The organism is Neobacillus piezotolerans, assembly GCF_003362805.1.
GTDB lineage: Bacteria > Bacillota > Bacilli > Bacillales > Cytobacillaceae > Bacillus_D > Bacillus_D piezotolerans.
This window is the reverse complement of the sequence record NZ_QNQT01000003.1, coordinates 113,178-170,848: the sequence shown is the minus strand read 5'-3', so window position 1 is coordinate 170,848 and position 57,671 is coordinate 113,178. Positions and strand designations below refer to the sequence as shown.

54 protein-coding genes, 2 pseudogenes and 5 riboswitches are annotated in these 57,671 nt (G+C 46.2%); of the genes and pseudogenes, 42 read left to right on the top strand and 14 right to left on the bottom strand.

Going from position 1 to position 57,671, the window contains the following annotated elements; all coding sequences use genetic code 11:
• Positions 1-244: 244 nt before the first annotated feature.
• The 6 genes and pseudogenes from DRW41_RS09885 to DRW41_RS09860 all read left to right on the top strand — a co-directional run.
• Positions 245-715: pseudogene (locus DRW41_RS09885) on the top strand (GyrI-like domain-containing protein); the annotation flags it as partial.
• Between the two features lie 18 nt (positions 716-733).
• Positions 734-997, top strand: a complete 264-nt coding sequence (locus DRW41_RS09880; RefSeq protein WP_115451823.1) for a DUF4190 domain-containing protein — start codon at positions 734-736, stop codon at positions 995-997.
• 166 nt (positions 998-1,163) lie between these two features.
• Positions 1,164-2,030, top strand: a complete 867-nt coding sequence (locus tag DRW41_RS09875) for a serine/threonine-protein kinase (protein WP_115452058.1) — start codon at positions 1,164-1,166, stop codon at positions 2,028-2,030.
• A gap of 590 nt (positions 2,031-2,620) precedes the next feature.
• Entirely contained in the window at positions 2,621-3,265 is a 645-nt protein-coding gene (locus DRW41_RS09870) for a hypothetical protein (RefSeq protein ID WP_115451822.1), read from the top strand.
• A gap of 177 nt (positions 3,266-3,442) precedes the next feature.
• Complete coding sequence (locus tag DRW41_RS09865; RefSeq protein ID WP_115452057.1) at positions 3,443-3,826, top strand: nucleoside deaminase; 384 nt, start codon at positions 3,443-3,445, stop codon at positions 3,824-3,826.
• A 511-nt stretch (positions 3,827-4,337) separates the two neighbouring features.
• A complete protein-coding gene (locus DRW41_RS09860; protein ID WP_181884490.1) occupies positions 4,338-8,036 on the top strand; it encodes a S8 family serine peptidase in 3,699 nt (1,232 codons plus the stop codon).
• A gap of 275 nt (positions 8,037-8,311) precedes the next feature.
• Here the strand turns inward: DRW41_RS09860 and DRW41_RS09855 are convergent, their stop codons facing one another.
• Positions 8,312-8,806, bottom strand: coding sequence for an SRPBCC family protein (locus DRW41_RS09855; RefSeq protein WP_115451820.1), 495 nt, complete (start codon positions 8,804-8,806; stop codon positions 8,312-8,314).
• Between the two features lie 279 nt (positions 8,807-9,085).
• On the opposite strand from DRW41_RS09855, the gene cyoE reads away from it, so the two are divergent.
• The gene (cyoE, locus tag DRW41_RS09850) at positions 9,086-9,991 is read left to right on the top strand and encodes a heme o synthase (protein ID WP_115451819.1); all 906 of its coding nucleotides are present in this window, start codon (positions 9,086-9,088) and stop codon (positions 9,989-9,991) included.
• Between the two features lie 377 nt (positions 9,992-10,368).
• Here the strand turns inward: cyoE and DRW41_RS09845 are convergent, their stop codons facing one another.
• Positions 10,369-11,712 carry an RNA-guided endonuclease TnpB family protein gene (locus tag DRW41_RS09845; RefSeq protein ID WP_115451818.1) on the bottom strand — a complete coding sequence of 448 codons (1,344 nt, stop codon included), beginning with the start codon at positions 11,710-11,712 and terminating at the stop codon, positions 10,369-10,371.
• Between the two features lie 698 nt (positions 11,713-12,410).
• On the opposite strand from DRW41_RS09845, the gene DRW41_RS22655 reads away from it, so the two are divergent.
• The 7 genes from DRW41_RS22655 to DRW41_RS09810 all read left to right on the top strand — a co-directional run bounded on the left by DRW41_RS22655 (position 12,411) and on the right by DRW41_RS09810 (position 18,558).
• A complete protein-coding gene (locus tag DRW41_RS22655; protein WP_142752214.1) occupies positions 12,411-12,551 on the top strand; it encodes a cytochrome c oxidase subunit 2A in 141 nt (46 codons plus the stop codon).
• Between the two features lie 12 nt (positions 12,552-12,563).
• Positions 12,564-13,025: a cytochrome c oxidase subunit II gene (locus DRW41_RS09835; protein WP_115451816.1), complete on the top strand. Its 462-nt coding sequence runs from the start codon at positions 12,564-12,566 to the stop codon at positions 13,023-13,025.
• 17 nt (positions 13,026-13,042) lie between these two features.
• Entirely contained in the window at positions 13,043-14,722 is a 1,680-nt protein-coding gene (locus DRW41_RS09830) for a cbb3-type cytochrome c oxidase subunit I (RefSeq protein ID WP_115451815.1), read from the top strand.
• Between the two features lie 245 nt (positions 14,723-14,967).
• Positions 14,968-15,600, top strand: a complete 633-nt coding sequence (locus DRW41_RS09825) for an SCO family protein (protein WP_115452056.1) — start codon at positions 14,968-14,970, stop codon at positions 15,598-15,600.
• Positions 15,597-16,154 (top strand): hypothetical protein, encoded by a 558-nt coding sequence (locus DRW41_RS09820; RefSeq protein WP_115451814.1) that lies wholly within the window; start codon positions 15,597-15,599, stop codon positions 16,152-16,154. Before DRW41_RS09825 ends, DRW41_RS09820 begins: the two co-directional genes overlap by 4 nt.
• Before the next feature lie 319 nt (positions 16,155-16,473).
• Positions 16,474-17,712, top strand: a complete 1,239-nt coding sequence (locus tag DRW41_RS09815) for a GTPase family protein (protein WP_181884489.1) — start codon at positions 16,474-16,476, stop codon at positions 17,710-17,712.
• Between the two features lie 360 nt (positions 17,713-18,072).
• Complete coding sequence (locus tag DRW41_RS09810) at positions 18,073-18,558, top strand: GyrI-like domain-containing protein (RefSeq protein WP_115451812.1); 486 nt, start codon at positions 18,073-18,075, stop codon at positions 18,556-18,558.
• Between the two features lie 240 nt (positions 18,559-18,798).
• Here the strand turns inward: DRW41_RS09810 and DRW41_RS09805 are convergent, their stop codons facing one another.
• On the bottom strand, positions 18,799-19,464 hold the full coding sequence (locus DRW41_RS09805; RefSeq protein ID WP_115451811.1) for an NAD(P)H-dependent oxidoreductase: 666 nt from the start codon (positions 19,462-19,464) through the stop codon (positions 18,799-18,801).
• Between the two features lie 40 nt (positions 19,465-19,504).
• On the bottom strand, positions 19,505-19,966 hold the full coding sequence (locus DRW41_RS09800) for an Rrf2 family transcriptional regulator (RefSeq protein WP_115452055.1): 462 nt from the start codon (positions 19,964-19,966) through the stop codon (positions 19,505-19,507).
• A gap of 377 nt (positions 19,967-20,343) precedes the next feature.
• Here DRW41_RS09800 and DRW41_RS09795 point away from each other — a divergent pair, with 377 nt between their 5' ends.
• The 4 genes from DRW41_RS09795 to DRW41_RS09780 all read left to right on the top strand — a co-directional run bounded on the left by DRW41_RS09795 (position 20,344) and on the right by DRW41_RS09780 (position 23,151).
• Positions 20,344-20,919 carry an NUDIX hydrolase gene (locus DRW41_RS09795; protein ID WP_181884488.1) on the top strand — a complete coding sequence of 192 codons (576 nt, stop codon included), beginning with the start codon at positions 20,344-20,346 and terminating at the stop codon, positions 20,917-20,919.
• 282 nt (positions 20,920-21,201) lie between these two features.
• A complete protein-coding gene (locus tag DRW41_RS09790) occupies positions 21,202-21,651 on the top strand; it encodes a YhfM domain-containing protein (protein WP_115451809.1) in 450 nt (149 codons plus the stop codon).
• 63 nt (positions 21,652-21,714) lie between these two features.
• The gene (locus DRW41_RS09785; RefSeq protein WP_115451808.1) at positions 21,715-22,323 is read left to right on the top strand and encodes a nucleotidyltransferase family protein; all 609 of its coding nucleotides are present in this window, start codon (positions 21,715-21,717) and stop codon (positions 22,321-22,323) included.
• Between the two features lie 108 nt (positions 22,324-22,431).
• Complete coding sequence (locus DRW41_RS09780; protein ID WP_115451807.1) at positions 22,432-23,151, top strand: hypothetical protein; 720 nt, start codon at positions 22,432-22,434, stop codon at positions 23,149-23,151.
• A gap of 111 nt (positions 23,152-23,262) precedes the next feature.
• Here the strand turns inward: DRW41_RS09780 and DRW41_RS09775 are convergent, their stop codons facing one another.
• On the bottom strand, positions 23,263-23,481 hold the full coding sequence (locus tag DRW41_RS09775; protein ID WP_245959399.1) for a hypothetical protein: 219 nt from the start codon (positions 23,479-23,481) through the stop codon (positions 23,263-23,265).
• Positions 23,482-23,661: 180 nt separating this feature from the next.
• On the opposite strand from DRW41_RS09775, the gene DRW41_RS09770 reads away from it, so the two are divergent.
• Complete coding sequence (locus tag DRW41_RS09770) at positions 23,662-24,519, top strand: DUF6544 family protein (protein ID WP_115451805.1); 858 nt, start codon at positions 23,662-23,664, stop codon at positions 24,517-24,519.
• A 75-nt stretch (positions 24,520-24,594) separates the two neighbouring features.
• On the opposite strand, the gene DRW41_RS09765 is transcribed toward DRW41_RS09770, so the two are convergent.
• The 5 genes and pseudogenes from DRW41_RS09765 to DRW41_RS09745 all read right to left on the bottom strand — a co-directional run bounded on the left by DRW41_RS09765 (position 24,595) and on the right by DRW41_RS09745 (position 29,543).
• The gene (locus DRW41_RS09765) at positions 24,595-25,377 is read right to left on the bottom strand and encodes an alpha/beta fold hydrolase (RefSeq protein ID WP_115451804.1); all 783 of its coding nucleotides are present in this window, start codon (positions 25,375-25,377) and stop codon (positions 24,595-24,597) included.
• Between the two features lie 313 nt (positions 25,378-25,690).
• Entirely contained in the window at positions 25,691-26,905 is a 1,215-nt protein-coding gene (locus DRW41_RS09760; RefSeq protein WP_115451803.1) for a M20 family metallopeptidase, read from the bottom strand.
• Between the two features lie 113 nt (positions 26,906-27,018).
• Positions 27,019-27,852 carry a MetQ/NlpA family ABC transporter substrate-binding protein gene (locus DRW41_RS09755; protein ID WP_115451802.1) on the bottom strand — a complete coding sequence of 278 codons (834 nt, stop codon included), beginning with the start codon at positions 27,850-27,852 and terminating at the stop codon, positions 27,019-27,021.
• 17 nt (positions 27,853-27,869) lie between these two features.
• Positions 27,870-28,520, bottom strand: coding sequence for a methionine ABC transporter permease (locus DRW41_RS09750; protein WP_115451801.1), 651 nt, complete (start codon positions 28,518-28,520; stop codon positions 27,870-27,872).
• A pseudogene (locus tag DRW41_RS09745) lies at positions 28,510-29,543 on the bottom strand (methionine ABC transporter ATP-binding protein). The gene DRW41_RS09750 and the pseudogene DRW41_RS09745 overlap by 11 nt, the downstream one beginning before the upstream one ends.
• A gap of 167 nt (positions 29,544-29,710) precedes the next feature.
• Positions 29,711-29,815, bottom strand: a riboswitch (SAM riboswitch).
• An 80-nt stretch (positions 29,816-29,895) separates the two neighbouring features.
• Positions 29,896-29,993, bottom strand: a riboswitch (SAM riboswitch).
• A 231-nt stretch (positions 29,994-30,224) separates the two neighbouring features.
• Here DRW41_RS09745 and DRW41_RS09740 point away from each other — a divergent pair.
• The 10 genes from DRW41_RS09740 (at position 30,225) to DRW41_RS22955 (ending at position 43,934) form a co-directional block, all read left to right on the top strand.
• Entirely contained in the window at positions 30,225-31,577 is a 1,353-nt protein-coding gene (locus tag DRW41_RS09740; RefSeq protein WP_115451800.1) for a UDP-glucose dehydrogenase family protein, read from the top strand.
• 372 nt (positions 31,578-31,949) lie between these two features.
• Positions 31,950-33,320 carry an NERD domain-containing protein kinase family protein gene (locus DRW41_RS09735; RefSeq protein WP_115451799.1) on the top strand — a complete coding sequence of 457 codons (1,371 nt, stop codon included), beginning with the start codon at positions 31,950-31,952 and terminating at the stop codon, positions 33,318-33,320.
• Complete coding sequence (locus tag DRW41_RS09730; protein WP_115451798.1) at positions 33,320-34,150, top strand: serine/threonine protein kinase; 831 nt, start codon at positions 33,320-33,322, stop codon at positions 34,148-34,150. The genes DRW41_RS09735 and DRW41_RS09730 overlap by 1 nt, the downstream gene beginning before the upstream one ends.
• Positions 34,147-36,969 carry a DEAD/DEAH box helicase gene (locus DRW41_RS09725; protein WP_115451797.1) on the top strand — a complete coding sequence of 941 codons (2,823 nt, stop codon included), beginning with the start codon at positions 34,147-34,149 and terminating at the stop codon, positions 36,967-36,969. Before DRW41_RS09730 ends, DRW41_RS09725 begins: the two co-directional genes overlap by 4 nt.
• Complete coding sequence (locus DRW41_RS09720; RefSeq protein ID WP_115451796.1) at positions 36,951-38,180, top strand: hypothetical protein; 1,230 nt, start codon at positions 36,951-36,953, stop codon at positions 38,178-38,180. Before DRW41_RS09725 ends, DRW41_RS09720 begins: the two co-directional genes overlap by 19 nt.
• Before the next feature lie 506 nt (positions 38,181-38,686).
• Complete coding sequence (locus DRW41_RS09715) at positions 38,687-39,676, top strand: LacI family DNA-binding transcriptional regulator (RefSeq protein ID WP_115452054.1); 990 nt, start codon at positions 38,687-38,689, stop codon at positions 39,674-39,676.
• 66 nt (positions 39,677-39,742) lie between these two features.
• Positions 39,743-40,930: a galactokinase gene (locus DRW41_RS09710; RefSeq protein ID WP_115451795.1), complete on the top strand. Its 1,188-nt coding sequence runs from the start codon at positions 39,743-39,745 to the stop codon at positions 40,928-40,930.
• On the top strand, positions 40,930-41,919 hold the full coding sequence (gene galE / locus DRW41_RS09705) for a UDP-glucose 4-epimerase GalE (RefSeq protein WP_115451794.1): 990 nt from the start codon (positions 40,930-40,932) through the stop codon (positions 41,917-41,919). The genes DRW41_RS09710 and galE overlap by 1 nt, the downstream gene beginning before the upstream one ends.
• Positions 41,920-41,932: 13 nt before the next feature.
• Positions 41,933-43,426 carry a UDP-glucose--hexose-1-phosphate uridylyltransferase gene (gene galT / locus DRW41_RS09700; protein WP_115451793.1) on the top strand — a complete coding sequence of 498 codons (1,494 nt, stop codon included), beginning with the start codon at positions 41,933-41,935 and terminating at the stop codon, positions 43,424-43,426.
• A gap of 213 nt (positions 43,427-43,639) precedes the next feature.
• Positions 43,640-43,729: riboswitch (cyclic di-GMP riboswitch) on the top strand.
• Between the two features lie 40 nt (positions 43,730-43,769).
• Positions 43,770-43,934: a hypothetical protein gene (locus tag DRW41_RS22955; protein ID WP_181884487.1), complete on the top strand. Its 165-nt coding sequence runs from the start codon at positions 43,770-43,772 to the stop codon at positions 43,932-43,934.
• Positions 43,935-44,013: 79 nt separating this feature from the next.
• On the opposite strand, the gene srtD is transcribed toward DRW41_RS22955, so the two are convergent.
• The 3 genes from srtD to DRW41_RS09685 all read right to left on the bottom strand — a co-directional run bounded on the left by srtD (position 44,014) and on the right by DRW41_RS09685 (position 46,871).
• Positions 44,014-44,631, bottom strand: a complete 618-nt coding sequence (gene srtD / locus DRW41_RS09695) for a class D sortase, LPxTATN-specific (protein WP_115451792.1) — start codon at positions 44,629-44,631, stop codon at positions 44,014-44,016.
• A 5-nt stretch (positions 44,632-44,636) separates the two neighbouring features.
• On the bottom strand, positions 44,637-45,353 hold the full coding sequence (locus DRW41_RS09690; RefSeq protein WP_115451791.1) for an LPxTATN C-terminal sorting signal domain: 717 nt from the start codon (positions 45,351-45,353) through the stop codon (positions 44,637-44,639).
• 243 nt (positions 45,354-45,596) lie between these two features.
• A complete protein-coding gene (locus tag DRW41_RS09685; protein WP_115451790.1) occupies positions 45,597-46,871 on the bottom strand; it encodes a polysaccharide deacetylase family protein in 1,275 nt (424 codons plus the stop codon).
• 222 nt (positions 46,872-47,093) lie between these two features.
• On the opposite strand from DRW41_RS09685, the gene DRW41_RS09680 reads away from it, so the two are divergent.
• The gene (locus DRW41_RS09680) at positions 47,094-47,627 is read left to right on the top strand and encodes a DUF5946 family protein (RefSeq protein WP_115451789.1); all 534 of its coding nucleotides are present in this window, start codon (positions 47,094-47,096) and stop codon (positions 47,625-47,627) included.
• Positions 47,628-47,962: 335 nt separating this feature from the next.
• Here DRW41_RS09680 and DRW41_RS09675 read toward each other — a convergent pair whose 3' ends face one another.
• Positions 47,963-48,259, bottom strand: a complete 297-nt coding sequence (locus DRW41_RS09675; protein WP_115451788.1) for a transporter suffix domain-containing protein — start codon at positions 48,257-48,259, stop codon at positions 47,963-47,965.
• Positions 48,260-48,419: 160 nt separating this feature from the next.
• On the opposite strand from DRW41_RS09675, the gene DRW41_RS09670 reads away from it, so the two are divergent.
• The 12 genes from DRW41_RS09670 (at position 48,420) to DRW41_RS09615 (ending at position 57,530) form a co-directional block, all read left to right on the top strand.
• Positions 48,420-49,202, top strand: a complete 783-nt coding sequence (locus tag DRW41_RS09670) for a Cof-type HAD-IIB family hydrolase (protein ID WP_115452053.1) — start codon at positions 48,420-48,422, stop codon at positions 49,200-49,202.
• 254 nt (positions 49,203-49,456) lie between these two features.
• Entirely contained in the window at positions 49,457-49,813 is a 357-nt protein-coding gene (locus tag DRW41_RS09665; protein ID WP_115451787.1) for an arsenate reductase family protein, read from the top strand.
• 84 nt (positions 49,814-49,897) lie between these two features.
• Positions 49,898-50,278 carry a glycine cleavage system protein GcvH gene (gene gcvH, locus DRW41_RS09660; RefSeq protein WP_115451786.1) on the top strand — a complete coding sequence of 127 codons (381 nt, stop codon included), beginning with the start codon at positions 49,898-49,900 and terminating at the stop codon, positions 50,276-50,278.
• Positions 50,279-50,411: 133 nt separating this feature from the next.
• Complete coding sequence (locus DRW41_RS09655) at positions 50,412-50,651, top strand: YusG family protein (protein ID WP_115451785.1); 240 nt, start codon at positions 50,412-50,414, stop codon at positions 50,649-50,651.
• Between the two features lie 372 nt (positions 50,652-51,023).
• Positions 51,024-51,392, top strand: a complete 369-nt coding sequence (locus DRW41_RS09650; RefSeq protein ID WP_115451784.1) for a toprim domain-containing protein — start codon at positions 51,024-51,026, stop codon at positions 51,390-51,392.
• Positions 51,389-51,700: a thioredoxin family protein gene (locus tag DRW41_RS09645; protein WP_115451783.1), complete on the top strand. Its 312-nt coding sequence runs from the start codon at positions 51,389-51,391 to the stop codon at positions 51,698-51,700. The genes DRW41_RS09650 and DRW41_RS09645 overlap by 4 nt, the downstream gene beginning before the upstream one ends.
• Before the next feature lie 309 nt (positions 51,701-52,009).
• Positions 52,010-53,281 (top strand): MFS transporter, encoded by a 1,272-nt coding sequence (locus DRW41_RS09640; protein WP_115451782.1) that lies wholly within the window; start codon positions 52,010-52,012, stop codon positions 53,279-53,281.
• Positions 53,282-53,435: 154 nt separating this feature from the next.
• Positions 53,436-53,807 carry a hypothetical protein gene (locus DRW41_RS09635; RefSeq protein ID WP_115451781.1) on the top strand — a complete coding sequence of 124 codons (372 nt, stop codon included), beginning with the start codon at positions 53,436-53,438 and terminating at the stop codon, positions 53,805-53,807.
• Positions 53,808-53,855: 48 nt separating this feature from the next.
• A riboswitch (SAM riboswitch) is annotated at positions 53,856-53,956 on the top strand.
• Positions 53,957-54,129: 173 nt separating this feature from the next.
• Positions 54,130-54,242, top strand: a riboswitch (SAM riboswitch).
• Positions 54,243-54,408: 166 nt separating this feature from the next.
• Positions 54,409-55,434, top strand: a complete 1,026-nt coding sequence (locus DRW41_RS09630) for a methionine ABC transporter ATP-binding protein (RefSeq protein WP_115451780.1) — start codon at positions 54,409-54,411, stop codon at positions 55,432-55,434.
• Positions 55,427-56,095: a methionine ABC transporter permease gene (locus tag DRW41_RS09625; protein WP_115451779.1), complete on the top strand. Its 669-nt coding sequence runs from the start codon at positions 55,427-55,429 to the stop codon at positions 56,093-56,095. The genes DRW41_RS09630 and DRW41_RS09625 overlap by 8 nt, the downstream gene beginning before the upstream one ends.
• Positions 56,096-56,147: 52 nt before the next feature.
• Positions 56,148-56,984 carry a MetQ/NlpA family ABC transporter substrate-binding protein gene (locus DRW41_RS09620; protein WP_115451778.1) on the top strand — a complete coding sequence of 279 codons (837 nt, stop codon included), beginning with the start codon at positions 56,148-56,150 and terminating at the stop codon, positions 56,982-56,984.
• 174 nt (positions 56,985-57,158) lie between these two features.
• Entirely contained in the window at positions 57,159-57,530 is a 372-nt protein-coding gene (locus DRW41_RS09615) for a carboxymuconolactone decarboxylase family protein (RefSeq protein WP_115451777.1), read from the top strand.
• Positions 57,531-57,671: the final 141 nt, after the last annotated feature.

Below are 57,671 nucleotides of genomic sequence, written 5' to 3'. Positions count from 1 at the left end.
TTTTGGAAAAAAAGGTAGACATAGTCCGTCATTACGCATTGAATGCAAATGAAATGAACATATACTGGGCAGAAGAGACCCATGCAGCCAAACTGCATGAGTCTTTTCTTTTCCAAAAAAAACCTGCTAAACACTAGGCAACCCTCCTATGAATCATTTAAAGTGGTAGTAAAAGGTGCCATGCAACAAAGTTGGGAAAAATATCCGCTGGGGATGTATCTATTTGATTTTAAAAGGGGTTTAGGAGATGGAGTTTAGGATTGAGACGCTGGATTTTGAGGTTAGGGTTGTTGGGAAGGGGCAAATGGTGAAGACTGGCCGGGCGTTTAAAAAGATTCCCGTGCTTTGGAGCGCAGCGAAAAAAGAGGGATTTACGCAGAAGCTGATTGATTTGTCGTGGGAAAACCCGCAATGCGCGCAGGAAGGCGTGCTTGGAATTTGCGGGGAGGAAGCGGCAATAACGGCTGACGAATTCACTTATTTCATGGGGGTCCGCTATGACGGCGAAATCCCAGATCAAATGGAAGCAGTGTCCATTCCTCCAGGCACATGGGCCGTTTTCCCCAATATAACGGAGGCCTGGAAACGACTTTATTCCGAATGGCTCCCCGGATCGGGATATGAGCTCGCCAACGCGCCCTGCATCGAATGCTATTACGGCCCAAAAAGAAAACCGAGACACGAACTTTGGGTTCCGGTTTTGCCAAAGGTGTAATCTAGAGGGGGAAAAGAAATGCCAGAAGGAAATCGAACAAACAGTAGTTCAGTAATTTCTTTAACAGTCGGTATTTTATCATTATTTATCCCTTTTATTGGTTTCATCCTCGGTATTATCGGCATAGTTTTTTCAATAGTAGCTGTAAAACAGATTAATAGAACGAATGAAAATGGAAGAGGATTGGCGACCGCTGGGTTAATATGCAGCATTGTAGGAATTATTCTTCAACTTTTAATGATCCTCGGTTATGTTGCCTATTTTTCCGTATCGACATACTGATTTGGGCAATTGATTATATAAATAGCTGTTGAACGGATTAAAGAGAGGCATCCGATGAGAGTGGAGAGCAAGGAATTTATAGTTAAAGTCCTGCACTATTGCATCAGGCAGGCGGGTTCAAGGTGCTAAAAGCGAGGCAATGGACACATTCCCTGCTTCACTTTTAATGGGAGGGAAAAGGTTGCGGTTTGTGGTTGATGGTATTGTGTTCGGGTTGCAGGAGGAGCATGATTTTGGCTGGCTAGCGAATTATGGGAAAGTGTTTTGCGTGTTTGATCGGCAGGATTCGGGAAATATCGCGTTTGGGATTGAACGGGGTGGGATTAAAAAACTTGTGAAGTTCGCCGGGGCGAAACCGTTAAGGTATTCCGGCAAGCCTGAGGATGCAGTGGCGCGGCTGAAAGAGGCGGCGCCTCTTTATGAGGAACTGAGCCATCCGCATTTGGTAAGGCTTGAGGATCACTTTGCGGTTGGCGGCGGATATGCGCTCGTTTTTGAGTGGTTTGACGGTGAGTGCCTGCACATGCCGGATATGTTCCCGCCACCCAAAAAGTATACGGATCCCGAATCGCCGTTTTATCGGTTCAGGCAGCTTCCACTAGAGAGGCGGCTTGAAGCCCTCGATTGCATTTTTGAGTTCCATGTCTTTGTTGAAAAGAAGGGATTTGTGGCTGTCGACTTTTACGATGGCAGCATTTTGTATGATTTTAAATCAAATTCTATACGGATATGCGATATCGATTTTTATCGAAAAAAGCCATACATCAACTCGATGGGGAGAATGTGGGGTTCTTCCCGGTTCATGTCGCCGGAAGAATTTGCACTTGGTGCGCCGATTGACGCCAAGACAAATGTTTTCAATATGGGTGCGGTGGCCTTTGTGCTGCTAGGTGGAGAACTCGACCGGTCTTTTTCCAAATGGGGGGCAAGCCCGGGTCTCCACGAGGTAGCTGAGAAAGCAGTAGATAAGGAGCGGAATGCCCGTTATTCAACAGTTAAAGAGTATTTCGAGGCGTGGAAAAAAGCCAGATGAAGGAATGGAAATTAATGTTAATGTGGTTTAAGCACTTACCGCAATTAAGTTTGGATTTGTCAGAATGGGCCCCTTATAAACAGAATCCTTGGTTCCGAAAGCAACATATGAAGCTTGTTTATATACTTAGATAATTCTACTTCTAATTCCAAATTTCATTGGAGGATGGTTCCCTCAAATCAGTAAATTGACTCTCTTCTTGATAGTTATTTTTGTCTTCATCATTCATGAAGCTCTTCACATGCCGGTAAAATGTAAAATCCGACAGTATTTTTTTGAAAATATGGAAAACTCCGCTGTCATCCGCCGGGGAAAATGGTAAAATTAAGAATAGTTTCATTTTGCCGTAAAGGGGTGAAGTTGGCTTTTCGGAGGGCTTCCTTCAAATTGGGGAACCGCCGGGCAGCTAAAGTCGATTTTTTAAAAAAACAGGATTACATATGGGCTATGTAAGATTGCCAACCAGATTGAGCGCCAGTGGTTTTTTAAAAAAAATATTCACATGCGGCGCAATTCTCTTTCAGGACTTATGACTCTACTATATTTTCAGGAAGGAAGAAAAGTGCGTGAGAATTCTACTAACTTGTTTAATGCTAATGTTGCCGCTGGCCGGTTGCAGCGAGAAAGAAGAAAAGCAGCCTTCTGTGGCCGTGAACAACAACCAATCCGAAAACACTTCTGAAGAAGGCGTATTGAGCGGTCTGCCTGACAGTGTCCAACTTGACTCTTACTCGTCTTTTAATAAATTGAAGCTGGATGATTTTATTTTGGTAACCAACCGGGTGTACGACCGGGTTTATGAGGAAATGGGCCCGAAAGAAAATCTTCCGAGGGTCATGATCGGAAACTATGAAACAATGGGCGAAATGTTTACGATTCAGATTGTGGAAGGCCTTGATTTTACAGGAATGCTGAATGAGGATGGCACTGTCACTATGGTGACCCTTGTAAAGCAGCATTTTGCCGAAGACGTAACTGACAAGGATGAACTCGCAAAGAAAAAAGAAGTTTATGGTCAGTTTGAGATTTTGAAGAAGACGTTGATTGGCGCAACCGCACCTCAGGCGACAGCTGATGATATCAAAGCAATCGAGGAGGGCCTTGCCCAGGTCCAGGGAAAGACAGATGAGCCAACGTTCTCTTATAAGGGAATCACTTACACGGAAGCAACTGACATAAGCGACCCGGAGAACGAGCAAGTCTACTTCTTCATCACGCCTGAAGCCGAAGAATAAACGGGCTTTCGTCCAAATAGGTAGGTGAAATTGGTGCATGGAACCCGCATCGGACAAAGAGTGTCCGGACAGGTGCCAGGCGCCTTTTTCTTTTAGGGGCGAAAACTGGAAGAGTTGCGGGGCACGATGGTAGAATGGGGGTACTTTATGTTTAGGAGGCTGTTTGTTGTGGAGCAGATGAAATGGATGGAGTATACGGTTGAACTCGCCAGGAAAAATCAATCGGAGAAGGGCGGCAAGCCTTTTGGAGCGGTGATTGTGAAGGATGGCGAAATGATGGCCGAGGGTGTAAACGACGTCCTTGAAACACATGACCCAACCACTCACGCGGAACTCCAGGCAATCAGCAGGGCTTCCAGGCTCCTGAAAACGGATGATTTGACCGGCTGCGAAATCTATGCGAGCGGAGAGCCATGCCCAATGTGCCTGAGCGCGATTTATCTTTCGAACATATCAAAGGCGTACTTCGCGAACCCGGCGGAAGGAAACCCGCTGCGGAAAAGGCAATTTACATTTACAAGCAGGTCGGCCTGCCGAATGAACAAAGGGATAACAAGCTGATTCATTTGCCGGTCAGTAAATAGAACATACATAGCCACGTTAAAAGAAGCCTACCAATTCGCGAATCCTTGCGAAGGGAGGCTTTTTTGCGCTTATAAAAACTACTTTGCCCCTTTATAACAAAACCTTCTTTATCCCAACAAATAAAGAGTAGACAAGCTTCCCTTTCTAGCATCACTTTTCGACATATACCCTGTGTCCTCTGACATATTTTTCACAAAGCCCTCTTGTGAAAAATTAAACTGCCTTGCATATAAAAAGGGTTAATAGCCCTCTAGAAAGGCAATTATGCTGTTAGTCAAGATGGCCGGCAACCTGGAGAATAAAAGTTAGGATTCATAAAACATCCCAGTATTTACCGAAAAATGTTTGTTGCCATTAGTTGGGATTATCAACTATAGTTTAATAGTCAGAGAATTTAGAATATAGAGAGGGTGAAATTTCACAACAGGTTTTTATGTCGAGTAGGAAATGGCCTTTAGTACTTATTTCATTTTTTGGGGGAGTATGGATGAATTTTAGGATATATCGGTCTTATTCTAGCAAATTATTGATTTTTGCACTTATTTTCTCTTTGTTGCTGCCTGGCTATGGCCATGCAGCGAATGGCCAATCTAAAGAGAATCAACTAAGCAATGAAGCTCTTGCCCAGATGAAGAATATCATCGCGGCACAGAAAGCTCAGGCAGAACATGGCCCGGTTCTTCATCCCGATCTTGAAGGCCTTACGGGCGAAAAAGAAGTATCGATTATTGTTGAACTTTCGGAGCCGCCGGTAGCCCTCGTAAAAGGCATGAAAAAAGTGGCCGGGAAATCTTTTTCAAAAGCAGATGAAAAAGACGTAGACCAAAAGGTTAAGGGCCAGCAGAAAAAGTTTGAGAATGCAATGAATTCAAAAGGGATTAATGCGAAGAAAGGGTTTGAATATAGCTACACGTACAACGGAATGTCCCTGAAGCTAAAAGCGAACCAGGTTAAAAAGCTTCTCGCGATTTCAGATGTCGTGTTGGTTGAACCTGACCTGGAGGTACATGCCCTAGGGACTCCTTCCGGTGATGATGCGTATTCGCGAACCGCAACCAACAGCAACAATTTCCTTGATGTCCCGTCCGTTTGGGATATGGGCTTTGAAGGACAAAATGTAAAGGTTGCCGTTCTGGACACAGGCATTGACTACAACCATCCTGAATTTGAAGGTGTTTACAAAGGCGGCTACAATTTTGTCAGCCATGCTACAGGTTACTCACGGCCAAGAGATGCCAATGACCCCTATGAAACATCACCAATGGATCGACCTTCCAACAGAGCTGAATTCGACGCAAATGGAAGTGCATTTTATACGGAGCATGGAACGCATGTAGCCGGTACAATCGCTGCACAAGGGAAAAATCCACACAGCATAAAAGGGATTGCGCCAAAAGTGGAGTTGTATGCATACCGCGTACTTGGTGCTTATGGAAGCGGTGCAACTTCGGGGATTATTGCCGGGATTGATAAGGCTGCCCAGGAGAAAATGGATATCATCAACATGTCGTTGGGAGGAAGCAACAGCAGCCAGACCGCTTCTGATTCCATTGCGGTTAACAATGCCGCGCTTGCGGGCACAACGGCTGTTATCGCTACAGGAAACAGCGGTCCTAACAGGAGTACGATTGGCAATCCGGCTTCCGCAGCATTCGCAATCTCGGTCGGAAACTCAACAATACCAGAGGAAACAAAGAAGGGAACTGCAAACATTACCGTTATCGGTTCTCCCGAAACCAGCTATAACCTGAACATGATGGGCTGGAAATTCGGAAGCAATCCGGAGCAAATCCTGTACGGTTCTTATGAAGTCATTGCTGTGCCGAATTTCGGTGTGGATGCCGATTACGCAGGTTTGGATGCAAATGGGAAGGTAGTGCTTGTTTCCCGCGGCGGCGGCATTGCTTTTGTTGATAAAATTGCCGCTGCGAAAAAAGCCGGCGCAATTTCGGTCATTATCCACAATAACGGCGGCACTAACGGTAACGGTCCCGCGGGCGTTTTCCTCGGAGACTCGTTCAAGTTCATCCCTGCTTTTGATATGTCTACAACGGATGGAACCGCTTTGAGAACCGCCATGGTTGGAAAAAAGGCAACTGTAACCTTCAACAATTTTGAAACAGGCAAATCGGCCGGAGATGATATTAACAATTCAAGCTCGCGCGGCCCATCAACGCCAACATTTGATATCAAACCGGATGTATCCGCGCCGGGAACGAACATTATGTCTTCCGTTCCCGCCTATAAAAAGGATTACCCAAATGCGGATTATTCAGAATCCTATGCACGCTTTACTGGTACGAGCATGGCTACGCCGCACGTAACAGGTATCGCTGCATTGTTGAAATCCCAGCATCCGGAGTGGACACCTTTTGATTTGAAGGTTGCTATTTCGAATACCGCAAAGCAGCTGGATACGGCAAAGTATGACGTATTTTCCCAGGGCCCTGGCCGGGCGCAGCCACTTAAGGCAGTAACCGCCGAAGCTCTGGCATATGCATTCGACCAGACGACATTTTCATCAAAAACCTATAACAATATCAAAGGGACCGTTACTTTCGGTATGGTGCCAACCAATCCAAACAGCGCTTCGACTATTACAAAAGATATTGTTGTGAAAAATTTAACGGGGAACGCCAGCGATTACACCGTTTCAGTCCAGGTCACAAAGGCTGCGACCGGCACACTGGCTGGAGCGAATGTAACAGTCGACCAAATGAATTTTACCCTTACAGGTGAAACGAAGCTAAAGGCAACACTGAATGTGCCGAAAGGATCTGGTTCAACTGGGAACGAATTGCTTGGCTACATTCACATCACGAATGGGACCACAAAGCTGATCCTTCCGTTTGCGGCAAGTTTTGCACCGCCTAGCGGACTGAAAAGCTTCTCAATCGACAGCTATCATATTTCACCAAATGGCGATGGGAAACTCGACAGTACAACAATCCGTTATGAGTTCTTTAATACTCAATATAGGACCTACCTTGAACTATGGGATGCGGGAAATCCGGAGGGCGGCTATTACAATGACGGCTATCTTGGCTGGCTTGTGAACGCCTCATCGACTACCACTGGGCTAAAAACCATTGCGTTCAATGGCCAGATTACCCCATGGGCACCCAATTCTTCGAAGGTAAAGGCTCCGGACGGGGTTTATACACTTGATTTAACGACTCTCAACTTGGCAAATACGGCTATTGTGACTGCCAACTGGATCGGGCCGATTTACGTCAAATCGACGCCTTCGAAAATTGTCGCGGAAGACACATATACCTTCTCTGGTTCTGATTATACGTTCATCAGTGCCCTTGAAGATTCCTATGTGAATTTCGGGCCGACAGTAGAAGAGGTCTTTGGCATTGACTATGATATCAATGCGAATCTTCATGCCAGTTATGAATTGACAAGCAGCAAAGGAGATTTGGTTGCAAGCGGACCCATTACTCTGTCGCAGGACGGGGCGTTCGGCCTTGATTTGAAAGGGCTGACACTCGGTGACAACAAGCTGAAAATCTTTGTGGACGACGAAGCCAAGAACCATGCTGAAAAGGAAATTGTCCTTGAAAGAATTGATACGGCCGCGCCAGCGACAACCGTAGCCGTAACAGGAACTGAAGGAGCAAATGGCTGGTACACGTCCAATGTAAAGGTTGAACTCACAGCCATCGATGAAGAAGCGGGCGTTAAGGCAACCGAATACAAAATTGGCGAAGGTGAGTGGACTGTCTATGATGGGGCAATCCAGGTTGCCAATGAGGGCATTCACCAGATTCAATTCAGAAGCACGGACATCGCCGGAAATGTGGAGGATGCCCAGGCGATTGAGGTCAAAATTGATAAAACCTCGCCTGTCCTGAAGGTTTCGGTAGATAAAGCGGAATTGTCCCCTCCAAACAACAAGTTTGAGAAAATCAAAGTAACATTGACACAGTCGGATGCGATCTCCGGTGTAGAGTCTGTCATACTGGAATCCATTAAAGTCAATGATCCAAAATACAACAATGACGGAATCCAGGATGCTGCATACGGCACACAAGATGTAGACTTCAGCCTGCGCGCTTCCAAAAACAGCGACGACAGCAGCCGAATCTACACCATCACTTACATCGCAACCGACAAAGCCGGCAACACAACAAAAGCAACAACAACCGTCACTGTTCCTAAAAGCAAATCCGGAAAATAACCATTTCGGAAAGTTTCAATAGGGCGAAGTTATAAGTCAAAGCGGCAGCCAGATTATTGTTGGCTGCCGCTTTTGTTAGTGTATTTTACTATATCAACCTACCAAAAATAAAAGCAGTTTTATGAGAAAACTCAATTTAAAGGGGCTACAAATCCCGTTGAGTGACTAGCTCGTGCAAAAATCGGAAAAGGAAGTCCCTCAAATCCCTTTGAGAGACAATGATTGGCCCAAGTCCAGCATATTGTCACCAACCACAAGGTTAATAGCAAGCCGGGTTAGTATTGCTGAGTAATGGTAACGTTTTTGCCGGCAGGATTTTCAATGAAGGAAGAATGAATCTTTTCTTTAATGCCTAAAAGCACGTTTTCCCAGTAGCTTTTCATCAGTTCTCTTTCTTTTTGGTCAGGAAGCAGTTCCTGATGAAAACTGATGGTTGTTTTGTTCGTATCAACGGATAGGAATCGTACCTGGACCGTTGACGGCCGTTGCCAACCCAGCTTTTTCCATGTAAGCCGAAGCTGTGCGTTTGGCTTAACAATCCGAATTTCCCCATTGCCCAAAGTGGTTTCATATCCTTGGCCAGGCTTGAGATCAATACCGCCTTCCCCAAGCCAGAAAGCTAGCCCTTCCCGGGAGGCAACCAGTCGCCAAGCCTCTTCCTGGGAGATGGGAAATGTCCGCCTGACCCCCACTTGGAAACCCCGATCCTTTGTTTCGCCAACCAATTTTGCTTTCACCCTCTCACCCCATTTGCTAAAAATTTTCTTCATCTAGTTAAATTCACTTTCCCTAACACTAAACCCTTCCACACTTAAAAAGATATAGCTCTTAAAGTAATTTTCCCAACCTCCCATCCGGGATAAAGCCGTCCCGCCATAATGCCACCCATTAGTTACAAAATTCAACCCATTATCATTTTAAAAAGCATCCACCTGTGACCAAAACCCTCCCGAATGGTACATACTATCAATCATTCCCTTGCCACCCCTTTGGACGCTGAAAAGTGGTAGAATAGGGTTAGTTAATTTTACAGGTGGGAGTTTTGTGAGATGGTTGCTAGAAACAATGGGTTGAAGGAGTTTTTGCGAGATGTGCGATCGCTGTTAAAAGGCCCGGTGCTGGTAGTAAATGTGCTGCCGATTTTTACGGGATTTTGGCTGGCGCTTTTTTTCAATGGCTATTCATTCTCGGACCATTTGGATGTATTTGTGATGACAATGGTTGGCGGCACGCTATTGATGGGCGGTGCCCTTGTCATAAACAATTGGTACGACGTTGATATCGATACAATTATGGAGCGGACAAAGAAGCGCCCAACCGTGACGGGGCATTTTTCGCTGAAATCGGTCCTTCTTACGGGAATTATTCTGTCGGCTATCGGGCAGGCTCTGCTGCTGTTCACAACATACGAAGCCGCGATTTACGGCTTTATCGGCTGGTTCACGTATGTCTTCCTTTATACGATTTGGTCGAAGCGGAGGTATACACTGAACACGGTCATCGGCAGCGTGTCCGGGGCGGTGTCGCCGATGATTGGCTGGACCGCGATTGACTCTGGCTTCCAGCTCGTCCCGATTGTCCTGTTCCTGATCCTTTTTGTTTGGCAGATGCCGCATACATTCGCGATTGCAATCCGGAAATACGACGAATACAAAGCGGCCAGGGTCGCGATGCTTCCGGTCGTGTACGGCTTGCCGGCGACTAAGCGGCAAATTTTCGTTTACGTGTTGTGCCTGCTTCCGCTGCCGCTTTACCTAACATCGCTCGGTGGATTATTCGTCCTCATTGCCATGCTGCTGAATCTCGGGTTTTTGGCGGTTGCGATTCTTGGCTTTTACGCAAAAGATGAGATGAAATGGGCGCGGGTGCTGTTCCTTTATTCAGTGAACTATATTACAATCCTTTTCCTGTTGGCGGTCGTGGTGACATTGCCGGTTTTGGGTCATGAAATTTGACGTTAGGTGCAGGTCAATAAAGGAGGAGGCAGCAGGGGGGTTGTTAAGGTATACTAATACCATATCCAACCGGGTCAACTACCCCACTGAGGTGAATCTTTTCAGTGGGGGCTTGAGTTAGAACTCTAGGTCTTCTCGTCTATTGCTAGACTGTTTGACGCTCTAGAATTCATGCCAACTTACTGTGACACCCCAAGTATGTTTTTGGTCGGTACTGGCGACGTATGATCGTTTTCCCACTTGCACCCTCCCTACAATGAGTTAAGGTTCTCCGAATAGGTACGGCGAAGTCATAGTCTTGCGAACTATGTACTACAAGCTCCGTCACAAAAGTGACGAATACACATGGATGGTTGACACACCCACTAAGCGATGCGCTAGGCAACAGCCTTACGTTTTTGAACATTTAATAGAATAGGTGTTTTCACTTTAATATTGTCGTCTAATTGGACAACTTCCGATTTACGCAACGTATTTAAAGCCCCGTTAATATCAGCGTGAATGCCTCTTCCAGATTTGCTTTGGTACAAACCGCGTGATACCCTTTTGCCACTAAAGAGATACGTTGTTTTATCTTTTTTTGACCAAACAGGCATACTGTCCCTATCCAGGAAACTAGCTTTTGAGGTATAGCTTTCTTCTTGTCTTTTGAAAAGGATGCCTTCTTTTAAGCATTTATTTTCAATGGCGGATATGAGTTTCTGAAAGGGGATTTGGACAAACTGTTGATTATTCTTTTTTCCCATGTCGCACTCTTGTTTCCAGCCCGTGTTATAACCTACAACAATGGTATCAATGTTAAAGTCCTTCACTTTTTTGAACAACAAGCCGACAGTTTGTGAGAAATAACCATTGATTTGAGCTTCACGATCGTTCCAAAGTTTTGCTATTTTATTGGTTACAATACGTTTTGAAATACCGTTCTCCCTATTCTTCTGCTGGAGATTGCTTATCGTCTTGTTGAAATATTGATTAATTGACTTCAACTTTTTGCCATCAACCAAAAACGTATCACCGTTATTTGTTGCACAACTCAATAATCGGTCTACACCTAAATCGCAACTCAAAGCACGTACAGTGGTCGTTGGTTGTCTTTTCATTTGAGCGATTTGCACTTCATACGTGTAATGCACCTCAAAGAACCGACCTTTTTGCTTTGGCACAATTTCAATGTAGGAGATTTTCTTGTGTAACAGGTTTTTTGGCATACGAATCTTGATCGAACAGAAACGTTTTCTGAATTCATTGTTCATCGGAATCGCCCAATACCCGTTTTCATCCACCTTAGGGACCTGATAGATTTCGATCACACGCTTTTCGGTGGAGGGGGAGTAGTTCGGAAATTTAGGGCGGCCAGTGAATTTCTCAGGGTTTTCCTTCCACTTTTTCAACGCCTCGAAAAAACTTTTTACTTCTGCATGCAAAGTCCTTCGAATAGCCTGGACGGAGTTCGATTGAACCCCCCAATAATTCACATCAGCTCGCATGGCAGCATCTACTTCTTTCACGGTGGCCATTCTATTGTTTGTCAAATAACTTTGTTTCATCGTATACAAGCCCACATTACGCAACGCTTTGGAACTATGCGACATTCGTCGAAGGAGACGGAATTCCCTGGCAGTAAGACTCGTCCGTCCGATATTCTGTTTTTGAGTGAACCGTTGAATGGTTTCGGTTTTCTTTCGTTTACGCAATACCTTGACGGGTTTCTTTTTAGCCATTTTGTTCACGCCTTTCCTGCAGAATAGGAAGGTTTTTCCTATCTATAATTATAGCAAAAGGCGGGATGAAAATCGAATGTTTGTTCCCTTTTTAATCAAAAAAATTTTGGATCAGCTTCAGCCTGCGGCTGAGGGCAATTCACCTCCACCTGAATTGTTGGGCTGCACCCGTAACACAAATCAGATGGAGTCTTCTTGCCAAAAATGATAAAGGAAGAAGAGTTTACTTGTGTGGAAATTTAGTCCAATGGGCCAGTTATTCATAATGGCAGTTAAAAGGGAAACCAAAGCGGTTTCTTTTTTTTGTTCCCAAATTCGGTTCGGTTTTTGCTGTAAATTGCCAGATTCTCAATAAAAATTACCTTTGCAAAAATCCCGATTCTCAATTAAACTCCTCTTTCAAAAATATACCGATTCTCAATTAAACCTCTTTGGAAAACGTTCACTAATTTGTCACGTATGTGGTTTCGTGTTTTCCTCCCATGTTTCGCAGTTTCGGAAAAGAGTTCAAACCCCAATAGGAACGCGGGTTTTAGCGCTATGCCTTCCGGGTGGAAAAACCCTGGTTCCATTATTCGACAGGGGCGGGGAACCATTTTTCCTAAAAGATGGGTGGAGGGTGTGATGCAGTTCACTCTATTGATAATCATTCGCAATTATTATGAAGGTAAGAAAAAAAGTAAAGGGGCTGGTTTACGGTGGCAGCACAAAAAGGGAAGAAGCCGGGCAAAGGCAAGGGGTCTTCGATGATGGGGACGTTCCTTTCGCTGGGGGTTGTTGGAGGAGTCATTTTACTAACTTATTTCGTACTATTCGGCCTGTTCATGGCCAGATATTAGGGGGTAGCGCATATGCATCGTTCGGAGAAGATATGGCTGGCATTGAGTTTCGGGATGATTATGGGCTTTATGATTTTTACTGGGTATCAGACGTTCGCTTTGGAGATGGGGCCTCCGAGCGCGAAGGAGACGATTGATCCGCAGAAGGTTGATGAAACGGCTCCATTTGACAAGCCGGGCGTGAAACAGGTTGGCGAGAACGAGTACGAAGTCGTGATGACACTGCAGGCGTTCAGCTTTAACCCTGCGAAAATCGAGGTTCCAGCCGGGGCGAAGGTGACGTTCATTTTGACATCAAAGGATGTTGTGCACGGGTTTGAGGTCGCGGAAACGAATATTAATGCGATGGTCGTGCCGGGGCATATCCAACGAATTACGCAGGTTTTTGAAAAAACGGGCGACTATCTTGTGTTGTGCAACGAATATTGCGGCGCGGGCCACCAGATGATGGCTACGACGATTACGGTGAAGTAAAGGGGGGGGCAGCAAAAATGGCTACAGTATTGGCTCATAATTTTAAAGAAAAGGCGACCAAGGCGCTGGGAGTTAATCCGAAAGACGCGGTTTTATCGAAATCATATATGCTTGTTTCATTTACGGCCTTGCTTGTCGGCGGATTTTTGGGATTGCTTCAGGGGCTGAACCGGGCGGGAATTTTTGAACTGCCGACATGGTTCAACTATTATCAGGTGCTGACAGCTCACGGACTTTTGTTAATCCTAGTTATGACGGCGTTTTTCACAATCGGCTATTTCTACGCGGTTATGTCCCATACATTGGGCGGCCTGCTTCCGAAAGTCAGGAACATGGCGTGGATCGGTTTTGGGATGAAGATTTTCGGATTCGTGATGGCGGTTATCCCGATTTTGCTGAACCAGGCTTCGGTCATGTTCACCTTCTATCCGCCGATGGCCGCGTCTCCGTGGTTCTATATCGGGCTTGTGTTCATCGTACTCGGCGTCTGGATGTGCGCGTTCGGCTGCTTTGTGCAGGTAGCGACCTGGAGGAAGAAGAACAAAGGACAGCACGTACCGATATTGGCTTACTTTGGCACAGGCGTGTTTATCCTTTTGTTCTTCAGCTCGATTCCGGTTGCGATTGAAGTATTCATGATTATTCCTTGGGCGTTCGGCTGGGTAAAAACAATCAATGTTATGCTTTCCAGGACGCTATTCTGGGCATTCGGGCATACGCTCGTTAACATTTGGTATTTGACAGCAACATCCGCCTGGTACGTGGTTGTGCCCAAAATAATGGGCGGCAGGCGCTGGAGTGATACGCTTACTCGGGTTGTCATCATTTCCCTCGTGGTGATGAACATTACTGGCGGCTTCCACCACCAGATCGTCGACCCTGGCATCTCTGAATCTGTTAAATTCATGCACGTGTTCATGAGCCTTGCGATTGGTTTCCCATCCTTGATGACTGCTTACGCGCTGTTCGCGGTATTTGAAAGGACGGCTCGCCAAAATGGCGGCAAAGGGATTCTTGGCTGGTATAAAAAAATGCCATGGGGCGATGTGCGCTTCCTTGCTCCGTTCATCGCGATGGTAGCGTTCATCCCGGCTGGCGCTGGCGGCATCGTACAAAGCACGAACCAGCTGAACCAGGTTGTCCACAATACAATGTGGGTTGTCGGCCACTTCCATTTGACGCTCGGCATGACGGTGGCGATGACGTTCTTCGGCATCAGCTATTGGCTCGTTCCGTATCTGTCGGGCAGGGTACTGACCCGCGGGATGAATAAGCTCGGCTTGATCCAGACATGGATCTGGACAATCGGCATGACGACGATGGCGACTGCGATGCACTATCTTGGGCTCTTGGGTTCGCCAAGGAGGACTTCCTTCTCAACGTATGGCGACCATGCGACAGCGCTTGGCTGGAATCCGTATCTCGCTTTGCTTGCAATCGGCGGCACGCTGCTGATTATCGGGGTTGTGCTCCAGGTTTACGCTGTGATCAATATGATGTTCTTCGCTCCGAAAGGCGACACGGAATTCCCGATTGCCGAGGAAGAAGAGAATGCCTCAAAAACGCCTTACTGGACAGAGCGCTGGGGCGTATGGATTGTTGTGATGCTCGTCGTGGTCGGCATGGCATATGTCATCCCGCTGACAGAGTTCATTGTGAATGCCCCTCCAGGATCGCCTCCGTTCAGGACGTGGTAAGGGATTGAGGTTTATATAGGCCCGTTTGGGGCGGTTGAAGGATTATCGCTATGCGTGATGTGTGGCTTGCACACTTATGGCAAGGGCCCAAAGGACTTTTTAAAAAGAGATGGCTTGACGTTCGGCTGTCTCTTTCCTGTAAATCTGGACCAAGCGCCTAGCCCTTCGAAAGCCTTAACCGGCAGGCCAGGGCGCTTTCGGTCTTTTCTATCGCCAGGGGATTACACCGGATGGAAGTGATTTTCATGAAGAGGTTTGGAAAGAATACGTGGGCGAGTATCGTGGTGCTGCTGTTCGGGCTCGTTCTGTTCTATGTTGGGACGGATGGGTTCCGTGCGTTTACGGCGGAGGCTGCGCGGGTTGAGCGGCTGAAGGCGGATAAGCCGCAGTTTCCTGAGGTAACGCTTGAGGACAGCAAGGCGCGGACGTATCCAATTTCGGAGTTCGAAGGGAAGTATGTGTTCATTACGTTCCTTTATACGAGCTGTGGGACGGTTTGCCCGGAACTTGAGATGAATATGGGCGAGGTATACAAGAAGCTGCCGGAGCGCTACTTGGGCAAGGAGATTGTGTTTTTGAGCATCAGTTTCGACCCGGAGCGTGATAAGCCTGAGCGGCTTGATAAATACAAGGACATGTTCGATAGTGACGGGGAAACGTGGCGGATGGCAAGGATCGAGGATAAAGCTGAACTTGATTCGCTGCTAAAGGAGTTTGGCGTGATTGTGATTCCGGATGACGAGGGGAATTTCGCACATAACTCGGCGTTCTATCTAGTCGACCCAAAGGGCAATTTGGCTGATGTGATGGATTACAAGCAGACGGATGAGGCAGCTCGGAAGGTTCAAGGAATTCTTGAGGAGGCGGAGGGGCGATGAAGCAGGCTCGTTATGGTTTGTTGCTGCTCGTTGCCTTGGCGCTTCCGCCGGTCGCCCGTTTCATGGAGTCGATCATGATTGTCCATATGCACATGCAGATGCCGCTGCTCGTCATTTCCGGCTTCTTTATTGGGCGTTACGTGTTGGACCGATTCCCGCGCTTTTTTGAAAATTGGAATGGCAATGGCATTCCGGGTATGCTTTTGTTTGTGGTGGTAATTGGGTACTGGATGCTGCCTCGCGCGATGGATGAGGCGCTTACGGTCCCGGTTGTCGAGGTTTTCAAATTCATTAGTTTGCCGCTGTTAGCCGGGATTCCGCTGCGGGATAGCTGGAGGAAACTCTCGGGTTTCGGGCGGAATATGGTCATTGGTTTTTTCACGATTGTTTTTGTCGCGATGGGCTGGCTGTATGTTATGGCGCCCGACAATCTTTGCAACAATTACCTGGTGATCGACCAGCTTATCCTCGGCTGGGGGTACATCGCCACTGCGGCCGCATTCATCGTGTATTTGGCCTATAGTTTCTTTGTCAATCCGGCTGATTATGAATAGGGGATAGGTTAATGAACGGCATGTGTCATTCATTTTTGTTTACTTGTTAGTCCTGGCGGATGTGCCGGGGCTTTTTTGCGTAACGGTGTCCTTTTTTCTGACAGCTTTTCGGAAAATTGAAGCGAACGGGGCATCTCTTTTTGAACGAACGTAATTGGTCCTCCTATCCGTTGATCTAACAAAATTGCGGCTTCAGCAGAGTTGTGTGAAGATTTTGTTATGGGGTATGGTGTTTATGTGGTATCGCAAATGAGTTGTTATGAAACATTTTTCATATAAAAACGTAAATAATAAGAGTTATAGCCAGGAGGGGTTGCTGATGGACAAAGGGAAGGATGAACGGGTTAAACAATTAGATGATTTGATCAAGTCGATTTACGACGGCCTGGTGGAATCCAAGCTTCCGGAGGTTTTGAAGAAAAAGATCCGTGGGGAGCTCGAGCAGCTGAAATTATTCACATTGGATGCACGGCCGGCCAGGATTGCGATCGTAGGGCGCAGGGGCGCGGGAAAATCGAGCCTGATTAACGCGATTTTTGGCGAGATGCGGGCTGAAATCGGCGATGTGAAGGCGAGAACCGGGATGGGGAAGTGGCATACGTACGAATCAGAAGCAGGGAACCTTGAAATCCTTGATACACGCGGTTTGGGAGAAGCGGACCGCCCCGAAGAGGAATTTTCCCATGCCACCGCGATGGAGGAAGTTCAGGCGTCGATTCGGGAAAAGTGCCCCGATGCGATTCTTTTTTTAAGCAAAGCGAAGGAAGTTAGTTCGCGAATTGATGAGGACATTAAACAGCTTGCCGAGCTGCGAAAAATGATTGAGGCAGAGCATGAATACTCGATTCCGGTTATCGGCGTCGTCACCCAAGTAGACGAGCTTAGCCCAAAGTCGGTTGACAAACCGCCGTTTGACCATGAAGTGAAGCAGAAGAACATTGCCGAGGCGGTCGAGGTGCTGTCCGTGAAGCTTGAGGAAGGGGTTTCCGCGCCTGTTAAAGTGATTCCGGTCAGTTCCTACATGGAATTCGAAGGTGGTGAGATAGTCTACGACGTCCGCTGGAACGTGGATGCGCTGCTTGATTACCTGATTGAACAGCTGCCCAATGAGGCGCAAATGATTCTCGCGAAATTGTCGAAGATTAAATCGATCCAAAAAAAGCTGGCCAGGAGGATTGGGAAAAGCGTCGCGGGAATAACCGGCGCCATCGGGATGAGCCCAATCCCGGGACCTGATATCCCAGTTATTACAGGGCTGCAGATGGCGATGGTGACGTCAATAGGGCTGATTGGCGGTAAGAGGCTCGATAAAAAAGGCGTCGCCGAGTTTGCCAGCGCCCTTGGCGTGAATGCTGCGGCGGGACTCGTTTTCCGTCAGGTTGCCCGCCAGCTTTTGAAAATCATCCCGGTTGCCGGAAATGTTATCTCAGGGGCTGTCGCGACAGCCGGCACTTACGCACTTTGCGAAGCGGCCATCGCCTACTTCATCGATGAAAGCCCGCTCGAAAATGTCAGAAACATCTACAAAACGATTTTTGAACAAAGGAAAAAGGAGTAAGAATGCCCCAATAGGCAGCCGATTAATAAAGGGTTCCGTTTTGAGGTGTTTTATTCAAAAATGACATTATAACTGACGTGTGAATTCGCACACGTCAGTTTTCATATTTATTAAGGTTTTTAACTTATTTCATCGTTTTGATATAGCAATTGACATTAAAATTTATAATGGACAATAAGTATTGTAAGTTTAAAATGTAGTGCCATAATAACTGACAATTTCAATGTCACTTGGGATGCCAGCAATATCTTTTTCTTCTTTAACTACCGGGGCAGTTTAGTGAAAGAAGGTAATTTACCCATAGATAGCGAAAACTGTTAAAAAGGAATTTATGACGCTAGGAGAAAGGGAGGGAATAAATTGAGTTATGAAATTATAACGTTACCGGCCTATCGGACAGTAGGATTAAAATGGGAGGGAACATTCTCTGAAATTGTACCGAATTTAAAAAACGTCATTCAACAAGTTGAAGACCGTGCCGATGAGTTAGAGAATAAGGTGAATCCTAATGTTCAATTAGGTCTATCTTATCATGTAATTGAGAATGGATTCGCACATTATGCAGTGTATGAAGTGAATGAGGAGCAGGAAATTCCTGATGGGATGATTGAAAAATGGGTTCCTGAATGGACGTATGTAAAGACGACACATAATAAAGGAGAAGATATACAAAAGACCTATACGGATTTACATCAATGGTTATTTGATAGTGACTATACCGCATTTAGAGAAGCTGGTATAGATTACTATGATCCTTATATGCCGATTAAACATGAACATTATCCAGTTGATCGTGATGTGAATGATCCGCATTTTGATATTTATATACCGATTGTAAAAAAATAAAGTTTTCTTATTCAACAAACGGGGGCTTTAGTTTAATAAAAAATGGTCAAACTTTATTATAAAAAATTGATATTTACTCAAACAGAAAACCGATCTATTTTTCAAATTGTGTAATAAAGCTACATGCAGTGATTGCAACGGAAGATATAGAAAAAAACTGATTATTTATAAAAAAATAAGATTAAGGTAACACCAAAAGGGAGTTACCTTAATCTTTAGCTATCTTTTTATATTGATTCTTTATACAAATTCTATAATATCATTTAAATTTCTTCTAGTTTTAGCGCGTTTTGGATCTTCCTTTCTATAGCCAAAAGCTACCATTACCGATGGCTTCCAATTTTCACCTTTTATTAAATTTTCTTCTTTTAGGATATTTTCCACTTCATCATAATTAAAGCCTTCCATTGGACAGGAATCTATTCCAATAAGAGCAGCAGATGTCATCATGTTAGCCATAGCAATATAACTTTGTTTAGAAGACCAATCGTATAATGCTCGTTCGTTGTTTATGGTTTCACGGGCTTCTTGCGTATCTTTTAGAGCATTAGATACAAACTCCATAATTTCATCTGGCATCTTTTGAACGTTTTTCATATGTTCAAAAATATATTCAGAGTCATATCTAACATCTGTACGACTTAGTATAATTATAAAATGACTTGCGGTATCAAGTTGACTTACAGCACCCAAAGAAACTTCTTTTAGTCGTTCCCTTATTTCAGGATTTTGCACAATTAAAAATTTCCAGGGTTCAAAACCTAATGAGCTTGGAGATAACCTTCCCGCTTCAAGTATATAGTTAAAATCCTCTTCTGAAATTTTTTTGCTGTTATCGAAATGTTTAGTTGCATGTCTAAACTGTAAAGCATTAATTACTTGTTCTTTTACTAGATCTGTATTCATGATTATTTTCTCCATTCTATGGTTAATTCTGGTTGTTGGTTTATTGGACTAAATTTTGATTTACCCAATTTTGCAATTCTTTTTCTTTATGCAACTCTGTAAATAGAGAGGATATAGTCTCACTTTTTAAGACTGTTATCCAAGAAGTTTCCGCTCTTTCCATTAAGTCACTTAGCACACATGCTTCTTTGTCCTTCTTATGAACCATTTCACCTAAAACATTATTGGAATAGTACAATGCTTGCTGTCCCTCAATTGCTAGGAAAATATCATATATCCTTATTTCACTAGGGGTCTTTTTTAGTTTAAATCCCCCTTTTTTACCAGGAACTGAAGTAATTAGATCAGAATCTGCAAGCTTCCTTAATATTTTTTTAAAATAAGTAGGTGAAGCTCCAATCTGGTTACTTATTGCTTCGCCTGGTAAAACGGACTTAGCAGGTAACATACTAAGTAAACAAATGGCATATACACTTTGTTCGAATCCATTTTTAATTTGTATAATAATCACCACTTTTCTATAATGAATAAAATCAGATAAACAGGATAATGATTATCTTGTTTATCTGATTTTATAAAACAATAATAAAAAAGTAAAGAAAAAAGTACGGAAATAAAAAAAGTAATTGGCTTTTTTACAAATTATATCGTTATTCAACCTGTCTTTTATGACCCAAAATTAGAAACAGCAGCAACCTTGGAACGAAAGATTAATTCCTAGATTACCACTGTTGTTATTTTTCTTGTTCCACAAACATGGCATTACGTTGAAAAAAAGGATATATATTTTAAATGAAGAATTTAAAATTAGTATTACTTTTAAAGGGAAGTAAGGTTTTTCAATTGAGATAAATTTATGAGTTTCTTAGAGGTGATTATTTGGATATAAAACAAGTTTTTTCTTATTATCCTCATCTAGAGATACATAGCGAGATTACTAAATTTAAATTCTGCCCTTGTTGCGGAACAAAATATAATACTAAAAATTCATTGAAATGTATTGAATGTGGTTATGTTTTCTATCGAAATCCATCTCCTGCTGTGGTCGTATTTATCGAGAAAGATAACAAGGTATTACTCGGTCAACGAAGTGGGAGATATGGGTATAACAAATGGGGCTTACCAGGAGGATTCATTGAAATCAATGAAGATTTCCTTACAGCTGCACATCGTGAGGTAAAAGAAGAGACCAATCTCAATATAGAAATCAGTTCTATACTTAATGTAGTTACAAATTTCATATCACCTAGCTTACATACAATTGTAATCGTGATATTAGCTAAAGTAACATCAGGAGATATGAAACCAAATGATGATTTAAAGGACTTAAAATGGTATTGTCTGGATGGGGAGATGCCAGATATGGCATTTGAATCTGAGAAATACATAATAGATCATATAGAAAACTTAAAGAAAAGTACCATTCCAATAGATAATGACTATAACAAAATATAATTGGTTTATAACGCTGAATTTGTGAAGAAATGCACTTAAGCTAAGGGTGCTTTAGTTTAATAAGAACGGATAATTTACAACAAAGAAAACTCGCCATTTTTTGGGGCGAGTTTTGCTTTTTTATATGCCATTTACGGTGTCAAAAGGGCTGTCATTTCGGTGCATTTTTTTAGAAAAGCACCTCAAAACGGAACCCTTTAGCCGATTAATGGCTGCCTTTTTTCTGGCCGCGAGCGAAACGAAATTAAAATGCTTTCGTCAAGTTATGTAGGAGGCGTTTACATGGCCAAGTTGCTAAAAAGCATTATTAGTATTATTGCGGTTTTAACCCTGCTGTCCTGCTCAACTAATGCGGGTTCCGGGGGAAATTCCGTGCAAAAGTTACACGGTGACGAAAAAAATACGTTTACAATTGAAAATTCCATGCAAACAACCAAAAGGGAAATCTCCGTGCGAATGCTAACTGGGGACCAAAAAATTACATTTACAGATGAGTATTCCATCAAAACGATTGAGAGGGCAATCAATGGCGCAAATCGCATACCGGGGATAGTAGACGTGGTTTTTCCGGATTTCCGGGTGATTGCCGGCGAAGAAATCTATGATTTATGGCTCCGGGAAGTTTCGGGGTCAATCATGAATTTGAAGGATACGCACACGGTCTATACCTTAACGCCGGCGTCAGCCAAAGAACTCTATGAATTGCTGGAACCGATAATCGATAAACAGTAAACTTTGAAAAATCCACTGGCTTCTGTAAAACTCAAGTTAACAGAGGAAAGGAGTGGAATCTAATTGAGCGGTGCCAACAAGCATGAAATCCACACGGAAGCAGAATTGGAACAAAAGCTAATCGAAATCGTTGAGCGTAACAACTGGCTGCAGGAGGCTTTTGGCGCGGCCAATCATCTTCTTGATGAGTACTACATTGGAGCTGGGGCGGTAAACCAGGCCGTCTGGAATGAGATTTCAGGATTTCCTCCACAGCACGGCATCGGCGACATGGACATTGTTTATTTTAACGATGGCGATTTGACCGAGGAAGGCGAAAAGTCCATCGAAATGAAGCTACAAAGCATGCTGCACGCTTTTCCTTTTAAAATTGACGTCAAGAACGAGGCGAGGGTCCATTTGTGGTATGAAAAAAAATTCGGTTATGCAATCCAGCCCTACACTTCGCTAGAGGCGGCAATCGACACATGGCCGACAACGGCGACCGCAATCGGCATTCGAAAAGATGAAAAAGGCACCTACAGGGTTTATGCACCTTATGGGCTCGGCGATATGTTTGGGATGATTGTCAGGGCGAATAAGGTACAAATTACGAAGGCAATTTATGAAGCAAAGGCGGTAAAGTGGAAAGGCAGGTGGCCAACATTAACCGTGATTCCGTGGGAAGGCTGAATGCATACATATGATTCACGCTGTACTTAAACATTAAAGCGGATATTCACCTATTGCATGTTTTGAGAAAAGGAAGGGGCAAAACTTTTAAAAACGGCGGAGAAAGTTATGAAGAAATACTTGCCAATCATGTTTTTAATACTCCTATTATTAGTTTCTTGCCAATCCATAGTGAGTAACTCAATGCCTGGAAATGGAGAAGAAGGGAATTTTGACACAAACTATCTAAATAATTCAAAAGAGGATAGCCTTAAAGCAAATCAGAAAAAAGACTTATATCTTCAAATTGGACTACCAGGCGAAAAGCTTCTAAACATTTCTGTTGATAAGGTTCCGGTATTAAATTCGTACTTAGAGCAATTTGAGGATAAAAAGAACGAATTAAATCGGATGCAAGGTAAATATTTGTTTACATACAATCAAAAGGACTATATCCTCTTGAATTACAGTTGTGGAACGAAACTTTGTAATCACCTTCTATTAGAACATAATGAAGGGAAATTACAATCATTGGAGATGGCGGAATTAAGTTTTATGCAAGATTCAAAGCTAAATAATAACTATATAGCCTTTCTTTTTGGCAAAAGTGAAGGCGCGGATGTCCTAAGAAATCAAGTCATTATAGTTGATCTGAAAAGGTTTCAGGAAATTTTTCCTCCGGATGATTTAAAAATATTATGTTCATTTGAATTTCCGATTCAGAAGATAGAGTGGAATGATGGCGCTTTAATAGCAAATGTTGCAAACATAACTGACAGTACATATGAAGGTTTAAAAGAATGGAATATGAAAAAAACCACTCAACAATTAAAATGGAAAATTCAGTAAACGGAAGGGAACCAGAAACTAGACTCCCTTTGATTTGATCATTAAAAATAACATCTAAATAGAGAAGAGCCATAAAATCTAAAAATCCCTCCGGAATAGGAGGGATTTTTATCATGCATACGCAATGCCAGCGCGCTTGACGTTGTTGATGTCACTTGAACTGCAAGGCGTCACCGCGTAGGTCATTTCGCATTTCGGGCAATTCATGATGACTGTTTTCAGTTTGAATACCTCGCCGCACACACAGTGGATTTCATGCTCAACCGAAGGCGAATGCCCTGCTTTTCCTTTTTCCTTTACGTGATCAACAACCGCTTTGCCATCTTCCATACTTGAACATCCGCAGCACATCACACAACACTCCTTGTCCCTACTGTTTCCCTTACCGTAGCACAACCCAGGAAAAACACATATGCCAAATATCACAACCCCTATGACTTTTGTCGCTTAGGAAAAGTTTTCGGTTTGTTATGATAATTCTGAATGGTTTTATTGAAGGAGGGGTATCACATGCAAAAGTGGAAATTGGTTTCGCTGGCTGTCGCAGCAATTATCCTCTTGGCGATCATTGTACTCCCAAGAATCGCAAAAATAATTTTTATAAAACAGGCGGAAGAAAGCGCAAGCAGTTTACTGAAAAATAGTAATGTGGAGGGCTCCAAACCGATTGATCGAAATGACCTACAAGGCCTTCCATCACCGGTTCAAAAATGGCTGTTAAACTCAAATGCGGTAGGGAAGGAGCGAATTACAACAGTCCGCTTAAAGCAGGAGGGGCAAATGAGGACGAAAAAAGATGGGCCATGGATGCCCATCAAAGCGGACCAGTACTATACCGTGGATGAACCCGGGTTTGTCTGGATTGCAGACGTCAGGATGGCTCCCTTTGTTCATCTGTCTGGAATTGATACTTTTAAGTCTGGTAAAGGAAGCATGAAAATCAAACTCTTTTCCCTCATACCGGTTGTGAATGCGAATGCAGCCGAGATTGATTCTGGTACCCTGATGCGCTATTTAGCCGAAATACCGTGGTTTCCTAGCGCTGCCCTTGATCCTAATATTAAATGGGAAGGCATTGATAACTATTCTGCAAAAGCGACAATCGGATATAAAGGGATTACCGTATCCGGAATTTTTACATTCACGAAAAATGGGGACATTGAGAGCTTTAAAGGGAAGCGCTACAGGGAAATGAATGGCAAGTACGAACTGAACGACTGGGGCGGACGATATAAAGGGGCTAAAGAGTTTGATGGGTGGAGAATCCCCGAAAAAGCGACTGTCATCTGGTTTGAAGAAGATGGGGAATTTAATTGGTATGAGGCTCGTCTCAGTGAGATTGAATATAACAAACCCGAAATCTATTAAGTGAAGGAACACCAAATCATTCACTTTGATGTTCATAATCACACAAAAATAGAAGAAACCTAACTTGGGTTTCCTCTATTTTTTTATCGCTGCAACGCCTTCAGGTATAGAGCCTTCCTGTATCCACTTTTCTACCATTTGGTTAAAAAAATCAGGATTCACAAATGATATCCCGTGGCCAACGTTAGATATCATTATCCCGGTACAATTTGAATTACTTGAAACAATATCTGATGCTGACTTTTTCATTACTGATTTTTCCTTTTCACCAACAGTAACTAATATCTTGCCAGTTGCTTTGTTAAAACCGTTAGGTATTTCAAATGACATATTTTCCTCTAGTATTCTAATAAGGGTATCAGATTTCATTTGAGAACTTTCCTTGTAATATGTTTCAAAGTATTCATCATCAATATAGAGTGTTTTGGCTTGAAGTTTTGAAAAGGATTTATTTTTAACTAATGGGAAAAATAATTTTATAGACGGTCCTATCATTTTTTTAAAAAAAGAATTGTGCCTTACCAATGCACTGTTTATAATCGCATAATGAATCAAATTCGGATTAATACTTAACATTTGGATAGCTACTTGGGCACCTAAAGAGAATCCAATAACAATTACCTTTTTACCGTCTGCTATTTTTTCTATTAAATCATTTACTTTTTCCGCACTTAGCCGAATTGAAAAGTTTTCGGTGTTTTTACTTTCCCCTTGTTCTGGTAAATCTATTGTAATGCAATGATAGTTACTGAAGTATTGAATCTGTTTTTCCCACATCCAACTACTAACCCCGCCTCCGTGTAAAAACACCATTAATGGAGCGTTCTTATCCCCATACTCTTGATAACTTAAACTCAATCAATTCACTTCCTTCAGATCTTGAATAGTTTTATAACTGGGCTGGGCGATTAAGTGATTCATACTCTTGTTCCTTTTTCGTATTTCGCAATTTAATAAGTTGCTAACGCTGACTTTGGCAAACGCCCAAACTATTTGTTCTAAAATTAATTATCTCAATAGTTCAGACAGGCATCAAATATCAACTTTAGCAAAAAAAGGCGAAGCGATGGGATGGACAAATTCGGAGGCTCATTCAATGATTTTGGTGGGGTAAAGTCCCGGCTTCATGCACAAAAAAAGCAGGGGAGAGTTCCCCTGCCTTTTACTAATCCTATCTAGCTTCAGCCACTTTCCGTTCAACAAACTCTTCCTTAATTGCAGCAAGCACTTCCGCATCGGTTACAAGCTTCAAAGCTGTAAGTGCCAGCCCCTTGGCCCCCGTGATCAACGCTTCATCGCCTTTTGGCGAAGCGGCTGCCTCGCGGAATGGAACAGTGTGGGCAACGAGGTCATCTGGACCGATTTTGATGTACGGATGGATGGTCGGCACCACCTGGCTGATATTGCCGGCATCGGTTGATCCGAGTCCGGGGCGGTCACCCTCAGCAACCGTTTCCCCAAGCTCCTGTATGACTTCCTTGAACACTGCATCGTACGTCTTATTTAATAGAAGATTATCGACTTCATTTTGAAAGGCGATGACGTTCAGCCTTGCCCCAGTGGCAAGAGCGGCGCCTTCCGCGACAGCTTTTACCCGGCGTGTGACTTCATTCAGGCCGGATCGAGTTGCGGCACGGATGTAGAAGCGCGCTTTCGCGTATTCCGGAATGATGTTTGGGGCATCGCCGCCGTGGGTGATAATCCCGTGTATGCGCACATCATCGGTCAGCTGCTGGCGAAGCGCATTAATTCCATTGAACAACTGGATGATAGCGTCAAGCGCGTTAATCCCTTCATGCGGTGCCGCGGCAGCATGGGCGGGTTTTCCAAAAAACTCGAAATCCAGCGGGTCCACGGCGAGGGAAGTAGAAGTTGGCCTCGTTTCGCCTGAAGGGTGGATCATCAGCGCGGCATCGATTCCTTCGACAAGGCCATGCTTGACAAAACTGCCTTTCGCGCTGCCGTTAGGGCCGCCTTCTTCGGCGGGAGTACCGAACACAACCGCTTCGCCACCCGTTTCCTCAATCACCTTGCTTAGAGCTATGGCCGCCGCGACACTTGTTGTGCCAATGATGTTGTGGCCGCATGCGTGGCCAAGCCCAGGCAAAGCGTCGTACTCGGCTAGGAACGCAATCGAAGGCCCTGGCTTTGATGACTTTTTACGCGCGACAAAGGAGGTTTCATGGCCGGCGACCGCTTTTTCCACTTCAAAGCCCTCGTCCTCCAAAAGCTTGATATGTTGGGCGGAGGCGAAAAACTCCTGATTGCCGATTTCCGGGCGAGCATGGATTGCCTGGCTGGTCGCAATGTAGAGGTCGCGCTTTTCCTCGATGTTTTCAATGATTGCATTTTTCAACTCGGTTATGGATTGTGCCGGTGCTGCCATTTTACCTTCCTCCTTTGAATTTTTTTAAATAGGGGAGGGGAAGGGCTGGTCCTTTCCCTCTGATGTTCCTAAAATTGATCTTCAAATGTCCGCGTTTTAGCGAAATGATTCACTTACCAGCCGATGTTGCTGAGTGGGACGAAGGTTGGGATGGAGTTGCCTTTGTATTCTTTTTCGATGAATTCTTTTACGTCGTCTTGCTGATAAAGTTCAGCAAGTCTTTTTAGGGTTTTGTTGTCTTTGTCTTCTTCACGGACCGCGATGATGTTGATATATGGAGTCGCGGTTTCGCTTTCGAGGAAGATTGCGTCTTCCCTTGGCGTCAGGCCAGCGTCAACGGCTATACCGTTATTGACGATTGAAGCGGCAACGTCCGGCATTACTCTTGGCGTATGGCCCGCAGTCATCGTAATGAATTCAAGGTTCTTTGGATTTTCAACGATTTTATCAAGGGATCCGATGCCGTTAAAACCTTCTTCAAGTTTAATCAACCCGGCTTCCTGGAGAAGGGCAAGCCCTCTTCCCATATTGGTTGCTTCGTTGTCCAGGGCGATTTTGCCGCCTTTCGGAATATCTTTTACATCTTTATATTTGTCGGAATAGAGGCCCATCGGCGCGATTTGCGTTGTAGCAATTGGCACAAGGTCAAGGTTATGTTCTTTGATGAACGCATTGAAATAAGAAACGGTCTGGAAAGAGTTGGCATCCAATTCGCCTTCCGCTAAGGCCAGGTTTGGCTGGACATAGTCCGAGAAAGTAAGGATTTCCACTTCAATTCCTTCCTTCTTCGCCTTTTCCGCCACGTAATCCCATACACGGTGATCCGTGCCGCTTACCCCAAGTTTCACTTTAACTGTTTTTTCTCCCTTCGCGGATGAAGAATCTGAGCATGCCGCGCTGAACACTGCAAGTACAAGGACAAGGATTGCTAATACTAGTTTTTTCATTGGTGAATTCCTCCTGTTTATCGTCTTCTGATTTTCTTTGCTGCTATATTTCCTGCTGATTGCAAGCCCTGGACCATCACAATCAATATTCCGACTGTAATCAGCATCGTTTTCGTATCAAACCTCTGGTAGCCGTATGTAATCGCCAGGTCGCCAAGGCCGCCGCCGCCAATCGCGCCCGCCATCGCAGATGCCCCGATCAGACCGATTGTCGCAATCGTGAAGGCGAGGATGAGGGAGCTTAATGCTTCCGGCAAAATAAACCTGAACACAATTTGCCAAGGCGTCGCACCCATCGCCTGGGCCGCTTCAATAACCCCGGGGTCGACTTCAAGAAGCGAATTCTCTACTAACCTTGCAATATATGGACCGGCGTAGAAAACGAGCGGTACAATCGCCGCAGCCGTTCCGATCGACGTACCGACTATGAATCTCGTAATCGGAATGATTGCCACGAGCAAAATGATGAATGGAATCGAGCGCAAAACGTTGATTGTGCCATTAAGAACATTAAAGACGGGTGCATTCTCAAGCAAATGCCCTTTTCGTGTCACAACAAGGGCGATTCCAAGCGGGATGCCGAGCGCTGCCGAGAACACAAGCGAACATCCCACCATCTGCAGAGTTTCGATAAGGGCTTCAATGATTTGGTCCGAATTAACTAGCATGTGCTTTCACTTCCTTTATGTTGACATTCTGCTGGTGAATATAGTTAAGGGCGCGGAGGATTTCCTTCTCGCTTCCCTGGAACTCGACGATCAGGTTGCCGAACGGCGTCCCCTGCAGCTCGGTAATATTCCCGAACAGCACATTCACATCAAGGTCGAACTTTTTCGCAAGCTGGGACAGAAGCGGCTGTCCGGCCGACTCGCCCACAAAATTAATTCGGAACACTTTTTGAAGGCCTGCATGCTCCTCGATCAGCTTTTTGACTGAATCCGGAATGCGGTCGTTCATGACCGAGCTCACAAAATTCCTTGCTGTCTCCGTTTTGGCGCCGAGAATACATCAAATACGGAACCCTGTTCGATGATTTTTCCTGCCTCGATAACTGCCACACGGTCGCAAATTTCCCTGATGACCGACATCTCATGCGTGATAATCAGGATCGTGATGTTATACTCTTTGTTTATTTTTTTCAAAAGCTGAAGGATCGAGCTCGTCGTCTGCGGATCAAGCGCCGAAGTCGCCTCGTCGCAAAGCAGGATCGACGGCTGCGTCGCCAAAGCGCGCGCAATCCCAATCCGCTGCTTCTGCCCGCCGGATAGCTGGTCCGGATAACTGTCCGCCTTATCCGCAAGCCCAACAAACTCAAGCAGCTCATAAACCCGTTCCCTAATCTTATTACTCGGCGTATTCGCAAGTACAAGCGGCATCGCCACATTCGCAAACACCGTCTTCGAATTCAGGAGATTGAAATGCTGGAAGACCATCCCGATATTCCGTTTGACCTCCCGCACTTCTTTTGCCGAAAGCGAAGTAAGGTCGTTCCCATCGACAATCACCTTCCCCGAAGTCGGCCGCTCAAGCAAATTCACACAGCGGATCAGCGAACTCTTACCCGCACCGCTGAAGCCAATCACCCCGAAAATCTCCCCCGTATTCACCTTCAAATCAATTCCGTCAAGCGCGGCAACCTGATTCCCGCCGCCCTCGCCGTAAACCTTACGTACCTGCTGAAACTCAATCATCTGCCTGCCTCCTTGTCCTTTATTTTTGGGGAAAAAATGCTTTGCGCCCACGCACCAAGCGGACTTCCCACCCAGTCTTCCCACGCACCCCCGTTTTTCGAAAATGAAAAAGCCCTCTTCCATGGAAATAGAAGAGGGCACACTTGCACATAGGCAAACAAGGTCTCTTCTTATCTCCCAAGCTCTCGCTTGCTGGAATTGGCACAGAGCTCCAAACGGAGTCCGCTGCCGAGGCGTCGTAGGGCCAGTCCCTCAACCTCTCTCGATAAGAATAATCGTATAGGGTGATGTTTTTAGGAAAATAAAAAGCCCCCTTCAAACAGAAGAGGACAGAATTAATCAAGTTCGCCTCTTCTCATCTATCAAGCATCGCTTGCTGGAATTGGCATAGACAAAAAGTCCGCTGCCGAGGTGTCATAGGGCCAGTCCCTCAACCTCTCTTGATAAGAAGGTACACATATTCGCTTTTCAAAATCCTGTGTCCTACTCTAAACCCAAAAAGCAAAAAAGTCAAACACTTTGTAAAAATTTAATTTTTCTGCAATACCTTTTTTAAAAAAACGTGCTACATCCCGGAAGTATCTTCTGCCCGTATTTAAATGCGCCAGGGTTGTTTTTAGTAATCGGCAGATGTAGGATTTACTTTGACAGCAAGCAAAAAAAGTAAGGGCGGGTCCATCTATGTACAAGATAGCGGTAGCGGGAACAGGGTACATTGGCCTGGTGGCGGGCGTATGTTTCGCCGAAGTGGGCCACATGGTCACGTGCGTTGATATAGACGAAACAAAGATAAACACATTAAAGGCAGGAGTATGCCCGATTTTCGAAACAGGCCTTCAAGAATTATTCCGCAAAAATACCGAGGCCGGGCGAATCGCCTTCACGACCGATTTCCGAGAGGCCTACAGGGAAGCGGATGCGATTTTCATTGGAGTCGGCACGCCCGAGCAACCGGATGGCTCCGCCGATTTATCGGCCATCGCCCAAGTGGCGAGGCAAATCGCCGAGTCACTCGAAAAGGAGTGCCTCGTTGTTGTGAAATCGACCGTCCCGGTGGGCACGAACGATAAGGTCGAACAGTTCATCCACGACTTTCTCGTAAACGATGTAAAGGTCGAGGTTGCCTCGAATCCGGAGTTTTTGTCCCAGGGGTCTGCCGTCCACGATACGCTCTACGCCCGGCGGATTATTATTGGGACTGAAAGCGAATGGGCAGAGGAAAGGCTGAGGGAAATTTACGAGCCGTTCCAGTTGCCGATCGTTTCCGTCAGCAGGAGATCGGCTGAAATGATCAAATATGCGGCGAATGACTTCCTCGCCTTGAAAATATCCTACATGAACGATATCGCGAACCTTTGTGAATTGGTCGGCGCCGACATAGAGGACGTTGCAGAAGGAATGAGCTACGATGAACGGATCGGAAGCAAGTTCCTGAGCGCGGGGATTGGATTTGGCGGCTCGTGTTTCCCAAAGGACACAAAGGCGCTCGATTACATGGCGCGCCAGCATGGGTACGAGCTCAGGACCGTAAAGGCCGCAATCGAAGTCAATAACGAGCAAAAGACGCTCCTGTTTAAAAAAGCGAGCAGAAGGCTGATCACCTTCAATGGATTGAAAGCCGCGGTGCTTGGATTGACATTTAAACCAGGAACCGATGACATCAGGGAAGCTGCTTCCGTGGCAAACATTCCGCTCCTGCTCGATCAAGGCGCCCGTGTCCATGCGTACGACCCTGCGGGACAAAGTAATTTCTCGGCGCTTTTTCCCGAAGGCAAATACGGAAAAGGCACCCTCACGTACGCCCCATCCATCGAAGAGGTGCTAGAAGGAGCGAACGTTTGCTTCATCTTCACCGAATGGAACGAAATCAAACAAATACAGCCTCAAACCTACAAACAACTGATGAGGACTCCGCTCATTTTCGACGGCCGCAACACCCAATCACCTGAAAAAATGCAAGCCGCCGGGCTCGAATACCACTCAATCGGAAGAGGCGCCATGCGGGCAGCGCCACAAGTTAATCCCGAGTATTAATGGAGAAACCGCGGGGAAAAGGGAGTACCCACAGGCATGAGGAAAAGTAAAACCATCTTAAAAAGCTTACAAATTCATATTTGAATTGTACTGCACCCCAAAAGTTAGAGTGAAATCTAGCTTTTGGGGTGTATTTTTATGGTTCATCAAAGGGCAGGTTGTAAATTATGGAATGTTTTTCCTCTTATATTATTATTTAAACATTTTTAGGAATAAAGCACATTTTACCGACCTTTATAACTGCTTGGTTTATTCTCCCCTCAAGCCGATTCCCCTTAATGAAAAGATGATCTTACTTTCAAGAAAATAAAGGAAATTTGGTGGTAATTGTCGAAATAGGAAATATATAGTTAAGTGTTTGGAGGGTTGAGAATGGAATCAAAAGTTGTTTTTGGCGGAGTTCCAAAAGAGAATGAGAAGCGCGCCATCCAGGAGCTGAAAAAGAAACTGCCGCGGGAAAACCATATAATCATTGTCGGCGCCCTCGTTCCGAAGGATGGATACATAAAGGATCAGGAAATGGATGTTATCCTGATTTGCCCGAAAGGAATTTTTAACATAGAAATGAAGTCGTATCGGGGAACGATTATTACCCCGATCAGCAATATGAGCACAAAGCTTGTGACAAGAACCATAACAGGTGAGCAGAAAACGATTGATAATCCGATCATCCAGGCCGCATCACAGTCGCGGACACTACATTCATTTGTCAATCGGAAGGCGCAAAGGCGCTTGGGAAAACGGGTATCGGTCCGTCCCGTTATTTTATTTACAAGCCCAAGGAACGAACTTACATACGAAATTGACCAGGGCGGGACGAATGAAGTCATCCACCATCTCGATACAATTTCGAAGGTCTGGATGGAGGGCCAGCCGGAATTAACGCCGAATGACATCACGATCGTGTACGAGTCGTTGGGCATTCGCGAGGTGAAATTTACCGGGCAATCGCTCAATATCGATGTAGACGGCTATGTGACGAAGCGCCTGCTGTTTGAACAATCCAATTACAAAGTGTATGAAGCGGTCGACGAATTTGACCAAAAGTATTTCCTGAAGGTCCATGAAATCAACCCCGCGCTCCTTAAGGAAGATCAGGAGCTGTTTCTGACCATCACAAAACGGGATACGAAAGTCCGGGCAAAGCTCAGGGACAACCCTTATGTCCTTTACTATCACGCGAGCCCATTCACTTATGGCGATTACATTTGCTCAACAACCCAGTGGGTCGGCCATACATCATTCTTTACCATGATAAAAAAAGCCCGTCCGCTCGATGAAAAAATGGACCTCCTAAAGGAATTGTTCAAAGCGCTTCGATCGATCCACAGCCAGGGAGTTTTCCACCGTGATTTAACGCCGCGGAATATCCTTTATACAGATGACAAGAAACTAAAAATCATCAATTTCGATTACTCGCGTATTGTGGGCGAGCCGACCGTCGGAGCAGGGATCCCTTTTGATGAAAAAAATGCCTATGCTGCGCCGGAAACAAATGTTGAGGAACGAAAGGCGGATATCGACTTCCATACCGACTTTTACTCGTTTGGGATTATCGCCTATGAGTTCCTGTCGGGCAAGTATCCGTATAAATCCGACATCGACCTGAAGCACGACACGCTCGACAAGCTTGTTCCGGGCGTATCCGAAGAGTTTGCCTTTGCGGTGGAAAGCCTGATCAGCATCAGCCAAAAAGACCGGGATTTCGGGTGGGAATTTTTAGAGGATCTTTGGGGGCTATAATGTTCAATCCAAACTTCTACGACAGGTATGATATTTTAGATCCAATCCCCGGCACAGAGAAAGAAACCGAGTTTTACGAGTCGTCCCTGTCGTTCGGAAAACACCGCCAAACAGGAGAGGAAGTCGTCATCAAACAGATTTTCCTGATCGACCCTGCCGATATGAAAAACAGTAAGAAAAAGATCGCCATTGAAAATATGTTTCAGGAAGAAATCCGGATTATGCGGAATCTCCTCCAGCTTGATTGCACGGCGAAAATAAGGGAATTCTTCATCGACGAATTCGAAGTCGTTTTCGCGATGGAAAAAGCAGGCGGCTCCTCCGTGAGCGAGCTCATTTTTTCGGATGAGGCCACACTCGGACAGCGGATCAAAATTGCCGCGAATATCGCCAAGGCGTACAGCGGCATCCACCGACTCGGGATTATCCACCGGGATTTGTCGGACAATAATATCTTTGTGGATGAAGAAGGAAACGTCAAAATCATCGACTTTGGCCTATCCTTCCAACGCGTTGGTGTGCTGATAAAGGCGGGAACTGATGTCTTTCCGCCGCCGGAAGCTACCACACTTCACCACAGGCCTTCCCCAGCCTATGATATTTTTTCATTCGGCGTCCTGCTCTACTTATTGGTTTACCGGAAACGCCCGTTTGAAAAAGGGGAAATTTTGCAAAAAGGGACTGTCATCCTTGAATTTCCTGAACCACCCGATGTCACGATTGGCCTGAAGGAGCTGATGGCTGATTGCATGCAATTTTTTCCGGAAAAACGGCCGAAGTCAATGCTTGAGGTCGCAAGAAGGCTTGAAAGAGTGGTGATGGAAATATGAGCGGCATAATCGGGGATACACTTTCAGGCAGGACGATACAGGCGGCAGGGGTGATTAATTTCCAGGTTTCCGCGAATGAAGCGGGGAATGTTCCCCTAATCATCAAGCAAATAAAGGAAAGTGAATGGCTGTGGGCGGAATTCCGCGGCGAGGAAAACGTTCAGCTCCATACGAAGGATCACAAGCTTCTGTGCAAAAAATATGACAGCCCATCCCATGGCAATGCCGCATTCAGGGTCAATGGGGTTAAAAAGCGCAACGCTGCGGATCGCACCCGGATGGTCCGCTACGGAATCAGGCTTATTTTGCTGGAACAGCCCTTTGTATTTTCAGGGGAAAACTTCAATATGCAAAAAAACAGGCAAGCCGCTTTCGTGTTTGCCGACCTTCACAAACTCTCGCTCAAGTTCGGCCAGCTCCAGCAGGAATCCCGCGAGGATCATTCCGAAAAAAGGCGGCGAAAGCAGGCCGAAGAGGAATGGGCTTCCCAACTGATTCAGATGGTCAATAAGCAGGAAGATACCGATTTCGCTGAAACGAAAAAGAAGTATTTCTACTACAGCCGGTTTACAGAAGCGATTTCCTCACAGATAAAAGGCGTGTCTTATTCTTTTAAAGTAGTTATCGACGACAAATATGCCTACAATGACTTGGCCATTTCCCCTGAGCCGTTCCCGCTGACGTATGAGGGGCTGATTGTCGGGAAGGTGACGCGTTCGGATGAAAATGAAACGATTCTGTCGTTTGCACACAGCGTTGATTACGGGAAAATTCCTGAGAAGGGTTACTTGCTCGTTGTCCCAAACAATACAACCTACCGTGTCCAAAAAAGGACTGTCCAGGAACTTATCGATGGGCAGAGTGTGAATGAAAAGCTATTGAACTATCTTGTCCATAAGGAGTTTGAAAGCTATCACGCGCCAGCCGCCGAACAACGGAAAGCGGCCGAGTTATTGCCAAAGCAGGAGGAGGCGGTAGAAAAGGCGGCCGCGACAAATGATTTCCTCCTCGTCCAGGGGCCTCCCGGGACAGGAAAAACGACCATCATTGTCGAAATGGTCCGCCGCCTGATTGGAAAAGGGGAGCGGGTGTTAATCAGCTCGAAGAACAATCTTGCCGTTGACAATGTGCTTGAGCAATTAATTGAGGATGGCATTGATTGCGTCCGGATTGGCCGCGAGGAGAAGGTGAAGGTTGCCAAGGTAAAGGATGTCCTCCTTGACCGGGTCGCCGTAAAGCTTCAGGAAAATATGATCAGCCGCTGTGCGGAAGACCAGAAACACCTTCAGTCGGAACGCACCCGCGCCGAGGAGTTCAACCGCCTGCTTCAGGCAGTGTCCGCCGATGTCAGCCGTTTTCAGGCGGTTCACCGCCAGGCAGCGGAATCCCGGGAAGACCTTCGGAAGTTGGAAAGAAAGGCGAAGTGGAAGCTGCTGCATTTATTCGGGCCATTAGCCGCACTCAGGAAAACGCAGGAACTTCTGCCTTTTTTAAAAATAAATACTGACAGCATCCATTCGAAAGCTGTATCGAAACTAAAAGCGGCTCTTTCCGGTAATCGGGTTTATCAGGAGCTGCTTGGAAAGCTTGCCGGGGAAGAAAAGCAGGAAAGCGCGTACCTTGTGATGCTTAAGGTGAAATTGGAAGGTTACCTCGAACCCGAAAAGGTCCCCGGGCTTGCGGAAGAAGAACAGTGGCTTCGGTTACAGCAAACTGCGGCCAACAATGTGGCCACTTTTCAAAAGCAAACATCGATTTCGGCTGATTGGATTGATGAACTCCAGGAGAGGCAGCAGTCGCTTTATCCTTTGCTCCTAAGAACAGTACCGGTCCTGGGGGCTACTTGCATCGGAATCGACACGTCCCCGGAATTCAGGGATACCGAGTTTGATACAGTAATAATTGATGAATCAGGCCAGATTACAATATTTGATGTGCTCGTGCCTATGGCGAGGGCGAAAAAGGTCATCCTGATTGGCGACCATATGCAGCTGCCGCCGGTCTCCGACTCCAATCTCGCAAAAGAATTCAGGGAAATGGAATTGCCAAGCGAATGGATTGAGAAAAGCCTGTTTGAAGAGCTTTATTACAATGCGCCAGATTCGCATAAGGTCATGCTCGATACGCAATTCAGGATGCATCCGCTTGTGGCTTCGTTCATATCCGATGAATTTTACAAAGGGGAGTACAAATCCGGGGTTACTCCGGAGCAGCGGACGATTGAGTGGAATCTGTATGAATCTCCGCTCGTCTTCATTGATACCGCCCGCTGTGATGAACGGTTCCAGCAGTGCATTCCGGATGAGGACCATCTCGTCTATTTTAATCAGCTTGAGGCGTACCTTGCAGTCCAGGAACTAATAAAAATCCTGAAATATGGCCGGAAGCCAGGGGAAATCGGCATAGTGGCCCCTTATAAAAAACAGAAGTTGATCATCGAGGGCCATTTGCCATCCATGCTAAAGGAGGCTGGGTTTTCCCCGGAGGATATCCGTGATATCGTTTCCGGGGTTGAAATCGACACGGTCGACAGCTTCCAAGGTCGCGGGAAGGAAATCATCCTGTTCAGTTTTACGAGGAGCAGCCCTGATTTTGAAATCGGGTTCCTCAGGGAGCTGCGGCGCCTGAATGTAACGATGACCCGCTGTAAATCGCTGCTCGTTTTGATAGGGGATATGGAAACGCTCGCGAACGCGAATGATAGGCGATCCGCCGCTTTATTTAAAAATCTCCGGCACTATATCCGCAAACACGGCCAGTATGTAGATGCGAAACTCCTTTTGAAGGAAGGTGAAACCCCTTGGCGGCAGCTCGTATAAAATCACCGCTCTCGATTATGCGGAACATAAAAAATCCGAGGCCGCTCCGCAGGCTGATCCAGCTTGACTATCCAATCTACAACCTTCCTGTCATCCTGAAAGAACGGATGAGCGAACCCTATGAAAGCCTGGAATGGTTCATTACCCGCTTTCTCCATGAAGGGAATGTGCATACACAGGAAGACCTAGCTGTAAGGCTCGGCCTTCCGGGAGGGTCGCGGATTCTTTCAGAAACGCTCACGCACCTGGAATCGATTGGCCATATCAGGAATGCGGAAGGGCGTTACAAAGTGTTGAAGAATGGCGCAGAATCGTTTGAAAAGCGGGAAAAGATTTATGAAGCGGAGTCCAGGAGGCTTCTTTATTTTGATGCCATTGCCCTGCAGCCGCTGCCGCGTGAATTTTACGAGGACCCCGCGAATGTTATTTTGCCTGCTGACAATAGGGATATGCTAAATAAGAGTTTTGTTTTCGATTTATGGAGCACCCTTGCGGACAATCCTGTTAAGGAATTGCTTCGTTATAACGGGAACGAGCGCTATTCGTTCAATTTGCCGCAGGAAATGATTGAAATCGAAATTAATAGGCAATTACTCAATGACAATGCTCCAGGTTTGAATGGCGAAATCCGGTTCATTCCATTGTTCATTTGTTTCTATGGGGAAGCAGGCGGATTTTTAACAGATACAGGGGTGAATGGCCGGGACGGGGCTGAAATTGAAGTATATATTGGCACAACCGGAAAACGTTCCCCGTATTTTGAGCATCTAATTAAGAGTAATCTGGTCAGAGTTTGGGCGATGATCCAGTCCGAGGAGCAACTGAACAAGGGGAAGCAATTGTCTTTTTCCGTCTTGGGGCTTAAACTCGAGGAATACTTGGAAATAGGCAGGGCGGAAATAGGCGCGACAGGAAATATCGCTTATCCTATAAGGCCGGAAGACATTGATAAATGGAGCGGGTCACCAGAATTTCAAAACCGGATTCTTCGCCACCTCACTTACACAAGGGAACTTCCGCTCCATGCGAATGAGCAGCTTGGCCCCATACTGGCGTTCCGCCTCGAGGATAAAAATACCTTAAACGAGCTGCTGGCCATTCTCAAGCGACAAAATGTGGCCTACTATAACAAACATGAATACAGCGATGCCTATATCCAAAAACAAAACGACCACCTCCACCAAACCTTTTCCACAACGTGGGAAAGGTAAAGCGCCTTTGGTGACTGGCCCCCTAAGAAGGACATTTTTTGTCCCTCTTAGGGCTTTTTTATTAAACACCAGCTTTTACTTGGATTCAAGAGAAGGTATCGTCGGCATGGAGTATTTAGTAAAATAATTCATTCAATCCCCGCTGCAATGTCCATTGTTTTGCTCTACCATTCGAACCGTTAACAGGAAACCAACGGTCTCATACGTGGGACAAGCCGAGGTGGAAGCTTTCAAAATAAGGGAAACCAACAAGATATAGCCTTCTTCAAAAAGTAAATGAATTTTAATAAAATTTTTAGTAAAATATTTAATTATTTTACTAATAAAGATAAAATGTAAATAGGCTATCATTGGAAAGCTAAAAAAATACAAATATTTCTATCTGCCATTGCTGAAAGAAATGAATCAATGTTCTTTGCGTTCAAGTTTGAAAGGGTTTTCTAATTCCCGGTATGTGTAAGCCTAGTCCGGGGAATGTACAGACCGATGAAAAGGAGGGATGCCGCCTGGCTACTATAAAGGATATCGCAGAAAAGGCAGGGGTATCAATCGCAACGGTGTCACGGGTTTTGAATTACGACCCGACACTTTCAGTCACGGATGAGACGAGAAAACGGATTGTGGAAGCGGCCGAAGAGCTGTCCTACAAAAAACGGTCCGCGAAAAAAACAGCCACGAAAAAAATCGCGATCATCCACTGGTATACCGAAAAAGAAGAAATGGAAGACCTTTATTACATGTCCATTCGGCTTGGCATTGAGCAGCGATGCCAGCAGCTCGACATTCAATTCGCAAATTATTTTTATGATGAATTAAAAGGAATAAAAAATGACCAGGTACAAGGAATTATCGCGATTGGTAAGTTCAGCCTTGAGCAGGTTGCAGAAATGGCGGGTGTCACAGACAATATTGTGTTTGCCGATTGCAGCCCAGATGATGACATGTACGACTCGGTCATCATCGATTTTGACAAAGCGTCAAAAAAAATTATTCATTACCTTTTTGAAAAGGGCCATGATTCAATCGGCTATATAGGCGGGCGGGAGGCTTACAAAGGAAGTTCCGTCGAAATTGCCGACCAAAGGGAAAAAAGTTTCCGGTCCTATATGACTGAAAAAGGGCATTTGGACGAGGATTTGATTTACATTGGTTCCTTTTCGGTCGCAAGCGGCTACAGCCTTATGAAACAGGCAATTAAAGAGCTTGGGGAAAGGCTGCCGACAGCTTTTTTCGCCGGGAACGATTTGATTGCAATCGGCTGCCTCCGCGCGCTCCATGAGGAAAACATCGCTGTGCCGGAGCGAGTGAACATCATAGGAATTAATGATATCAGCGTATCCAAATATGTTTTCCCGGCACTTTCGACGTTGAAGGTCCATACAGAGCTTATGGGGGAAACCGCCCTTGACACCCTTCTTGAACGGATTGATGGGCGAAGGGTAGCCAAGAAGATTTTCATCGGCACAGAATTAGTTATCCGGAACAGCAGCTTCTAAAGTGGAGCAGCCAGCAAATGGATGCTCTCAATGACTGTATTTCCTAAAAGTTAGGGGAATAGGACAATGAATCTACCACATTTAACGAAAGACTTCCGGGAACTTTTTTCCTACGAAGACATGGAAGGAATCCGCAGCTTTTTCTCGCCGGGCAGAATCAATTTGATTGGCGAGCATACTGATTATAACGGCGGCCGGGTTTTTCCATGCGCGATAACGTACGGGACTTATGGTGTTGCCAAAAAGCGGGATGACCGCCGCATCCGCCTTTTTTCTAAAAACTTCCTGGAAGCGGGGGTTATTGAATTCAGCCTGGATGAGCTTGACCACGACCCCGCACATACTTGGGGGAACTTTGCAAAGGGAATGATCCGCTATCTAATCGAAGCGGGCTGGGAAATCCCTGCGGGAATGGACATCTTGATTGAAGGAAATATTCCGAACGGCGCCGGGCTTTCGTCCTCGGCATCCCTGGAAATGCTTGTAGGCGTCATCGCAAATGAACTGTTCGAACTGGAAATCCCAAGAATCAGCCTAGTCCAAATTGGCAAGCAGGTCGAAAATGAATTCATCGGCGTCAACAGCGGAATCATGGACCAATTCGCTGTCGGGATGGGAAAAAAGGATTGCGGCATCCTTCTCGATTGTGAGACGCTTGAATACGAATACGCGCCGCTAAAACTGGACGGCTACAAAATTATCATCATGAATACAAATAAACGGCGCGAGCTTGCCGATTCCAAGTACAATGAACGGCGCAGCCAGTGTGAAAGCGCCCTTGCCTATCTGCAAAAGCAACTCAATATAAGGTCTCTTGGCGCGCTGTCGGAACAGCAATTCGATGCGAATATCGCGCTTATTCCGGATGGAATTTTACAAAAAAGGGCCAGGCACGCCGTATATGAAAATGAGCGAACGAAAAAAGCGCTTGCCGAACTGAAACAGGGGAACCTGGCGAGCTTCGGAAAATTGATGAACGAGTCGCACCTATCGCTTAAGGATGATTACGAAGTAACCGGAATTGAACTTGATACACTCGTTGAAGCGGCCTGGATGCAAAGCGGCACTCTTGGCGCTAGGATGACCGGCGCGGGATTCGGAGGCTGCGCAATCGCGCTTGTCGAGGCTGTCGCAGTTGAGTCGTTTATTGAAGAAGTCGGCAATGCTTACAAAGAAAAAATCGGTTACGAAGCAACCTTTTACGTCGCCCATATCGGTGATGGCACAAAGGAAATTACGGCGGAGGTGGAATAATGGGGATTTTGGTGCTTGGCGGCGCGGGCTATATAGGCTCCCATGCCGTCCATCAGCTGATTGACCAGGGATATGACGCGATTGTTGTGGACAATCTTCAGACTGGCCACGCGGAGGCAGTCCATCCGAAAGCGAAGTTTTACGAGGGAGACATCCGTGATAAGGAATTTTTACGCGGGGTTTTTGAAAAAGAAGAAATCGATGGTGTGCTGCATTTCGCCGCAAATTCGCTTGTCGGCGAATCGATGGAAAAGCCGCTTGAGTATTTTAATAACAATGTGTACGGAACCCAGGTACTGCTTGAAACGATGGTCGAATTCGGTGTGAAAAATATCGTCTTCTCCTCGACCGCGGCAACGTATGGCGAGCAGACGGTCATGCCGATTACGGAAGACTTGCCCGTGAACCCGACAAATGCCTATGGCGAAACAAAGCTGGCAATGGAAAAAATGATGAAATGGTGCGAGATTGCCTACGGGATGAACTATGTTTCGCTCCGTTATTTTAATGTGGCTGGAGCTAGGCAGTCCGGTGCAATTGGCGAAGATCACCAACCGGAAACCCATCTGATTCCGCTCATCCTTCAGGTTCCGCTTGGCCAGCGGGAGTTTATATCCATTTTCGGCGACGATTACGATACGGAGGACGGGACATGCATTCGCGACTATATCCACGTCGAAGACTTGATTGACGCACATATCCTTGCCCTCCGCTATTTGCAAAACGGCGGCGGCAGCGAAATAATCAATCTCGGCAGCGGACAGGGGTTCTCGGTTAAGGAAATGATTGAAGCCGCCCGGAAAGTGACCGGCCATAAGATACCGGCAAAGGTCGTTCCCCGCAGGAGCGGCGACCCGAGCAGGCTGATCGCATCTTCTGAAAAGGCAAAGAAGGTGCTGGGCTGGAATCCGGAACGGACATCGGTTGAACAAATCCTTGCAGATGCCTGGCAATGGCATCGGAATCACCCTGAAGGCTATAAAGGATAAGGGAGGGCTACACATGGAGGTATATCAGGCTATTCAGGCGCTGCTCGACCGGGCGCTTGCCTGTGAAATGATCAAACAACAGGATGAAATTTACGCGCGCAACCAGATCATGGCCCTCCTTGGACTGGACGAATTTATCGACAATGGCTCATGCCAGGATGGCGCGGGGATTCCCGATATCCTTGATGCGCTCGCCGATTACGCCGCCGAAAAGGGAATCATCGAGGGACTGGATTCCCAGCGGGAGATTTTTTCGGCGAGGATTATGAATGTCCTTATCCAAAGGCCTTCAGATGTAAATGCCTTGTTTTATGAAAAATACAATGCCGACCCCAACCTTGCGACCGACTATTTTTACGAGCTGAGCAAAAACAGCAATTACATCCAGACAAAGCAGATCGCAAAAAACATTAGCTATTCGTATGAATCGGATTACGGCATGCTCGATATTACGATTAACCTCTCAAAGCCCGAGAAGGACCCGAAGCAAATCGCCATTGAGCGGGAAATGAAAAGCGCCGTTTTGGAATATCCAAAATGCCTCCTGTGCATTGAAAACGAAGGATATGCGGGCAGAATCGGCTATCCGGCGCGCTCAAACCATCGGATTATCGGACTCGAGCTTGGCGGTGAGTCCTGGTATCTGCAATACTCGCCTTATGTTTACTACAACGAGCACTGCATCGTCCTCAGCGCCGAGCACCGCGATATGAAAATCAGCCGCGGCGCGTTCACCCGGCTGCTTGAATTCGTCGGCAAGTTCCCAGCCTATTTTCTCGGTTCGAACGCCGACCTGCCTATTGTCGGGGGGTCAATTTTAACCCATGACCATTACCAGGGGGGGAAATACGATTTCGCGATGGCGAAGGCAGAGGCAAATTACTCGTTCCAGCTGGGCGGTTTCCCTTCTATTGAAGCGGCAATGTTGAAATGGCCGCTGTCCGCCATCCGGATCCGCGGTAAAAATCCGGAAGAGCTTGCGGATGCGGCAGACAAGATTTTCGAAACGTGGATGGGCTATAGTGACCCGGAAGCGGGAATTGAAGCATTCACTGGCGGGACAAGGCATAACACGGTTACGCCAATTGCGAGGATGCGTGACGGCCAGTTTGAAATGGACCTTGTCCTTAGGAACAACCGGACAAGCGATGAACATCCGCTTGGCATTTTCCATCCGCACAGCGACGTCCACCATATCAAAAAAGAAAATATCGGCCTTATTGAAGTCATGGGGCTCGCCGTTTTGCCAGCCAGGCTTGAAAATGAGCTAAAGGAAATCAAAAAGTACCTGCTTGGGGAAAAGGCGGAAGTAAAGGAATACCACCTCGCATGGGCGAATGAAATGAAGGAAAAGCATGCCGCCGAATTATCGCCTGGTTCGGTTTCAGCGATTATCAGGCAAAATGTCGGCGCGAAATTTGCCCGGGTACTTGAGGACGCGGGAGTCTTCAAACAGACGGAGGAAGGCAAGCGCGCGTTCCGGAAATTCACGGATTTATTAGGATAGGGAAGAAAAGCCCGTTCCGGCCACTTGCCGGGGCGGGCCTTTGCATTGACCAATTGGCACATTTCTACGAAAAAAATTTCGGCCGCCCACGTTTATCGCAGTACATAAAACGGATATTACCTGTATATATACCAATAGGACGATGCCTTTTTTTGGTGAAAATGTATTGAATCTGAATCGGATTTTTGGTAAGTTAGGGGCATAGCACAAAATTGTACGAAACGGCAAATCCACTGAAAAGTGGGGGCGCAAAACTAAAGGGGCTAAAGCTATTTTAAATAGCCATGCCAGCCAGTTCCCGAATACGGCCCTGCGGTATACGGATCATTAGGGGGTAATTGTGTTGAAAAGTCTACTAAAAGCGAGATACTATTTCCATTTATTTTTACATAGGTACAACCGCAGATTAGTGGATGACGCAATATGCGTGAATCTGAAATCGAAGTTAATGGCTAAATCGGATTATCATCTATGCAAAGCTGCCGGCCTGACAGCGAAGGCTGAATAATAAAAAGCACTGACCGCGATTTTTTGCGGCCAGTGCTTTTTTTGAAAACAAAAACCGGGCAAATGCCCGGCTATAACGTTCAATGTTTGGTTATTTCGGGCTGGGAGACCAGCTTCGTGTAGACGATGAACCTGTCCGGCGCGTTTCCAACGAAATAGAACGGATAGCAGGTCGTCAAGGTCAACGTCTCGAAATCGGTCGGGACGGCAACTGTCATATCATCCGCATGGGTGATTTTAAAATCGGTTGTTTCATAAATAAAGTCACCATACGGGGTCGTGAATATGACTTCCTCACCCACCTTTAAATCCTTCAGCTTCCTGAAAACTGTATCCCTATGGCCGCTCAGCACAACGTTCCCCCCTTGTCCTGGAAGAGCGCTTCCTGCGAGGTGGCCAGCGCCTTTTTTCAGTTCATTGTCATGGGTGCCCTGTACAACCGGGACATCCAGGCCGACTGAAGGGAACTTCAGATCGCCGATTTTATCCCCAGGTGCAGGAAGGGTAGGCCATACCTGCTCGAACTGCCTGTCAGGCAAATCAGGTTCATACTCATTCAGGGCTGTGTGGGCCAAAAGGACCGTCTGTTTTGTCAAATCAAATCCGAAATAGGCGACAATGCCTCCGCCAATCAACAAAAAAAAGATGGGTATTGAAATAATGACCCATCTCCATATGTTTCTGCGTTTCTTTCGCATTCAGCTTACGCCTCGAGGGTGTTGCCTGTTTTGCGGAAATAGCGCGCCGCAGGTACGGCAGCCGCCGCTCCAAGCAGCATGATCAATCCGCCAAGCAGTATGTATTCATAGTTGTTGGTAGCTGTGTTAGGAAGCTTCTGCGCTGGCATCGGAACGAATTTGCCACCTTTTTCAAGCTGCTCCTTTGCTTGGACCGCAGCCTTTAGGGCGGTGATTTTTGTCAAAAGAACTTTCGGGTCAAGGTCTGCTAAAGTTGGGTCAGCAGTTGCAAGAAGCTTTCCGTTCAGGTCTTTCAACTCGATGATAAGTCCTGTTGTGCCAGGCTTGTACTTAAAAATATCGACAGGATTCCCGTTGTCATCGACAAACTCCGCTTGAAGGTGAGCAAGTTTCACGCTGTCAAGGAATAGGCGGGCAAGCTCGACTTTTTGCGCATTTGGCAGGCTTTCAGGATTGTTATTCTTGAGGAGATCGCTCGCACGCTTTGTGTTTGCGTCAATCCCGTCGAATTCTGCCTTGCTCAAATCTACTGATTGAAGGTAAGCGTAAAGATAGTCGACATTGTCTAAATTAAGAGCTTGTAATGAGTCCACTAGTTTCTGGGCATGGGGATTCGCGTTCCCGGCAGCTGACGCCTCGCCTGGAAGCAGTGCGAAACCTGATAATCCCAAGCTCAGGGCCGCAACAATTGCTCCCTTTTTCAAAAATGCTTTCAAGTTCATTTTCCACCCTCACTTTTCCATATGATAACTCGTAATATACCATATTTTAGAATATTTCTCAAATTTATTTTAAAAATGTAAGAAAAAGTCGTATTTTGTAATTATTGGAATTTTTATAAAGTCAATATTCTATCCGCATTGGCTTTACTTTGCATTTTTTTGCAATGGAAAATAAAAAAAGACGGAGTTTCCGCTCTCCGTCCCTATCATTCTATCAGCCTTGAATTTTTTCATCTTTTTATTCTACTTAAATTGAACCGGAGCCATGCTGGAAGTCAGAGGCAAGAGCTTGAAATTCTGGCTTTTCAGGTATTCCAGCAGTGCTGGGAGGCAGGCGAGCGTCTCATCGCGTTCATGCAGCAGGACGACGATTGGTCCTGGTTTACTTTTTTGTTTTTCGATTTGCTCGATTGCGCTGTCGACAAAGCGGCGGTCACGGTAAAACCAGTCCCGGCTGTCAACATTCCAATCCCACATTTTGTATCCATGGGCCGTGACAGCCTTTTTGTAATCAGGTTTCATATACGGGGAACTTCCGAACGGTGTCCGGATTAATACCGTATCAATCCCGGCAAGCCTTTTTATCGTATCCCTGCCCTGATCCATTTCCGCAACTACCGTTTGGGCCGAATGGTAAAACTTTTGCTTATTATGGCTAACGCCGTGCATTCCCAGGCTGTGCCCGGAAGCCGCCATCCTCTTCACCGCGTTGGGGTATTGCTTCATATTTCCATCCAACATGAAAAAGGTCGCTTTGGCATTGTATTTGTCGAGCAGGTCAAGTATTTGGTTTGAAACGCGATGCGGGCCATCGTCAAATGTCAGGTAAAGCTCTCGTTGTTTCCCGGATGCGGTGGGAGCGGGAGGCTTGACTGAAGGTTTGTTCTGGGCAGGCACAGCAGGTGTTGATGCAGGCTGTTTGCTTGTTTCTTGCTGCTGAGGCTGATTTGTCGAATCAGGATTTGCTGCCGGCGGGTGGTCGGGCTTTGAGCCATCCTCCTGATTTGAAGTCTGCTCCTGATTTGATGGCAGCTGGCTTGCAGGAGGTGCAGTTTTATTTGATACCACGCTGGCCTGAGGGCTGGCCGGCTTTGCGGCTTTTGCCTGTTTCGAGGCAGGTTGGCTGGCAGGCTTTGGTGTTTGTGCTGGATTCGCGGCCGGCTGCTTTACGGGCGTTGAACCAGAAGCTGGCGCAGCGGCAGCTTGCTGAACGGGCTTCGGCTGTTGCGAAGATCCTTCTGATTGTTTTTCTGTGATTTTTGGGGCCGCGGATACCTGGGTGATTTCGCTTTTCTTCTGATTCTTTGGCGGGGATACAGGTTTAAGCTTCGGACCGAAATTTGGAAACTCCGCTGCAAATTCGTTTTTCACCCACATAGTCGCGGGACTGTCATTCTTTGTTGTCCTGGCCTTCGACGCATAGGCGCCAACCGCCAGTACCATCCCGAATATTAGCGGAATAAAAGCGAGGCAAATCAAAAGTGTCCGGATCTTCTTGTTGGCAAGCATATTTCCCATCCCTTTTCCCCTCTGTATCCTAAAAGTTAGCTGCTCAACTATATAGTCGATTATATTTCTGTTACGTTACAAATATTTCTGATATTCTACAATTTACTAGTTTTGGAGAGAAAAAGATAGAGATATATCTCCTGTTTTTTTGAAAAAATTTGTAACTTTTTGACCTTCGATTATGATTAATTCCGCCAGTGGCTTCATGAAGGCAATGGGGGTAAAATATGGATGAACGATGTGTTTCTTAAGGTGCTTTTTATCGGATCTGGCATCACTGTAAATGAACTGGATAAGCATATGAAAAAGGAGGCTGGAAGGATGAACAAGGCAATCAATTACAGCAAATCGTGTCCGGAATGCGGCGCCCCTGAAGCAAATGGGCTTGACTGCCGGGGGCAGCTTGAAGAAATTCTGGCTTGGGAGCAATACTCCCCTGAATTGGCAGAACAGCATTTTTGGACGGTCGCCTGCTTCAATATTCAGCATCCTTCCACCATTACCGATGATTCCTGGAGAGGACTATGCGCGGTTTTTTGCGAGGCATACGATGAGAATTTGACAGTAAAAGATATCCGCGGGCAGGTATCCTCGAGGACGGAGGGAGCCGCCAGGATTAAAAGAGGAGTGGCTGCAAAACCAATAGCCCGTGAATGGGCAATGGCGATATCAGAGGTTTACCTCGCAGGAGAGCCAAAGGGAGCGGCCGACAGGGTCCGCGCCTGGTCGAAGGTAATCCGGAAACAGATTGAAGACTTCCTATAAGACATTACGCGCGAGTCAAGCCTGTCCCTCTCCCAAAGAATGTGGTTGAAACAGTCTTGAAATCCCGCATTAAAGACGTTTTCGGCCGGGGAAAGTGGATAAAACGCTTCTCTGACCCAGCATTAGGACCGTTTTGTCCTGGGAAATCGGAGGAAACGGTCCTAAGACCCTGGCTCAACGTCCATCTGTAGCAACCTTCTTCGCAAAAACCTCCAAATGTATCCGAACATCACCCCAAATCTCCCTAAAAAGAAAAAACCAGGGTGCCCACACGAATGCATGTGGGCACCCTGGTAACTCATCAGCGGGAAACCGCCGCTGATGGAAGGTTCAACTTATTCTTCCTCGTTGTGTTTTCCGTTTTTAAACCAATTCATAGGATTCAGGTTTTTCCGGTAACGCGTCACGGCTTCTTTGCCAAGTATGATGCCGCCAATCCAAAAGGTGGCTTCACCCGCGAGCACCAGCCCACCGGTAATCGCTACTTTTGTTCCGGTCGAAAACGAACTGAGCGGGACGAGCAGGATGGCTCCATATAATAAACAGGACAAAATAATCAGTATGACACCTAAACGGGCAAGCGATGCTTTTTTCTTCTGTTGGGCGGCTGTGGCCCCCTCATTCTCAAGCATGTGCATCCTCCGGTTTCTTTTTTCTAAATTATATAGCATCGAAATCCACAGGGCTATTAAAAACTGGCTGGACGGCTTGGTGGATTATTCATGTGTACTTTTGTACAATGGTAGGAATGAACGCCAACGCGGGATTTTTTATAATAGAAAGGTGTTGTACATGGAAAAAAGCATTATTTTTTTCGATATTGACGGGACTTTGCTAGATGATGAAAAGCGTTTGCCGGCATCGACCAAGGAATCCGTTTTTAAACTTAAGGAACTGGGACACGAGGTTGCGATTGCGACCGGACGCGCTCCGTTCATGTTCGAGGAGCTTCGGGAGGAACTTGGCATTCACACATATGTCTCCTTTAACGGGCAATACGTCGTCCTCCAGGGCAAACCCATCCACCGCAACCCTATGAACGAGCAGGCGCTTGAGCAGCTTACCGTGACAGCGGCGGAAAACAACCATCCGCTTGTTTATATGGACGCGCTTGATATGAAAACGAGTGTGCCGGAACATAACTGGATCAATGAAAGCATGGGCACCCTCAAGCTTACAAAAAAGCCGTCACATGAGCCGGATTATTTCCGAAGCCGTGAAATTTACCAGACACTCTTATTCTGCCAGCACGAAGAGGAACTCCAATATGAAGAAACATTCGGCGAGTTTGACTTTATCCGCTGGCACCCGCTTTCCGTCGATGTCCTGCCCGCCGGGGGGTCAAAGGCGAAAGGAATCGAAAGACTCGTCTCCGCCATGGGGCTATCCATTGAAAACGCCTATGCATTCGGCGACGGCCTTAATGACATCGAGATGCTTTCCTACGTGCCAAACAGCGTCGCCATGGGCAATGCCCTGCCTGAAGTGAAAGAGTCCGCCAGGTACGAAACCATCCACGTCAACGACGGCGGAATCCTCCACGGGCTGAAACTTGTCGGCCTGCTGAAAGAATAGTTCTTTAAAATGGAGGGAAGGCCACGTCCCATATATAAGAAATCCTAAAATGAAGCAATCAGTTCGGACTTCGCTTCACGTCTTCACTCCCGCCAAAAAGATATGTCAATTTGGTGGCAAAATCAAAATGCTTGCAGGAATTTGCGGGATGGTGGCGAATAGGTAAGTTGCGCCTTATCGAGAGATGGCCGAATTAGGATTTTTCCCCGTGGTGTGGTACTATTTCAGAGGATGAATCTATAGGGGTGATGCAGTTGGCATTGACGTTTTACTGGTATCCGAAGTGCGGAACATGCAGGAACGCCAAAAAGTGGCTTGATGCGCACGGGATTTCCTACGAAGCAGTACATATCGCCGAGCAGCCGCCGTCAAGGGACGAACTAAAGGCTCTTTATGAAAAAAGCGGGCTCGAGCTGAAGAAATTTTTTAACGTAAGCGGCCAAAAATACCGTGAACTTGGCTTAAAGGACAAAATCAAAACAGCTTCCGAAGATGAGCTGCTCGAAATCCTCGCATCAGATGGCATGCTCCTGAAGCGGCCGATATTGACCGATGGGGAAAAGGTGACCGTCGGATTCAAGGAAGAAGAGTACCAAGAGGTTTGGCGTTAGACGCCTGTTGCCGGTCTCGGCATTCATGGTAGTATCGATTGGCAAATCGATAATAGATAATAAAGGACATATGGAGGGATTGCAATGAGTACACCAAAAGATTTGCGGTATTCAGAAGAGCATGAATGGGTAAAGGTTGAAGGGGAAAAAGTCCGTATCGGCATCACGCATTTCGCTCAATCCGAGCTTGGCGACATCGTTTTCGTCGAACTCCCGGAAGTTGGCGACGAAGTAACAGCGGACGAGCCATTCGGCAGCGTCGAGTCCGTTAAAACCGTATCCGAACTTTACGCTCCCGTCAGCGGCAAAGTAGTCGAAGTAAACGAAGACCTGGCCGACAGCCCTGAATTCGTCAACGAATCCCCATACGAAAAAGCATGGATGATCGTAGTCGAGCCATCCGACTCGAGCGAAATCGACAACCTCATGACCGCCGAACAATACGAAGAAATGACAAACGAATAAGACGAGCGGAGGCCTCCTTTGGATGGCCTCCTTTTTTCATTTTTGTGAAAATTGGACAACGCCCTAACTTTCCCAACTATCATTCCGGACGCCCCGGGCATGCTAATGGAAAAACAAAAAGGGTGGGCTAATCATGACATTGAACGTAAAAAAACTCGACATTACCGACAGAGTGATTGGAAAACTGAAAAATGGGGAAATAGAACTATACTTGGAAAATGAACCCATTGGCCGCATCATGTTAACAGGCCAAGCGGACTTCGAACTCGATAACCGCTTCGATGTAGACCAGCAGCGCATCTTCCAGAACGTCACCGTCACCGAGAACCCCGGCGCCAAATACACCGACTGCGACGACGGCGGCTGGTGCTAAAGGGTAAAGGGCAGCAAGCGCGGGGACGAGACAAAAACCGTCCCGTCTAAAGATGGAAACCGCAGCGGGACAAATACTCCCGGTTGGATGCCAGGCACACTTAACGGCACCGTATATGTCAACGTTAATCGGCGCCGTATCCCGGACACCAATAACCGCACCGGGTATGTGTCATCGTTAACTAGTGCCGTTAAACCGGACATTATTATATCTCATCTGATATATGTCACTGTTAACAAGGCGCCTAACCGGAAGCAAACTCCTGTATACAAATCGGGGGCCATGGTATAGTTGAAACAGGGCGGGAGGCTACACACAAAAACGCGCGAGTGAATAAGCTATTACCAACAACTTTTCCTGCAGGTGATTCCAATGAGCGAAGAATACGCGGATAAAATTATTATTGTTGAAGGTAAGTCGGATAAGAAGAAGGTTCTCGGGATGATAAAGGACCGAGTTGAGGTTATTTGCACGAATGGGACGATTTCCCTTTCCAGGCTTGATGAACTGATCGATTCGTTCGGGGACAGACAGGTGTTTATCCTCGCGGACGCGGACGAAGCTGGTGAAAAACTGAGGCGGCAATTCCGCCGGGAGTACCCGGAAGCGGAGCATCTCTATATTGACAAAATGTACAAAGAGGTGGCGACCGCTCCATACCATCACCTTGCCATGGTCCTTTTGGGCGCCAACATTGATGTTCACACCGAATTTTTGGAGATGGGCCGCACCGCGCAATGAAGGAATGGACAAGCGCGGAAGCATCCGCTTTCCTTCAAGGCGCGCAAACAGGTCTTCTATATTTTTATACGCCTCTGTGCGGAACCTGCCAGGTGGCTTCTAGAATGCTTGAAGTTGTCGCGGCAATGAACCCACAAGTGGAAATCGGCAAGCTCAACCTCAATTATGCCCCGGAATTCGCGGAAACTTTTGCAATTGAAAGTGTGCCTTGCCTAATCTTTATCGAGGAAGGGCGCGCCGTTGAATCCATTTATGCGTTCCGGTCCGTACCATACCTGCTGGAAAAAATCAATACAGTGTTACGTTAAGCGGATGCGAAAAGCATCCGCTTTTTCTGGGCAGCAAGCCAACCTGCGAATCGACTAGTCCGCATTCCTATAATAACCCATTGACTCTCATGGCCCATTTTATCTCCGCCGCACCCCTCACTTTCAACTGTTTTTGCCCAAATTTGAACAATTTAGGTTTAGCTCAAAAAAATAGGCCTGCTCCAGCATGTTCCCTTGTTTACATTTTGTTCCTGACCGATTATGATACTTAGGGAGGCGAAATATTTGCGCTTTCCATGAGGGAATTAAGGTCCGGCAAGTCCGGACATCAGCAAAGGGCGGATCAGGATGGCTTTTTACAAAGGGTGGATTACACAATTTAACGCCTATAACACGAATATAAAATTGAGCATGACGGCCAACATCATTACACAGATTGGCATTGGCATCTTCATTGTTATTTATAATTTCTATGTCCGTGAACTTGGCTATTCGGAGTCAGTGAACGGGCAGATTATCTCGATGGCGTCGCTTGCGACGGCGATTGTTCTCGTTCCCGCTGGAATCATTGGCGATAAATTCGGAAGGAAACGGGTCATATTCTCTGGCATTCTTGTCTCTGGAACTCTGCTGATCATGAGGGCTCTCGCAGCCGAAGAAACGATGCTTGTTTATTTGGCATTCGCGGCAGGGCTTTCAGGCGCATTCCTTCAGGTTTCAGGAATCCCTTGGCTTGCAGAAAATTCCGACCCCTCGCAAAGAGTCAATTTGTTTTCGCTCCATTTCGCGTTAATGACTGCCGCGAGTGTTGTCGGGAACTTGCTTGGCGGGATTTTGACCGATTTTTTCGGCCTCTTCTTCAGCAATCTTGAAAGCCTAAGAATAACCTTATTAATAGGGGCGGTTATTTATTTGGGAGGAGCGGTTCCGGCATTTAAATTCAGGACCCCCGCCAATCGTGTGGCTAAGCCGAAAACCGATGAAACCGCCAAGAAAAAGGCATTTAACTGGAGTGGCTTTAAAATCATTGCACTTTTTGCAGTAGCGCAAATGCTGATTGGATTTGGCGCAGGGCTCGTCATTCCATACCTGAATCTTTATTTCGCGGGAAGGTTTTCTGCGTCCACTTCAACGACCGGCTTCATCATCTCCCTTGGCCAGGCGGCAACCGCTTTTGCGATGATTATCGGGCCTAAGGTCGTCAAACGGGTCGGGGAGGTAAGGGCTGTGGTAATCCTGCAGCTTCTATCGCTGCCATTCCTGCTTTTGACCGCCTATACCCAAAACTTGTGGCTGGCCGCGATCGGTTTCCTGTTCAGGCAGGCGCTCATGAATGCCGGAAACCCGATTCAAAGCTCGCTTATCATGTCACGTGTTGATGATTCAATGAAAGGGCTAGCGAATTCAATAAACCAGACGGTGTTCAATCTTGGCTGGGCGTTCATGGGGCCGGTATCGACCGGGATTGTCGTCAAGTATGGAAACTACTGGGGGTACGCATATGTTTTCACAATCACCGCAAGCCTGTATTTAATTGGCTCCGTGTATTTCTATCTTGTATTCGGCAGGAAAGTTTTAAGGAATCGGGCATCCCAGGTGCCAAAAGCCGCCGGAATGTGACATATTTCCCCGGAAATGTTTTCCGTTTTTAAGATAATTGCTATATGCGGAAAAACAAGTTTCTACCCTGGATGATTTTTGCAAATCTTGTCGAACGAATCATAAAGGATTCCTTCTTTTCGGAAAGAATTCAGTAGGCAAGGGGGAATTCGGAATGATTGAGCAAATTAATCGGTTCTGTGCAGCTTTTAATAAAAAGCCGCATTTACATCCTTTAATCGGGGGCAGCAAGAAAGTTTATTTGAATATTGGCGGCTGCTTTCTGGAATTTCGAGAAGGAATGGCGATGATTGGAAGCGCCGAGGCTCCAGGCGAACCATGGCTTGCGGAAGTCACTGGGCGGCCCGAAGCCATTAGCGAGCTTCTCTCGGGCACGGCAAGAATGCGGGATTTGCTCACTCTTGGAACGCTGGAAGTCCAAGCTTCTTTCCGTACTGTGCTAAAGCTTGAATCAATTTTTCTGTTAGCAAAAGAATATGCAAGTGAAGAGGGTGAAACTTCCCTATTGACGGAACCGATGTCTTAAGATAAACTTTCTTTAAATCTTAGCGCAAGATTCAAACAACTCAATAAAATCTTATCAAGAGAGGCGGAGGGACTGGCCCAATGACGCCCGGCAACCGGTGAAAGCACGGTGCCAATTCCAGCGGGGGGTTACCCCTGTAAAGATAAGAAGGGAGATCCCCCTCTTCTTATGGAGCGGGTTTTTTTGTTTTTTAAAGGAAGTTTTACGTTTCCATCCTTAGCCATTTGCCTGAAATTTCCGTGTATTTTCGAAAGTTTCTTTATTGACACCTTATTTCGGCCATGATACGATAGCTTTCGTGATTAATTGAATAGGTTAGCTGCTCTTATCAAGAGAGGTGGAGGGATGTGCCCGATGAAGCCCGGCAACCGTCACAGGACCTGTCCTGTGAAATGGTGCCAATTCACACAAAGCTTATGCTTTGGGAGATGGGAGAAAGGATAGATGTTTATTATGCCTTTCTGCCGCCGCAGAAAGGCTTTTTACTTTTTCCGGAATGAATCCTTACGTGATATCAAACGATAGGATTGAGAATAGAGCGTTCAATTGGCACGATTGCTGCCCTGGCTGATGGGTAAATAGGTGTAAAGAAGGTGATAGGATGATTTCGATAAAAAACGTCAGTAAAAGCTTTCGGTCGAAGCAGGGGACGCTGACAGCGGTTGAAAATGTCAATCTCGACATAAACGAAGGAGAAATCTTCGGGGTGATTGGCTATAGCGGCGCCGGTAAGAGTACACTGATCCGGATGCTGAACAGGTTAGAAAGCCCGACTGAGGGATCCATTACGATAGCCGGACGAGAAATTTCTAAAATATCGGAAATCGAACTCAGGAAGGCACGCCAGGAAATCTCAATGATCTTCCAGCATTTCAATCTTCTCTGGTCGAGGACGGTCCGTGAAAACATCGCGTTTCCGCTTGAAATTGCCGGAATACCGGGCGGGGAGCGTAAAAAGCGTGTTGATGAGCTGATCAAGCTGGTTGGCCTTGAGGGAAGGGAAAATGCCTACCCGTCACAGCTGAGCGGGGGGCAGAAGCAGCGCGTCGGCATCGCCAGGGCGCTTGCCAATAATCCTAAGGTCCTGCTTTGCGATGAGGCGACATCAGCGCTTGATCCGCAGACTACGGACGCGATTCTTGACCTATTGGTCGACATCAATAAACGCCTTGGCCTGACAATCGTCCTGATTACCCATGAAATGCACGTCATCAGGAAAATTTGCCACCGCGTCGCCGTTATGGAGAGCGGAAGGATTGTCGAGCTCGGTCCGGTGCTGGATGTATTCAAGAATCCCCAGCAGCCGATAACGAAGCGATTCGTCCAGCAAGTAACGGAGCCGGAGGAAACGAAGGATGCGGTTGAGCATCTGCTCGAACGCCTTCCATCCGGAAAGGTTATCCAGCTGACATTCGTCGGCGAGGCGACCGAACAGCCGCTTATCACAAACTTGATCAGAAAGTTCGATATAACGGCGAATATTTTGCAGGGGAAGATTTCACAGACGCAAAGCGGATCATACGGTACATTGTTCCTTCATCTGGATGGGCCGGAAAGCGAACTGGAAAAAGCGCTTGACTACATCAACTCCCAGCAGGTAGGCGTGGAGGTGATTGCAAATGCTTGAAACCTATTTCCCTAATGTCGTCTGGGAAAATATGTGGGCGGCAACACTTGAAACGCTCTATATGACGGGCATTTCCGTTGTAATTACATTTGTGCTCGGCATCATCCTGGGGTTGCTTCTCTTCCTGACCGGGAAAGGAAACCTCTGGGAAAATGCTTTCGTCAATAAAATCATAGGCGCGTTTGTGAACGTATTCCGTTCAATCCCATTCATCATCCTGATTGTCCTGCTCATTCCGTTCACGGTGTTTGTTGTAGGATCCATGATAGGAGAAAATGCGGCATTGCCGGCACTCATAATCGGGTCGGCGCCGTTTTATGCGAGGATGGTTGAAATCGGCCTCCGTGAAATTGATAAAGGCGTCATCGAAGCGGCGAGATCAATGGGCGCATCAACCTGGACGATTATTCGGAAGGTGCTTCTGCCCGAATCAATGCCTGCGCTTGTATCCGGCATTACCGTTACAGCAATCGCCCTTGTGAGCTACACGGCTATGGCCGGAGCGATAGGCGCTGGCGGATTAGGAAACCTTGCTTACCTCGAAGGTTTCCAGCGCAGCCGCAATGACGTAACAGTCATGGCAACAATCATCATCCTGATTATTGTTTTTATCATTCAATTCATCGGGGACACAATTACCCGGAAATTGGATAAGAGATAACATCCTTCAGCCCACGCGGCTGATAGTTTACCTACACAAAGGAGAAGAGAATATGAAAAAATGGCTTGGAACACTTTTAACATTCGCCCTTGTCCTCGTACTTGCTGCTTGCGGCGGTTCCGATGACAAAACGGGAAGCGACAATAAGAAAGATGACAACAAACTGGTAGTTGGCGCGACAAACGTACCGCATGCTGAAATCCTTGAGAAGGCGAAGCCGATTTTAAAAGAAAAAGGCATCGACCTTGAAATCACAACATTCACGGACTACGTTCTTCCTAACAAAGCATTGGATTCAAAGGAACTTGATGCTAACTATTTCCAGCACATTCCTTACTTCGAATCCCAAATCAAGGAAAATGGCTATAAATTTGCAAATGCTGGCGGAGTCCACATCGAGCCGATCGGCGTATATTCCAAGAAATACAAGAGCCTTGACGACCTGCCAAAAGGCGCTCATATCATCGTAAGCAGCTCTGTTCCTGACCACGGCCGCATCCTTGCCATGCTTGAAAGCAAAGGCCTGATCAAGCTGAAGGATGGCGTAAACAAAGTTGAAGCGACTGTTGAAGACATTGTCGAAAACCCTAAAAACCTTAATTTTGATGCGAAATACGAAGCCAAACTTCTTCCGCAAATCTACAACCAGGGTGAAGGCGATGCGGTTCTTATCAACTCGAACTATGCAATCGATGCTGGACTGAACCCAATTAAAGATTCAATCGCAATCGAAGAATCCGATTCACCATACGTCAACATCGTCGCGGTCAACAAAGGTGATGAAAACAGCGACAAAATCAAAACTCTCATGGAAGTCCTGCACTCCAAGGAAATCCAGGACTTCATCCTCGAAAAGTACGAAGGCTCAGTCGTTCCGGTTTCCGAATAATCGGCTGCCGAATCGGCTTTCCTTAGGAAAAATGCGATACTTTTATTTTGGCGGCCTCCTATATGGGGGCCGTTTTTTCTTTTCGGATTCAAATTGGCCCACTTGGTGAGACGAATACTTCCAAAGTCAATTCACCATACTAACGAGGAAAAAGAACCGTTAGGAGTGGAAGAATTGGAGCAATTTCACGAGCCACAGAATTCAACAGAAGAAGCATTATACGAATATAAGGCGGGACTTGGCGTATTTACGAAAAAAATGCCCGAAATAGCGCGCCTGTACAACGCGTTCACGGAGGAATGCTTTAAGGAAGGAGCCCTCTCCCAAAAGGACAAGCACTTGATCGCGCTTGGGGTATCCCTTCATGCGCAAGACGAATATTGCATCATTTATCACTTAAAAGGATGCCTCGACCAAGGGGCTTCCGAAGATGAAATTTTAGAAACTGTCGGCGTCACCGCTGCATTCGGCGGCGGCGCGGCCATGAGCCAGGGAGTCACCCTTGTACAGGAAGCTATCGATGAACTGAACCATTTGAATCATTAAGGGTTAAATAACATTAGTGTTAGAGGTTCCATTTTTGAATGGGATTTCAAATTGAAAGTGTCTTCACCAGAAACCACCACCTTTTTCCATCAGTTCCTTCCTTTTCCGTGAAAATGGCCGTTTCCATGAAATGAACGAGGG

Bases quoted from the DNA above. Each gene is read 5' to 3' on its own strand.
- DRW41_RS09880 (WP_115451823.1), top strand. From the start codon at position 734: ATGCCAGAAGGAAATCGAACAAACAGTAGTTCAGTAATTTCTTTAACA.
- DRW41_RS09875 (WP_115452058.1), top strand. From the start codon at position 1,164: ATGGGAGGGAAAAGGTTGCGGTTTGTGGTTGATGGTATTGTGTTCGGG.
- DRW41_RS09870 (WP_115451822.1), top strand. From the start codon at position 2,621: ATGCTAATGTTGCCGCTGGCCGGTTGCAGCGAGAAAGAAGAAAAGCAG.
- DRW41_RS09865 (WP_115452057.1), top strand. From the start codon at position 3,443: ATGAAATGGATGGAGTATACGGTTGAACTCGCCAGGAAAAATCAATCG.
- DRW41_RS09860 (WP_181884490.1), top strand. From the start codon at position 4,338: ATGAATTTTAGGATATATCGGTCTTATTCTAGCAAATTATTGATTTTT.
- DRW41_RS09855 (WP_115451820.1), bottom strand. From the start codon at position 8,806: ATGAAGAAAATTTTTAGCAAATGGGGTGAGAGGGTGAAAGCAAAATTG.
- cyoE (WP_115451819.1), top strand. From the start codon at position 9,086: ATGGTTGCTAGAAACAATGGGTTGAAGGAGTTTTTGCGAGATGTGCGA.
- DRW41_RS09845 (WP_115451818.1), bottom strand. From the start codon at position 11,712: ATGGCTAAAAAGAAACCCGTCAAGGTATTGCGTAAACGAAAGAAAACC.
- DRW41_RS09835 (WP_115451816.1), top strand. From the start codon at position 12,564: ATGCATCGTTCGGAGAAGATATGGCTGGCATTGAGTTTCGGGATGATT.
- DRW41_RS09830 (WP_115451815.1), top strand. From the start codon at position 13,043: ATGGCTACAGTATTGGCTCATAATTTTAAAGAAAAGGCGACCAAGGCG.
- DRW41_RS09825 (WP_115452056.1), top strand. From the start codon at position 14,968: ATGAAGAGGTTTGGAAAGAATACGTGGGCGAGTATCGTGGTGCTGCTG.
- DRW41_RS09820 (WP_115451814.1), top strand. From the start codon at position 15,597: ATGAAGCAGGCTCGTTATGGTTTGTTGCTGCTCGTTGCCTTGGCGCTT.
- DRW41_RS09815 (WP_181884489.1), top strand. From the start codon at position 16,474: ATGGACAAAGGGAAGGATGAACGGGTTAAACAATTAGATGATTTGATC.
- DRW41_RS09805 (WP_115451811.1), bottom strand. From the start codon at position 19,464: ATGAATACAGATCTAGTAAAAGAACAAGTAATTAATGCTTTACAGTTT.
- DRW41_RS09790 (WP_115451809.1), top strand. From the start codon at position 21,202: ATGGCCAAGTTGCTAAAAAGCATTATTAGTATTATTGCGGTTTTAACC.
- DRW41_RS09780 (WP_115451807.1), top strand. From the start codon at position 22,432: ATGAAGAAATACTTGCCAATCATGTTTTTAATACTCCTATTATTAGTT.
- DRW41_RS09775 (WP_245959399.1), bottom strand. From the start codon at position 23,481: ATGGAAGATGGCAAAGCGGTTGTTGATCACGTAAAGGAAAAAGGAAAA.
- DRW41_RS09770 (WP_115451805.1), top strand. From the start codon at position 23,662: ATGCAAAAGTGGAAATTGGTTTCGCTGGCTGTCGCAGCAATTATCCTC.
- DRW41_RS09760 (WP_115451803.1), bottom strand. From the start codon at position 26,905: ATGGCAGCACCGGCACAATCCATAACCGAGTTGAAAAATGCAATCATT.
- DRW41_RS09755 (WP_115451802.1), bottom strand. From the start codon at position 27,852: ATGAAAAAACTAGTATTAGCAATCCTTGTCCTTGTACTTGCAGTGTTC.
- DRW41_RS09750 (WP_115451801.1), bottom strand. From the start codon at position 28,520: ATGCTAGTTAATTCGGACCAAATCATTGAAGCCCTTATCGAAACTCTG.
- DRW41_RS09740 (WP_115451800.1), top strand. From the start codon at position 30,225: ATGTACAAGATAGCGGTAGCGGGAACAGGGTACATTGGCCTGGTGGCG.
- DRW41_RS09735 (WP_115451799.1), top strand. From the start codon at position 31,950: ATGGAATCAAAAGTTGTTTTTGGCGGAGTTCCAAAAGAGAATGAGAAG.
- DRW41_RS09730 (WP_115451798.1), top strand. From the start codon at position 33,320: ATGTTCAATCCAAACTTCTACGACAGGTATGATATTTTAGATCCAATC.
- DRW41_RS09725 (WP_115451797.1), top strand. From the start codon at position 34,147: ATGAGCGGCATAATCGGGGATACACTTTCAGGCAGGACGATACAGGCG.
- DRW41_RS09710 (WP_115451795.1), top strand. From the start codon at position 39,743: ATGAATCTACCACATTTAACGAAAGACTTCCGGGAACTTTTTTCCTAC.
- galE (WP_115451794.1), top strand. From the start codon at position 40,930: ATGGGGATTTTGGTGCTTGGCGGCGCGGGCTATATAGGCTCCCATGCC.
- galT (WP_115451793.1), top strand. From the start codon at position 41,933: ATGGAGGTATATCAGGCTATTCAGGCGCTGCTCGACCGGGCGCTTGCC.
- srtD (WP_115451792.1), bottom strand. From the start codon at position 44,631: ATGCGAAAGAAACGCAGAAACATATGGAGATGGGTCATTATTTCAATA.
- DRW41_RS09690 (WP_115451791.1), bottom strand. From the start codon at position 45,353: ATGAACTTGAAAGCATTTTTGAAAAAGGGAGCAATTGTTGCGGCCCTG.
- DRW41_RS09685 (WP_115451790.1), bottom strand. From the start codon at position 46,871: ATGGGAAATATGCTTGCCAACAAGAAGATCCGGACACTTTTGATTTGC.
- DRW41_RS09680 (WP_115451789.1), top strand. From the start codon at position 47,094: ATGAACGATGTGTTTCTTAAGGTGCTTTTTATCGGATCTGGCATCACT.
- DRW41_RS09675 (WP_115451788.1), bottom strand. From the start codon at position 48,259: ATGCTTGAGAATGAGGGGGCCACAGCCGCCCAACAGAAGAAAAAAGCA.
- DRW41_RS09670 (WP_115452053.1), top strand. From the start codon at position 48,420: ATGGAAAAAAGCATTATTTTTTTCGATATTGACGGGACTTTGCTAGAT.
- gcvH (WP_115451786.1), top strand. From the start codon at position 49,898: ATGAGTACACCAAAAGATTTGCGGTATTCAGAAGAGCATGAATGGGTA.
- DRW41_RS09655 (WP_115451785.1), top strand. From the start codon at position 50,412: ATGACATTGAACGTAAAAAAACTCGACATTACCGACAGAGTGATTGGA.
- DRW41_RS09650 (WP_115451784.1), top strand. From the start codon at position 51,024: ATGAGCGAAGAATACGCGGATAAAATTATTATTGTTGAAGGTAAGTCG.
- DRW41_RS09645 (WP_115451783.1), top strand. From the start codon at position 51,389: ATGAAGGAATGGACAAGCGCGGAAGCATCCGCTTTCCTTCAAGGCGCG.
- DRW41_RS09640 (WP_115451782.1), top strand. From the start codon at position 52,010: ATGGCTTTTTACAAAGGGTGGATTACACAATTTAACGCCTATAACACG.
- DRW41_RS09635 (WP_115451781.1), top strand. From the start codon at position 53,436: ATGATTGAGCAAATTAATCGGTTCTGTGCAGCTTTTAATAAAAAGCCG.
- DRW41_RS09630 (WP_115451780.1), top strand. From the start codon at position 54,409: ATGATTTCGATAAAAAACGTCAGTAAAAGCTTTCGGTCGAAGCAGGGG.
- DRW41_RS09625 (WP_115451779.1), top strand. From the start codon at position 55,427: ATGCTTGAAACCTATTTCCCTAATGTCGTCTGGGAAAATATGTGGGCG.
- DRW41_RS09620 (WP_115451778.1), top strand. From the start codon at position 56,148: ATGAAAAAATGGCTTGGAACACTTTTAACATTCGCCCTTGTCCTCGTA.